At 60.4% G+C, this 57,363-nt stretch carries 46 protein-coding genes and 1 other annotated feature; of the genes, 15 read left to right on the top strand and 31 right to left on the bottom strand.

The window, feature by feature from the left end; genetic code table 11:
* A partial coding sequence (locus MMS95_RS01355) for a DedA family protein (RefSeq protein WP_242141331.1) occupies positions 1–369 on the bottom strand: 369 nt, incomplete at its 3' end.
* A gap of 215 nt (positions 370–584) precedes the next feature.
* On the opposite strand from MMS95_RS01355, the gene MMS95_RS01350 reads away from it, so the two are divergent.
* The 3 genes from MMS95_RS01350 to rluA all read left to right on the top strand — a co-directional run bounded on the left by MMS95_RS01350 (position 585) and on the right by rluA (position 6,813).
* Positions 585–2,951, top strand: a complete 2,367-nt coding sequence (locus tag MMS95_RS01350; protein WP_242141330.1) for a DNA polymerase II — start codon at positions 585–587, stop codon at positions 2,949–2,951.
* A gap of 247 nt (positions 2,952–3,198) precedes the next feature.
* On the top strand, positions 3,199–6,105 hold the full coding sequence (gene rapA / locus MMS95_RS01345) for an RNA polymerase-associated protein RapA (protein ID WP_015376629.1): 2,907 nt from the start codon (positions 3,199–3,201) through the stop codon (positions 6,103–6,105).
* A 57-nt stretch (positions 6,106–6,162) separates the two neighbouring features.
* A complete protein-coding gene (gene rluA, locus MMS95_RS01340) occupies positions 6,163–6,813 on the top strand; it encodes a bifunctional tRNA pseudouridine(32) synthase/23S rRNA pseudouridine(746) synthase RluA (protein WP_004932866.1) in 651 nt (216 codons plus the stop codon).
* Positions 6,814–6,956: 143 nt separating this feature from the next.
* On the opposite strand, the gene djlA is transcribed toward rluA, so the two are convergent.
* Positions 6,957–7,778, bottom strand: a complete 822-nt coding sequence (djlA, locus tag MMS95_RS01335) for a co-chaperone DjlA (RefSeq protein ID WP_015376627.1) — start codon at positions 7,776–7,778, stop codon at positions 6,957–6,959.
* Positions 7,779–8,006: 228 nt separating this feature from the next.
* Here djlA and lptD point away from each other — a divergent pair, with 228 nt between their 5' ends.
* From lptD to apaH, 6 genes are all read left to right on the top strand, one after another.
* Positions 8,007–10,367, top strand: coding sequence for an LPS assembly protein LptD (gene lptD, locus MMS95_RS01330; RefSeq protein ID WP_048326136.1), 2,361 nt, complete (start codon positions 8,007–8,009; stop codon positions 10,365–10,367).
* Between the two features lie 65 nt (positions 10,368–10,432).
* Positions 10,433–11,734: a peptidylprolyl isomerase SurA gene (gene surA / locus MMS95_RS01325; protein ID WP_033631769.1), complete on the top strand. Its 1,302-nt coding sequence runs from the start codon at positions 10,433–10,435 to the stop codon at positions 11,732–11,734.
* Complete coding sequence (gene pdxA, locus MMS95_RS01320; protein ID WP_156866195.1) at positions 11,721–12,713, top strand: 4-hydroxythreonine-4-phosphate dehydrogenase PdxA; 993 nt, start codon at positions 11,721–11,723, stop codon at positions 12,711–12,713. Before surA ends, pdxA begins: the two co-directional genes overlap by 14 nt.
* Positions 12,706–13,524, top strand: a complete 819-nt coding sequence (rsmA, locus tag MMS95_RS01315; protein WP_004932881.1) for a 16S rRNA (adenine(1518)-N(6)/adenine(1519)-N(6))-dimethyltransferase RsmA — start codon at positions 12,706–12,708, stop codon at positions 13,522–13,524. Before pdxA ends, rsmA begins: the two co-directional genes overlap by 8 nt.
* A gap of 12 nt (positions 13,525–13,536) precedes the next feature.
* Positions 13,537–13,914 (top strand): Co2+/Mg2+ efflux protein ApaG, encoded by a 378-nt coding sequence (apaG, locus tag MMS95_RS01310; RefSeq protein ID WP_015376624.1) that lies wholly within the window; start codon positions 13,537–13,539, stop codon positions 13,912–13,914.
* A 2-nt stretch (positions 13,915–13,916) separates the two neighbouring features.
* On the top strand, positions 13,917–14,768 hold the full coding sequence (gene apaH / locus MMS95_RS01305; protein ID WP_033631768.1) for a bis(5'-nucleosyl)-tetraphosphatase (symmetrical) ApaH: 852 nt from the start codon (positions 13,917–13,919) through the stop codon (positions 14,766–14,768).
* Between the two features lie 46 nt (positions 14,769–14,814).
* Here apaH and MMS95_RS01300 read toward each other — a convergent pair whose 3' ends face one another.
* The 4 genes from MMS95_RS01300 to MMS95_RS01285 form a co-directional block, all read right to left on the bottom strand.
* Entirely contained in the window at positions 14,815–16,704 is a 1,890-nt protein-coding gene (locus MMS95_RS01300; protein WP_242141329.1) for a PhoX family phosphatase, read from the bottom strand.
* Positions 16,705–16,884: 180 nt separating this feature from the next.
* Positions 16,885–17,367 (bottom strand): type 3 dihydrofolate reductase, encoded by a 483-nt coding sequence (folA, locus tag MMS95_RS01295; RefSeq protein WP_033631766.1) that lies wholly within the window; start codon positions 17,365–17,367, stop codon positions 16,885–16,887.
* Between the two features lie 143 nt (positions 17,368–17,510).
* Positions 17,511–17,975 (bottom strand): threonine/serine exporter, encoded by a 465-nt coding sequence (locus MMS95_RS01290; RefSeq protein ID WP_015376621.1) that lies wholly within the window; start codon positions 17,973–17,975, stop codon positions 17,511–17,513.
* A complete protein-coding gene (locus tag MMS95_RS01285) occupies positions 17,972–18,772 on the bottom strand; it encodes a threonine/serine exporter ThrE family protein (protein ID WP_242141328.1) in 801 nt (266 codons plus the stop codon). Before MMS95_RS01285 ends, MMS95_RS01290 begins: the two co-directional genes overlap by 4 nt.
* Positions 18,773–18,900: 128 nt before the next feature.
* Here MMS95_RS01285 and MMS95_RS01280 point away from each other — a divergent pair, with 128 nt between their 5' ends.
* Positions 18,901–19,515 (top strand): LysE family translocator, encoded by a 615-nt coding sequence (locus MMS95_RS01280; RefSeq protein WP_015376619.1) that lies wholly within the window; start codon positions 18,901–18,903, stop codon positions 19,513–19,515.
* A 35-nt stretch (positions 19,516–19,550) separates the two neighbouring features.
* Here the strand turns inward: MMS95_RS01280 and kefC are convergent, their stop codons facing one another.
* From kefC to pvcA, 8 genes are all read right to left on the bottom strand, one after another.
* A complete protein-coding gene (gene kefC, locus MMS95_RS01275) occupies positions 19,551–21,404 on the bottom strand; it encodes a glutathione-regulated potassium-efflux system protein KefC (protein WP_021505358.1) in 1,854 nt (617 codons plus the stop codon).
* On the bottom strand, positions 21,397–21,954 hold the full coding sequence (gene kefF, locus MMS95_RS01270) for a glutathione-regulated potassium-efflux system oxidoreductase KefF (RefSeq protein ID WP_016929126.1): 558 nt from the start codon (positions 21,952–21,954) through the stop codon (positions 21,397–21,399). The genes kefC and kefF overlap by 8 nt, the downstream gene beginning before the upstream one ends.
* A gap of 171 nt (positions 21,955–22,125) precedes the next feature.
* Positions 22,126–25,350 (bottom strand): carbamoyl-phosphate synthase large subunit, encoded by a 3,225-nt coding sequence (gene carB / locus MMS95_RS01265; protein ID WP_242141327.1) that lies wholly within the window; start codon positions 25,348–25,350, stop codon positions 22,126–22,128.
* Between the two features lie 16 nt (positions 25,351–25,366).
* A complete protein-coding gene (gene carA, locus MMS95_RS01260) occupies positions 25,367–26,515 on the bottom strand; it encodes a glutamine-hydrolyzing carbamoyl-phosphate synthase small subunit (RefSeq protein WP_004932920.1) in 1,149 nt (382 codons plus the stop codon).
* Positions 26,516–26,985: 470 nt separating this feature from the next.
* Complete coding sequence (dapB, locus tag MMS95_RS01255) at positions 26,986–27,807, bottom strand: 4-hydroxy-tetrahydrodipicolinate reductase (protein ID WP_242141326.1); 822 nt, start codon at positions 27,805–27,807, stop codon at positions 26,986–26,988.
* Positions 27,808–28,070: 263 nt separating this feature from the next.
* A complete protein-coding gene (locus tag MMS95_RS01250; RefSeq protein ID WP_082997244.1) occupies positions 28,071–29,330 on the bottom strand; it encodes a nucleotide disphospho-sugar-binding domain-containing protein in 1,260 nt (419 codons plus the stop codon).
* A gap of 24 nt (positions 29,331–29,354) precedes the next feature.
* Positions 29,355–30,218 carry a TauD/TfdA family dioxygenase gene (locus tag MMS95_RS01245; RefSeq protein ID WP_016929131.1) on the bottom strand — a complete coding sequence of 288 codons (864 nt, stop codon included), beginning with the start codon at positions 30,216–30,218 and terminating at the stop codon, positions 29,355–29,357.
* A gap of 96 nt (positions 30,219–30,314) precedes the next feature.
* Positions 30,315–31,283, bottom strand: coding sequence for an L-tyrosine isonitrile synthase (pvcA, locus tag MMS95_RS01240; RefSeq protein WP_033631761.1), 969 nt, complete (start codon positions 31,281–31,283; stop codon positions 30,315–30,317).
* Between the two features lie 191 nt (positions 31,284–31,474).
* On the opposite strand from pvcA, the gene MMS95_RS01235 reads away from it, so the two are divergent.
* Entirely contained in the window at positions 31,475–32,401 is a 927-nt protein-coding gene (locus tag MMS95_RS01235) for a LysR family transcriptional regulator (protein WP_242141325.1), read from the top strand.
* Positions 32,402–32,672: 271 nt separating this feature from the next.
* Here the strand turns inward: MMS95_RS01235 and ispH are convergent, their stop codons facing one another.
* From ispH to ribF, 5 genes are read right to left on the bottom strand one after another with little or no spacing between them, the layout of a single operon-like run.
* Complete coding sequence (ispH, locus tag MMS95_RS01230; protein ID WP_048326109.1) at positions 32,673–33,626, bottom strand: 4-hydroxy-3-methylbut-2-enyl diphosphate reductase; 954 nt, start codon at positions 33,624–33,626, stop codon at positions 32,673–32,675.
* Positions 33,607–34,077, bottom strand: coding sequence for an FKBP-type peptidyl-prolyl cis-trans isomerase (fkpB, locus tag MMS95_RS01225; protein ID WP_004932949.1), 471 nt, complete (start codon positions 34,075–34,077; stop codon positions 33,607–33,609). Before fkpB ends, ispH begins: the two co-directional genes overlap by 20 nt.
* 1 nt (position 34,078) lies before the next feature.
* On the bottom strand, positions 34,079–34,588 hold the full coding sequence (gene lspA / locus MMS95_RS01220) for a signal peptidase II (RefSeq protein WP_242141324.1): 510 nt from the start codon (positions 34,586–34,588) through the stop codon (positions 34,079–34,081).
* Between the two features lie 13 nt (positions 34,589–34,601).
* Positions 34,602–37,418 carry an isoleucine--tRNA ligase gene (gene ileS / locus MMS95_RS01215; protein WP_242141323.1) on the bottom strand — a complete coding sequence of 939 codons (2,817 nt, stop codon included), beginning with the start codon at positions 37,416–37,418 and terminating at the stop codon, positions 34,602–34,604.
* Positions 37,419–37,450: 32 nt separating this feature from the next.
* On the bottom strand, positions 37,451–38,389 hold the full coding sequence (ribF, locus tag MMS95_RS01210) for a bifunctional riboflavin kinase/FAD synthetase (protein ID WP_044029716.1): 939 nt from the start codon (positions 38,387–38,389) through the stop codon (positions 37,451–37,453).
* Between the two features lie 390 nt (positions 38,390–38,779).
* Between ribF and rpsT the strand changes: the two genes are divergently transcribed.
* A complete protein-coding gene (rpsT, locus tag MMS95_RS01205) occupies positions 38,780–39,043 on the top strand; it encodes a 30S ribosomal protein S20 (RefSeq protein ID WP_004932960.1) in 264 nt (87 codons plus the stop codon).
* A 71-nt stretch (positions 39,044–39,114) separates the two neighbouring features.
* Here rpsT and nhaR read toward each other — a convergent pair whose 3' ends face one another.
* From nhaR to dnaK, 4 genes are all read right to left on the bottom strand, one after another.
* Positions 39,115–40,014, bottom strand: a complete 900-nt coding sequence (gene nhaR, locus MMS95_RS01200; RefSeq protein WP_004932962.1) for a transcriptional activator NhaR — start codon at positions 40,012–40,014, stop codon at positions 39,115–39,117.
* A gap of 192 nt (positions 40,015–40,206) precedes the next feature.
* Entirely contained in the window at positions 40,207–41,373 is a 1,167-nt protein-coding gene (gene nhaA, locus MMS95_RS01195) for a Na+/H+ antiporter NhaA (protein ID WP_242141322.1), read from the bottom strand.
* 236 nt (positions 41,374–41,609) lie between these two features.
* Entirely contained in the window at positions 41,610–42,734 is a 1,125-nt protein-coding gene (dnaJ, locus tag MMS95_RS01190; protein WP_004932969.1) for a molecular chaperone DnaJ, read from the bottom strand.
* Between the two features lie 106 nt (positions 42,735–42,840).
* Positions 42,841–44,754, bottom strand: coding sequence for a molecular chaperone DnaK (gene dnaK, locus MMS95_RS01185; protein ID WP_004932972.1), 1,914 nt, complete (start codon positions 44,752–44,754; stop codon positions 42,841–42,843).
* Between the two features lie 324 nt (positions 44,755–45,078).
* Here dnaK and satP point away from each other — a divergent pair, with 324 nt between their 5' ends.
* A complete protein-coding gene (gene satP, locus MMS95_RS01180; RefSeq protein ID WP_048326269.1) occupies positions 45,079–45,678 on the top strand; it encodes an acetate uptake transporter in 600 nt (199 codons plus the stop codon).
* Positions 45,679–45,722: 44 nt separating this feature from the next.
* On the opposite strand, the gene MMS95_RS01175 is transcribed toward satP, so the two are convergent.
* The 3 genes from MMS95_RS01175 to tal all read right to left on the bottom strand — a co-directional run bounded on the left by MMS95_RS01175 (position 45,723) and on the right by tal (position 48,847).
* Positions 45,723–47,030 carry an MFS transporter gene (locus MMS95_RS01175; RefSeq protein ID WP_044029718.1) on the bottom strand — a complete coding sequence of 436 codons (1,308 nt, stop codon included), beginning with the start codon at positions 47,028–47,030 and terminating at the stop codon, positions 45,723–45,725.
* 124 nt (positions 47,031–47,154) lie between these two features.
* The gene (mog, locus tag MMS95_RS01170; RefSeq protein WP_004932980.1) at positions 47,155–47,742 is read right to left on the bottom strand and encodes a molybdopterin adenylyltransferase; all 588 of its coding nucleotides are present in this window, start codon (positions 47,740–47,742) and stop codon (positions 47,155–47,157) included.
* Between the two features lie 151 nt (positions 47,743–47,893).
* Positions 47,894–48,847: a transaldolase gene (gene tal / locus MMS95_RS01165; RefSeq protein WP_004932982.1), complete on the bottom strand. Its 954-nt coding sequence runs from the start codon at positions 48,845–48,847 to the stop codon at positions 47,894–47,896.
* Between the two features lie 383 nt (positions 48,848–49,230).
* Between tal and MMS95_RS01160 the strand changes: the two genes are divergently transcribed.
* Together MMS95_RS01160 and yaaA are read left to right on the top strand one after the other, a co-directional pair.
* Positions 49,231–50,667 carry a sodium:alanine symporter family protein gene (locus MMS95_RS01160; RefSeq protein WP_242141321.1) on the top strand — a complete coding sequence of 479 codons (1,437 nt, stop codon included), beginning with the start codon at positions 49,231–49,233 and terminating at the stop codon, positions 50,665–50,667.
* Between the two features lie 105 nt (positions 50,668–50,772).
* Positions 50,773–51,549: a peroxide stress protein YaaA gene (gene yaaA / locus MMS95_RS01155; protein ID WP_033631756.1), complete on the top strand. Its 777-nt coding sequence runs from the start codon at positions 50,773–50,775 to the stop codon at positions 51,547–51,549.
* Between the two features lie 46 nt (positions 51,550–51,595).
* Here the strand turns inward: yaaA and thrC are convergent, their stop codons facing one another.
* The 5 genes from thrC to MMS95_RS01130 form a co-directional block, all read right to left on the bottom strand.
* Positions 51,596–52,885 carry a threonine synthase gene (thrC, locus tag MMS95_RS01150; RefSeq protein WP_049277389.1) on the bottom strand — a complete coding sequence of 430 codons (1,290 nt, stop codon included), beginning with the start codon at positions 52,883–52,885 and terminating at the stop codon, positions 51,596–51,598.
* Between the two features lie 3 nt (positions 52,886–52,888).
* Positions 52,889–53,818, bottom strand: a complete 930-nt coding sequence (gene thrB, locus MMS95_RS01145; RefSeq protein ID WP_004932993.1) for a homoserine kinase — start codon at positions 53,816–53,818, stop codon at positions 52,889–52,891.
* A 1-nt stretch (position 53,819) separates the two neighbouring features.
* On the bottom strand, positions 53,820–56,279 hold the full coding sequence (gene thrA, locus MMS95_RS01140; protein WP_004932996.1) for a bifunctional aspartate kinase/homoserine dehydrogenase I: 2,460 nt from the start codon (positions 56,277–56,279) through the stop codon (positions 53,820–53,822).
* A gap of 24 nt (positions 56,280–56,303) precedes the next feature.
* Positions 56,304–56,421, bottom strand: a sequence feature (Thr leader region).
* Complete coding sequence (thrL, locus tag MMS95_RS01135) at positions 56,360–56,428, bottom strand: thr operon leader peptide (protein WP_086581142.1); 69 nt, start codon at positions 56,426–56,428, stop codon at positions 56,360–56,362. (Overlaps the previous feature by 62 nt.)
* 212 nt (positions 56,429–56,640) lie before the next feature.
* On the bottom strand, positions 56,641–57,327 hold the full coding sequence (locus MMS95_RS01130; protein ID WP_033631753.1) for a tRNA/rRNA methyltransferase: 687 nt from the start codon (positions 57,325–57,327) through the stop codon (positions 56,641–56,643).
* Positions 57,328–57,363 lie beyond the last annotated feature (36 nt).

The raw sequence follows: 57,363 nt of genomic DNA, 5'->3' as shown, positions 1-57,363 counted from the left end.
GCGCGTCGGGCCGACGAAGCGGCCGATCAGAATGGTCGCCATGCTGTGCTGGTGCAAGGCATGCTCGGTTTTGTCGAGCAGCGCCTTATTCTTCTTCAGGAATGACCAACGGTGTAAAGGCCCCTTGAACGCGCGGCCGACGAAATAAGAGATCCAGTCGCCGAGCAGACAGCCGACGATGCCCGCCGCCCAGGCGTAGTAAAAGTCCACCTTGCCGCTGCCGATCAGCGCGCCGATGCTGGCCATCATCACCGTGCCGGGCAGCAACAGCCCCACCAGCGCCAGCGACTCCAGAAAAGCGACCAGCAGGACGACCATCAGGGTGAAAGCCAGTGACTGGGTGATCAAATCTTGTAAATAGGCTTCCATTACACCTCTGCGGATTATTCGGGCCAAACGGGGCGGAGGATTTTCCAGCGCCGCCGCTGGCGAGTCAATCGATGAATTGTATGCGTATTTGGCAACGCCGCGCGGCGATGGACAATCACTGTATAAAAACCCATACTATAATTTATCTATATTAGCGCCAAAACCGACATCACGCTGAACGTCGCGCACGCCGCCCGGTGGAAAACGAAGGGGTTATGACTGCACTGCAACAGGGTTTCCTGCTCACTCGCCACTGGCGCGACACGCCTGCCGGCACCGAGGTCGAATTTTGGCTGGCGACCGACGCAGGCCCGCGTCAGCTGCGCCTGCCGCCGCAAACCTCGGTGGCGTTTATCCCCGCCGAACACAGGCAGCGCGCGGAACTGCTGCTGCGGGAAGAACGGCAAATCGAACTGAAACCGCTGGCGCTGACGGATTTTCATCACCGGCCGATGCTGGGGCTGTACTGCCGCCAGCACCGTCAGCTCATCAAGCTGGAAAAACTGCTGCGGGAAGGCGGCGTTGCGGTCTACGAGGCCGACATTCGCCCGCCGGAGCGCTACCTGATGGAACGCTTCATCACCGCGCCGGTATGGTTCAACGGCCAGGGCGACGACAATGGGCCGTTGCTCAGCGGCCAAATGAAGCCGGCGCCAGAGTACCGCCCAACGCTAAAACTGGTGTCGCTGGATATCGAAACCACCGCCCACGGCGAGCTTTACTCCATCGCGCTGGAAGGCTGCGGCCAGCGGCAGGTCTACATGCTGGGGCCGGCCAACGGCGGCGATACGCCGCTGGATTTCGATCTGGAGTACTGCGCCAGCCGCCCTCAGCTGCTGGAACGGCTGAACGCGTGGCTGGAACGTCACGATCCCGACGCCATCATCGGCTGGAACCTGGTGCAGTTCGATCTGCGGGTGCTGCAAAAGCACGCCGAGCGCTACCAAATCCCGCTGCGACTGGGGCGCGGCGGCAACCTGCTGGAATGGCGCGAGCATGGTTTCAAGCAGAATCACTTTTTCGCCGCCGCCGCCGGCCGCCTGATCATCGATGGCATCGAGGCGCTGAAATCCGCCACCTGGAACTTTCCCTCCTTCAGCCTGGAATACGTTTCGCAGGAACTGCTGGGCGAAGGCAAGGCGATCGACAATCCTTATCAACGCATGGCGGAGATCGACCGGCGCTTCGCGGAAGACAAGCCGGCGCTGGCTCGCTACAACCTGAAGGACTGTGAGCTGGTGACGCGCATCTTCGCCAAGGCCGACCTGCTCAACTTCCTGCTGGAGCGCGCTACCGTCACCGGGCTGGCGGCCGACCGCAGCGGCGGATCGGTGGCGGCCTTCAGCCACCTCTATATGCCGCGCATGCATCGCCTGGGCTTTGTCGCCCCCAACCTCGGCGAACAGCCGGAGGAGCATAGCCCCGGCGGCTTCGTGATGGACTCCCAACCCGGCCTGTACGATTCGGTGTTGGTACTAGACTATAAAAGCCTGTACCCGTCGATCATCCGCACCTTCCTGATCGATCCGGTCGGGTTGGTGGAAGGCATGCGCCACCCAAGCGACGCCGACTCGGTGCCCGGCTTTCGCAACGCCCGCTTCTCGCGCAGTAAACACTGCCTGCCGGCGATCGTCGAACAGATCTGGCAGGGGCGCGAGGCCGCCAAACGCCAGCACAATAAGCCGCTGTCACAGGCGCTGAAGATCATCATGAACGCGCTGTACGGCGTGCTGGGATCGAGCGGCTGCCGCTTCTTCGATCCGCGGCTGGCGTCGTCGATCACCCTGCGCGGCCACGAGATCATGCGCCAAACCCGCGAGTTGATCGAAGCCGAAGGCTATCAGGTGATTTACGGCGACACCGACTCCACCTTCGTGTGGTTGAAACAGCCGCATGACGAGCAGCAGGCGGCGCAGATCGGCCGGGCGCTGGTGCAGCGGGTCAACGCCTGGTGGCAACAGCATCTGCAGCAGCAGTTCGGGCTGGAGAACGCGCTGGAACTGGAGTTCGAAACCCACTATTCCCGCTTCCTGATGCCGACCATTCGCGGCGCCGAACAGGGCAGCAAAAAACGCTACGCCGGCCTGATCGCGCGCGCCGACGGCGAGGAAGAGATGGTGTACAAAGGGCTGGAAACGGTGCGCACCGACTGGACGCCGCTGGCGCAGCAGTTCCAGCAGCAGCTCTATCAGCGTATCTTCAAACAACAGCCCTACCAGGACTATGTGCGCGATTACGTCGGCAAAACCCTGAACGGCGACTTCGACGATCAGCTGGTGTACCGCAAACGGCTGCGCAGAAAGCTCGATGACTATCAGCGCAACGTGCCGCCGCATGCCCGCGCCGCGCGCATCGCCGACGACTACAACCGCCAACAGGGGCGGCCGCTGCAGTATCAGAACGGCGGCTGGATCAGCTACGTGATGACCGTGGCCGGGCCGGAACCGCTGGAAACCCGCCATTCGCCCATCGACTATCAGCATTACCTCGAACGCCAGCTGCAACCGGTGGCAGACGCTATACTCCCTTTCTTGCACGACGATTTCACCACGCTGGTCACCGGGCAAATGGGGCTGTTTTGAGATTGCGCCAGGTTAAGAAAAATCATCGGGTTTTGCAGGTGACGAACGCGCCGCCTTCCATTACCATAGCGCCCTTCCCAAAACTGAACCACGCTTAGCCCTGCCGTCTCGCGACGTCTGCATGGCGTGAACGGCTATTGCCCGCCAAATTTAAAACAAACCGGGATTAGCAGACGTTCAGTACAGGTGCCGCGGCCCTTCCCGCCCGGTAACAAGACTTACTTACAAAGAATCGAGCCGACAATATATGCCTTTTACTCTTGGTCAACGCTGGATCAGCGACACGGAAAGCGAATTAGGATTGGGAACCGTCGTGGCGTTGGATGCGCGCATGATTACCCTGCTTTTCCCCGCCACCGGTGAAAACCGCCTCTATGCCAGAAACGATTCGCCGATCACCCGCGTGATGTTCAACCCGGGCGATACCGTCAGCAGCCACGAGGGCTGGCAGCTGCAGGTGGAAGAGGTGAAAGAGGAAAACGGTCTGTTGACCTATATCGGCACCCGCCTGGACACTCAGGAAAGCGGCGTGGCGATGCGCGAGGTGCTGCTGGACAGTAAGCTGACCTTCAGCAAACCACAGGATCGCCTGTTCGCCGGCCAAATCGACCGCATGGACCGTTTCGCGCTGCGTTTTCGCGCCCGCAAATACCAGAGCGAGCAGTATCGCCTGCCGTTCGCCGGCCTGCGCGGCATGCGCGCCAGCCTGATCCCGCACCAGCTGCACATCGCTCATGAAGTCGGCCAGCGCCATGCGCCGCGCGTTCTGCTGGCGGACGAAGTCGGCCTCGGCAAAACCATCGAAGCCGGCATGATCATCCACCAGCAACTGCTGGCGGGCCGCGCCGAGCGCGTGCTGATTGTGGTGCCGGAAACGCTGCAGCACCAGTGGCTGGTGGAGATGATGCGCCGCTTCAACCTCTACTTCTCGCTGTTCGACGACAGCCGCTACGCCGAAGCCAAGCTCGACAGCAGCAACCCGTTTGAGACCGAACAGTTGGTGATCTGCTCGCTGGACTTCGTGCGCCGCAACAAGCAGCGCCTGGAAGAGCTGGCGGACGCCCAGTGGGATCTGCTGGTGGTCGATGAAGCGCACCACCTGGCCTGGAGCGAAGAGGCGCCAAGCCGCGAATATCAGGTGATCGAACAGCTGGCCGAGCATATCCCCGGCGTGCTGCTGCTGACCGCCACCCCGGAACAGCTCGGTCAACAGAGCCACTTTGCGCGCCTGCGCCTGCTCGACCCGAACCGTTTCCACGACTACGGCGAGTTCGTCGCCGAGCAGCAGAAATACCGTCCGGTGGCCGACGCCGTCACCCTGCTGCTGAGCGGTGAACGCCTGGCCGACGACAAGCTTAACCTGCTGGGCGAGCTGATCGACGAGCAGGACATCGAGCCGCTGCTCAAAGCCGCCAACAGCGAAGGCGACAACGCCGAGCAGGCGCGTCAGGAGCTGGTTTCGATGCTGATGGATCGCCACGGCACCAGCCGCGTGCTGTTCCGCAACACCCGTAACGGCGTGAAGGGCTTCCCGCACCGCAACCTGCACCAGATCAAGCTGCCGCTGCCGACCCAATATCAGACCGCGATCAAAGTGTCCGGCATCATGGGCGCCAAAAAGTCCGTCGAAGCCCGCGCGCGCGACATGCTGTACCCGGAGCAAATCTACCAGGAATTCGAAGGCGAAAACGCCACCTGGTGGAACTTCGACCCGCGCGTCGAGTGGCTGCTGGATTACCTGCTGGCCAACCGCAACGAAAAAGTGCTGGTGATCTGCGCCAAAGCCGACACCGCGCTGCAGCTGGAGCAGGTGCTGCGCGAGCGTGAAGCGATCCGCGCCGCGGTGTTCCACGAAGGGCTGTCGATCATCGAGCGCGACCGCGCCGCCGCCTACTTCGCCTCCGAAGAAGAAGGCGCGCAGGTGCTGCTGTGTTCCGAGATCGGTTCCGAAGGCCGCAACTTCCAGTTCGCCAGCCAGCTGGTGATGTTCGATCTGCCGTTCAACCCGGATCTGCTGGAGCAGCGTATCGGCCGTCTGGACCGTATCGGCCAGATGCACGATATCCAAATCATGGTGCCTTACCTGGAGCACACCGCGCAGGCGGTGCTGGGCCGCTGGTTCCACGAAGGGCTCGACGCCTTCGAACACACCTGCCCGACCGGCCGCACCATCTACGACAGCTGCTACGAGCAGTTGATCGGCTATCTGGCCGCGCCGACCGAGCAGGAAGGCCTGGACGAATTCATCCACGCCTGCCGCCAGCAGCATGACCAGTTGAAAGCGCAGCTGGAACAGGGCCGCGATCGCCTGCTGGAGATGCACTCCAACGGCGGCGACAAAGCCCAGGCGCTGGCCGCCGCCATCGCCGAGCAGGATAACGACGTCAACCTGGTGGGCTTCGCGCTCAACCTGTTCGACATCGTCGGCATCAATCAGGAAGACCGCAGCGACAACCTGATCGTGCTCACGCCGTCCGACCATATGCTGGTGCCGGACTTCCCGGGCCTGCCGCAGGACGGCTGCACCGTCACCTTCGATCGCGATCGGGCGCTGTCGCGCGAAGACGCGCAGTTCGTCAGCTGGGAACACCCGATCATCCGCAACGGTCTGGATCTGATCCTGTCCGGCGACACCGGCAGCTGCGCAGTGTCCCTGTTGAAAAACAAAGCGTTGCCGGTGGGCACCCTGCTGGTTGAGCTGGTGTACGTGGTGGAAGCCCAGGCGCCGAAGCACCTGCAGCTGACCCGCTTCCTGCCGCCGACGCCGATCCGCATGCTGATGGACCGCAAGGGCACCAACCTGGCGGCGCAGGTCGAGTTCGAAAGCTTCAACCGCCAGTTGAACGCGGTCAACCGCCACACCTCCAGCAAGCTGGTCAATGCCGTGCAGCAAGACGTGCACGCCATGCTGCAGCAGGCGGAAAGCCTGGTGGAAGCGCAGGCGCGCACGCTTATCGAACAAGCGAAGCAAGAGGCTGACGACAAGCTGAGCGCCGAGCTGGCGCGTCTGGAAGCGCTGAAGGCGGTCAACCCGAACATCCGCGACGACGAAGTCGAAGCGCTGGAGTTCAACCGCCGTCAGGTGCTGGCCAACCTCAATGAAGCCGGCTGGCGCCTGGACGCCATTCGTCTGGTGGTGGTCACCCACCAGTAACCGGCGCGACATGGGGAGGCCACCGTCTCCCCGGTCGGCCCTTTTCGCGGAGCCAAGATGGAACCCTACAATCCCCCGCAGGACCCGCTGCACATCCTGTATCAGGATGAACACATCATGGTGGTCAACAAGCCCAGCGGCTTGCTGTCGGTGCCCGGCCGCGCGCCGGAAAACAAAGACAGCCTGATGACCCGCATTCAGGCCGATCATCCGGCCGCCGAATCGGTGCACCGGCTGGACATGGCCACCAGCGGGGTGATCGTGGTGGCGCTCAACAAGGCCGCCGAGCGTGAGCTGAAGCGTCAATTCCGCGAACGCGAGCCGAAGAAATCCTATATCGCCCGCGTTTGGGGGCATATGGAACATGACGAAGGACTGGTGGATTTGCCGCTGATCTGCGATTGGCCGAACCGGCCGCTGCAAAAGGTGTGTTTTGACACCGGCAAAGCGGCGCAAACCGAGTATCTGGTGCTGTCGCGAGACGCCGATGGCAGCACGCGCGTGAAGCTGACGCCGATCACCGGCCGTTCACATCAGCTGCGGGTGCACATGCTGGCGCTGGGGCACCCGATCCTCGGCGACGGTTTCTACGCCCCACCGGAGGCTAAGGCGATGGCGCCACGGCTACAGCTGCATGCACAAGAGTTGCGCATCACCCACCCCGCTTTCCAGACGCCGATGCACTTTCGCGCCGAACCGGATTTCTGAGCTCATCACCCAGGGATACCCTAAATAATTCGAGTTGCAGGAAGGCGGCAACTAAGCGCAGCCCCGGGAGCATACAAAAAGTACGTGACCGGGGTAAGCGCGGGCAGCCAACACACCTGCAGCTCGAAGTATGACGGGTATCGTTATTTAAAACCTTTCTCGCGTTTGATCAGGTCGTACGCCGCCTGGATCTCCTGCGCTTTCTGCTTGGCCATTTCCATCATCTGCGGCGGCAAGCCTTTCGCCACCAGCTTATCCGGATGGTGTTCGCTCATCAGCTTGCGGTAGGCGCGTTTGATGGTGGCGGCATCGTCGCTGCTGCGCACGCCGAGCACCTTGCAGGCATCGTCGAGCGTCGGGCCGCGCTGAGCCTGCTGATAGCCGCCCTGCGAATACCCGCCCTGCTGACCGCCGCCGAACTGACGCCCGCCCTCCATCATGCTGAGGAACTGATCGAACTGCGCGCGCGAAATGCCCAGCTCTTCGGCGATGACATACAGCACCTGACGTTCGTTCGGGTGCAGCGAGCCGTCGGCAAACGCCGCCTGAATCTGAATTTCCAGAAACATCCGAATCAGATCGAAGCGGCCGAAACAGATGCTGCGAAACTGCTGCAGCGTCTCACGCAGCGGGAACTGGCTCTGTTTGCCCTCGCGGAACGCCTGCTGCGCCGCGGTGCGCGCTTCGCCGTGCAGTTGCAGGCGATCCATAAACAGGCTGGCGATCTGGATATCCGCCTCGGTAACGCGTCCCTTGGATTTGGTCAGGTGGCCCATCACCTGAAAAGTGGTGCGGAAAAACAGCGTTTGCCGCGTTTGCTGGTCGGTGAAAAACCCCCGGCTGCGCTTGTTGCTGCGCGCCGTATCGATCATATGACCGATAATCAGCCCCAGAACTACACCCCAGAATCCCGCGCCAGACCAGATGGCGACGATGACGCCGAGCAGTTTTCCCCAATACTGCATATACTCCTCAATTATCATGCCGAAAGCCGCCCGCTCTCCTTCGCTTCAGGAAAGGGCGCAGGCGATTTTTCCTAGAATTTGGATTATCATACCTGTCATTTATCTTTGCGCCTAACGACGACGCAAGTAAACGGCTGGATTTAGCACTAGCGCAACGCAGATGAGTAATATAGTCTCTGACCGTTTGCCGGACACGACGCCTCTGATGACGGAACACCAAAACCGCGTATGAAAAAAAGTTTCCCAACACTGCTGGCCACGATGATTTGGACGGCACTCTACAGTCAGCATGCGCTGGCTGATCTGGCCGAGCAATGCATGCTTGGCGTTCCCGTTTACGACAAGCCTTTGGTCAGCGGCGATCCGAACAGCCAGCCGGTGACCATCAATGCCGATGACTCGCGCGCCGACTACCCGAAAAGCGCCCTGTTCAGCGGCAACGTGCATATCGAGCAGGGCAACAGCACCCTGACCGCCAAAGAAGTTGAGCTGAACCAGACGCAAAACCCTGGCCAGACGGAACCGGTGCGCACCGTCACCGCCACCGGCGACGTGCACTACAGCGACAATCAGATCAAACTGAAAGGCCCTAAGGCCTGGTCGAACCTGAATACCAAAGATACCGACGTCTATGAAGGCGACTACCAGATGGTCGGCCGTCAGGGGCGCGGCGACGCCGACAAGATGAAAATGCGCGGCGCCAACCGTTACACCATTCTGGAAAACGGCACCTTTACCTCCTGTCTGCCGGGCGACGACAGCTGGAGCGTGGTCGGTTCCGAAGTGATCCACGATCGCGAAGAGCAGGTGGCGGAAGTGTGGAATGCCCGCTTCCGCATCGGCGGCGTGCCGGTGTTCTACAGCCCATACCTGCAATTGCCGGTCGGCGACAAGCGCCGTTCCGGTTTCCTGATCCCGAACGCCAAGTACGGCAGCAACAACGGCTTCGAGTTCATGTTGCCGTACTACTGGAACATCGCGCCGAACTACGATGCCACCATCACGCCACACTATATGTCCAAGCGCGGCCTGCAGTGGCAGACCGAGTTCCGCTATCTGGTACAGCCGGGCCTCGGCCTGATGGAGTTCGACTGGCTGCCGGACGATAAGGAATACGGCAAAGATCATGACGACAGCAAACGCTGGCTGTTCTACTGGAACCACAACGGCGTCATGGATCAGGTGTGGCGCTTCAACGTCGACTACACCAAGGTCAGCGATTCCAAATACTTCACCGATCTGGACTCCAAGTACGGTTCCACTACCGACGGCTACGCCACGCAGAAATTCAGCCTCGGCTACGCCAACGAAAACTGGAACGCCACGCTGAGCTCCAAGCAGTTCCAGATTTACGACGATACCGATCGTTCACAGTCGGAGTCGTATAAAGTCCAGCCGCAGCTGGATCTGAACTATTACAAGAACGACCTCGGCCCGTTCGATTTCCATATTTACGGCCAGGCTGCCAAGTTCACCAGCGTCAACCCGTACAGCCCGGATGCCACCCGTCTGCATATGGAGCCAACGCTGAGTCTGCCGCTCACCAACGGCTGGGCCAGCCTGAACACCGAAGCCAAAGTGATGGCGACCCACTACCAGCAGGATATTCCTGACGGTTTCGCCGCTAACTACCAGAACCGCAAAGGCGCCGCAGCACCGGATCTTGATGACTCGGTCAACCGCGTATTGCCTCAATTCAAGGTCGACGGCAAGCTAGTGTTCGAGAGGCCGATGATCTGGGCCGAAGGCGCCACCCAGACGCTGGAGCCGCGCGTGCAGTACCTGTACGTGCCGTACCGCGATCAGAGCAACATTTACACCTACGACACCACGCTGCTGCAGACCGACTACTCCGGCCTGTTCCGCGACCGCACCTACAGCGGCCTGGATCGCATCGCTTCGCAGAACCGCGTCTCTACCGGTTTGACCACGCGCATTTATGATGACGCGCTGGTGGAACGTTTTAACGCTTCCGTGGGTCAAATCTACTACTTCAGCCGTTCGCGAACCGGTGACCAGATGACCGGTTACGACAACAACGACGACACCGGCAGCGTGGCCTGGGCCGGCGATACCTATTGGAAAATCGACGATCGTTGGGGCCTGCGCGGTGGCCTGCAGTATGACACCCGCCTGAACAGCGTCTCGCTGGGCAACGGCGTGGTGGAATACCGCCAGGACGCCGAGCGCGTGGTGCAGCTGAACTACCGTTACGCCACGCCGGAATACATCCAGACGGCGTTGAACACCAAAACGGTTCCGGCCTTCCAGGACGGCATCTCGCAGGTGGGCATCACCGGCAGTTGGCCGATCGCCGATCGTTGGGCGGTCGTCGGGGCGTACTACTACGACACCCGCGCCAAACAATCCGCCGATCAACTGGTGGGGCTGAAGTACAACACCTGCTGCTGGGCGGTGACCCTGGGCTATGAGCGCAAGATCACCGACTGGAACAACAGCAACAATACCAGCGTTTACGACAACAGAGTTTCGTTCAACGTCGAACTGCGCGGCCTGAGCAGCGATCATAGTCTCGGCTCCGCAGAAATGCTGCGCTCCGGCATTCTGCCGTATCAGCGCGCATTCTGACGCTTTGCAACACTTTGAAAACGAGAACTTTCACCCGCATTTGCGGATTACATAATGGGAAATGTATGAAGAACTGGAGAACGCTTATTCTCGGATTGGTGGTTTGCGCCAATGCCGCGTTCGCAGCACCCCAAGAAGTGGATAAAGTCGCCGCCGTCGTGGATAACGGCGTGGTACTCGAAAGCGACGTCAACGGTCTGTTGCAGTCAGTCAAGCTCAACGCCCAGCAGGCCGGCCAACAGTTGCCGGACGACAAGACGCTGCGCCATCAGATCATCGAACGGCTGATCATGGATAACATCCAGCTGCAGATGGCCAAGAAAATGGGCATTACCGTGTCCGACGCCGAGCTGGACAAAGCGATCGCCAACATCGCCGCGCAGAACCGCATGAGCGTCGATCAGCTGCGCAGCCGCCTGTCGTACGAAGGGTTGAACTACAACACCTACCGTTCGCAGATCCGCAAAGAGATGCTGATTTCCGAAGTGCGTAACAACGAAGTGCGCCGCCGCGTCACCATCCTGCCTCAGGAAGTGGACGCACTGGCCAAACAGGTGGGCGCGCAGAACGGCAGCGACACCGAAATGAACATCAGCCACATCCTGATCCCGCTGCCGGAAAACCCGTCGCAGCAGCAGGTCGACAAAGCCGAAGAGCTGGCCAAACGCCTGGTGGGTGAGATCAACAGCGGTGCCGACTTCGGCAAGCTGGCGATCACCTACTCCGCCGATTCTCAGGCGCTGAAAGGCGGCAACATGGGCTGGGGCAAGCTGCAAGAGATCCCGACCCTGTTCGCTGAACGTCTGGTTAGCGCCAAGAAAGGCGACGTCGTCGGCCCAATCCGTTCCGGCGTCGGCTTCCACATCCTGAAAGTCAACGATATCCGCGGCGCCAGCCAGTCGGTGTCGGTCACCGAAGTGCACGCCCGTCACATCCTGCTGAAGCCTTCTGTGGTGCTGACTGACGATCAGGCGCGCGCCAAGCTGCAATCCGTTGCGGAAGCGATCAAGAGCGGCCGCGCCAAATTCGCCGACGAAGCCAAACAGCTGTCGCAGGATCCGGGTTCCGCCATGCAGGGCGGCGATCTGGGCTGGGCCTCCCCGGACATCTACGATCCGGCCTTCCGCGATGCGTTGCTGAAGCTGAGCAAAGGTGAAATCAGCGCGCCGGTCCACTCTTCCTTCGGTTGGCACCTGATTCAGCTGCTGGATACCCGTCAGGTGGATAAGACCGACGCCGCGCAGAAAGATCGCGCTTACCGCATGCTGTTCAACCGTAAGTTCGCCGAAGAGGCGCAGACCTGGATGCAGGAACAGCGCGCCCAGGCTTACGTGAAGATCCTCGATGGCAGCGATGCACAGCAATAAACGCGTCGTCATTACCCCCGGCGAACCCGCCGGGGTGGGGCCGGATTTGGTAGCCGCCCTGGCGCAACAGGATTGGCCTGTTGAGCTGGTGGTGTGCGCCGATCCGGCCCTGCTGCTTGAACGCGCCAAGCGTTTGGGCCTGCCGCTGACGCTGCGCGACTACCAACCGCAGCAACCGGCCGAGGCGCAACGCGCCGGCACGCTGACCGTGCTGCCGGTGTCACTCGCTCAGCCGGTCACCGCCGGTGAACTGAACGTCGGCAACAGCGCCTACGTGGTGGAAACCCTGGCGCGCGCCTGCGACGGCTGCCTGAACGGCGAATTTGCCGCTCTGATCACCGGCCCGGTGAACAAAGGCGTGATCAACGACGCCGGCGTGCCGTTTATCGGCCATACCGAATTCTTTGCCGAGCGCAGCCGCTGCGATCGCGTGGTGATGATGCTCGCGACCGAAGAGCTGCGCGTGGCGCTGGCGACCACCCACCTGCCGCTGCTGGCGGTGCCGGGCGCCATCACGCAGCAGAGCCTGTTCGAAGTCGTTCGCATTCTCGACCACGATCTGAAAACCAAATTTGGCATCGCTCAGCCGCACATTTACGTCTGCGGTCTGAATCCCCACGCCGGGGAAGGCGGCCATATGGGGCGCGAAGAGATAGACACCATCATCCCGGCGCTCGACGCGCTGCGCGCTGACGGTATCCATCTGATCGGCCCGCTGCCGGCGGACACCCTGTTCCAGCCCAAATATCTGCAAGATGCCGATGCGGTGCTGGCGATGTATCACGATCAGGGGCTGCCGGTGCTAAAATACCAAGGGTTCGGCCGCGCGGTGAATATCACCCTCGGTTTGCCTTTCATACGCACCTCGGTCGACCACGGTACCGCTCTGGAACTGGCCGGCACCGGCACCGCCGATGTCGGCAGTTTCCAAACGGCCCTGAATCTCGCCATTAAAATGATAATTAATTGTAATGAATAACAGAGTCCACCAAGGGCACTTTGCCCGCAAACGCTTTGGACAAAACTTTTTAACCGATCAGTTTGTCATCGATAGCATTGTCTCCGCCATTCACCCGCAGCCGGGCGAAGCGGTGGTCGAGATCGGCCCCGGCCTCGGCGCCTTGACCGAGCCGGTTGGCGCGCGCATGGACCGCATGACGGTGATCGAACTGGACCGCGATCTGGCCACCCGGTTGGAGAACCACCCGCGGCTGAAAGACAAGCTGACCATCCGCCAGCAGGACGCCATGACGGTGAATTTCGCCGAACTGGCCGAGGAAGCTGGCCAACCGCTGCGCGTATTTGGTAACCTGCCGTACAATATTTCGACGCCGCTGATGTTCCACCTTTTCAGCTATACTCAGGCAATCCGCGACATGCACTTTATGTTGCAAAAAGAGGTGGTCAACCGTCTGGTGGCCGGCCCGAACAGCAAGGCCTACGGGCGTTTGACCGTGATGGCGCAGTACTACTGCAACGTCATTCCGGTGCTGGAAGTGCCGCCGACCGCGTTCGCGCCGCCGCCGAAGGTCGATTCTGCCGTGGTGCGCCTGGTCCCGCACACCGAGCTGCCGAACCCGGTGGGCGACGTGCGCATGCTGAGCCGCATCACCACGCAGGCGTTCAACCAGCGGCGGAAAACCATCCGCAACAGCCTGGGCGACCTGTTCACGCCGGAGCAGCTGACGGAGCTGGGCGTCGATCCTTCGCTCAGAGCAGAGAATATTTCTGTGGCGCAGTACTGCAAGCTGGCGAACTGGCTGTCAGCCAATCCGGCGCCGCAGCAATAAGGAGTTGTTGTCATGATTGATTCGCCCCGCGTGTGTATTCAGGTTCAGAGCATCTATGTGGAATCACAGTCGATCCCTGAAGAAGAGCGTTACGTCTTCGCCTATACCATCACCATCCGCAATCTGGGGCGGACCAACGTGCAACTGCTGGGCCGTTACTGGCTGATCACCAACAGCAACGGCCGCCAAACCGAAGTCCAGGGCGAAGGCGTGATCGGCGAACAGCCCGTCATTCCGCCCGGTGGAGAGTTTCAGTACACCAGCGGCGCCATTCTGGAAACGCCGCTGGGCACCATGGAAGGCCATTACGAAATGGTTGACCATCAGGGTCAGCCGTTCCGCACCGCTATTCCCGTGTTCCGCTTAGCCATTCCAACGCTGATCCATTAATTATGTCGACATACCTTATCGGCGACGTTCACGGCTGTTTCGATGAACTGAAGTCGCTGCTGGCTCAGGTTGCGTTCGATCCCGAGCGCGATCAACTGTGGCTGACCGGCGATCTGGTGGCGCGCGGCCCCGCCTCGCTGGACGTGCTGCGCTACGTGCGTTCGCTCGGTCCGGCGGTGCGCATGGTGCTGGGCAACCACGATCTGCACCTGCTGGCGGTCTACGCCGGCATCAGCCGCAACAAACCCAAAGATCGCATCACCCCGCTGCTGGAGGCGCCTGACGCCGACGAGTTGATCAACTGGCTGCGCCGCCAACCGGTGCTGCAGGTGGATGATGAGCAAAAGCTGGTGATGGCGCACGCCGGCATCACCCCGCAGTGGGATATCGACACCGCGAAAATGTGCGCGCGCGAAGTGGAAGCGGTATTGAGCAGCGACAGCTATCCGCTGTTCCTCGATGCCATGTACGGCGACATGCCGAACAACTGGGCGCCGGAGCTGAGCGGCCTGGCGCGCCTGCGTTTCAGCACCAATGCGTTCACGCGCATGCGCTACTGCTTCCCCAACGGCCAGCTCGACATGATCTGCAAAGATGCGCCGGGCAGCGCGCCGGCGCCGCTGAAGCCGTGGTTCGAACTGCCGCGCCTGGTGGATCCGGAATACACCATCATCTTCGGCCACTGGGCCTCGCTCGAAGGCAAGGGCACGCCGGAAGGCGTGATCGGGCTGGATACCGGCTGCTGCTGGGGCGGCGACCTGACGATGCTGCGCTGGGAAGACCGTCGTTACTTCACGCAGCCCGCCAATCGCGGCGAGGCGCCTGGCCACGCCGGCAGACTGGCCGCATCCTGAAAATACAAAGGCGGCCCCGTGGCCGCCTTTGTTCCACTTTATCGCCTTACGCCCCAATCACCCCGCCATCTTCACGCGTGATCATCAATACCGATGAACGCGGGCGCGGGCTGTTGTTCGGGAAGTGCGAATCGCCCTCTTCTCCGGGATGCTGTACGTTGACGAACATCGTCTTGTAGTCCGGGGTGAAGGTGATGCCGGTCAGTTCGCAGGACTTCGGCCCCACCATGAAACGGCGGATCTCGCCGCTGACCGGATCGCCCACCAGCATCTGGTTGTTGCCCTGCCCGACATAATCGCCCTTGTTGCTGTACTTGCCGTCGGTGAGGATCCACAGGCGGCCGGCGCGATCGAAGCCCAGCCCGTCCGGGCTGTTGAAGGTATTTTCCGCCGTGATGTTCGGCGTGCCGCGGTTGACGCCTTCAGGGTGGGCGATCGGGTTGCCGCACAGCGCATAGATGTCCCAGGCGAAGACGTCGGCGGTGGCGTCGCCGCCCTCGTCCCAGCGAATGATTTGGCCATAGATATTGTTAGGCCGCGGGTTGGCGGCGTTCAGCGGCATCCCTTCCTCACCGCGCTTGCTGTTGTTGGTCAGCGTACAGTACGCGCGGCCGTCATGCGGGTTCACCGCGATCCACTCCGGGCGATCCATTTTGGTGGCGCCAACCTGCTGCGCCGCCTTGCGGGCGAAGATCAGCACTTCGGCCTCGTCGCGGAAGCCGTTCTCCGGCGTCAGGCCGTTTTTGCCGAACTCGAGCGCAATCCAGCGCCCTTTGCCCTTCAGCGGCGTGCCGGCTTCATCGCCGTCGAACTGCGCCACGTACAGCGTCCCCTCGTCCAGCAGCGTGCGATTGTTGGCCGGATTGGCGGCGTCGACCACGCCTTTGGAGACGTATTTATAGATATGTTCGCCGCGCTCGTCGTCGCCCATGTACACCACCAGGCGGCCGTCTTTGGCCACGGTCACCGCCGCGTTTTCATGTTTGAAGCGGCCGAGCGCGGTGTGCTTGATGGGCGTCGAGGCCGGATTCAGCGGATCGATCTCGACGATCCAGCCGTGGCGGTTGAATTCGTTGGGGTTCTTCGCCACATCGAAGCGCTCATCATAGTCCGGCCAGTTGCGCTCCGGTTCGCTGGCCTTCAGCGTGTAGCGCTTCTGTTCCGGCGTGGTGCGATAATCGGCCTGACGGGTGCCGAAATAGGTATCGAAGTTTTCCTCGCAGGTCAGATAGGTCCCCCACGGCGTCTTGCCGTTGGCGCAATTGCCAAAGGTGCCCAACACCTTGCGGCCACTCGGATCGGCGGCGGTCTGCAGCAGCGGGTGCCCGGCGGCCGGGCCGCTGAACTGCATTTCGCTGTTGGCGGTGATGCGGCGGTTATAGCGCGACGGGCGTTCCACCTCCCAGCGCTGGCCGTCGCCGACCCGCTTGACCGCCACAATGGAGACGCCGTGCGCCGCCTGTGACTTGCGCACCTCTTCCAGGCTGGTGGCTTTGGCGCCGCCGTGGGCGAACAGATACTGTTCGTTGACGTATTCGTTATTGATGGCCATCACGCCGTGATTGTCATCGATAGGGAAGAAGCTCATGCCGTCATTGTTGTCGCCAAACTGTTTTTCCTGATCGGCGGCGCTGTTGTTGCCCTGCGGATCGAAGGCCGGCGCGCCGTCCACCAGCGGCTCGCCCCAGGAGATCAGCACCTCCGCGCGGTAGCCCGGCGCGATGGTCACCTCGTCGGCGGTAGATGCGGCGATGCCCTGAAAGCCCAGCAGCCTGTTCGGCGGCAGATCCTCGGCCAACGCCTCGGCGGAGACCGACCAGATGCCACCGCCGAGAAAGCCGGCCAGGCCGACGGCGCCGGCGCTGCCGAGCAACAGCTTGCGGCGAGAGGGATCGATCAGGCGGTCGGCGTCTAATTGCTCAATTTGCTTGGTCATAACGTGGTTACCTTTTTAGTTATGGCGCCGCGGTCAAGATTCACCAGAGTTGCCGTGGCGCTCGGAGTTGGGCTTCATACTAATCAGGTAATGTGACGGAAAGGTTACGAATGACCGGCGTAAAAAGGCCGGGGGCGCAATTGCTTGCGCCCCCGGGGATAACTGGCTAACGCGCTGAGATCAGCGGCGCTGCAGGATTTCGAAACAGTAGCTGTGCGAGTTCAGATTGTCGGCGTCGTGGAATTCGCTGAATGTGGTTTCCCACTCGTCCGGCTCGTAATCCGGGAAGTGGGTATCGCCGCCGACTTCGGCGTCGATGTGCGTCAGGTACAGACGGTCGGCGCGCGGCAGCAACTGGGTATAGATGCGCCCACCGCCGATCACCATCACTTCTTCCACCTCGCCCGCGGCGGCCAGCGCCTCATCCAGCGAGGTTACCCAGGTCACCCCGGCTTCGTTGCCCGGGCGGCTGCTCAAAACGATATTGTGGCGGCCCGGCAGCGGGCGGCCGATGGACTCGAAGGTCTTGCGGCCCATAATAACCGGCTTATTCAACGTGTTGCGTTTAAACCACGCAAGGTCCGCCGGCAGGTGCCACGGCATGGCGTTTTCCATGCCAATAACGCGATCCGCCGCCAAGGCAGCGATCAGGCTGATAATCATTGTTTAACCCTGTGTAGGCAGCAAAATTGGTGACACTATACGTAAAGGCCTGAGTGCCGTCGATAGGCTAATCAAGCAAGATGAATATATAAGATAGCTCTTATCAGCATATCTAATAACCAACGTTCTTCCGCCGGGAAATTTCACACGCCGGGGCGTTTGCGGTACAGCCACAGGCCCGGTAACGACAGGCCGATCGACAAGGCACCGACGATAAAACTGGCCTTAAGGAAGTTGGTGATCATGGTCTCCATCAGGGCCTCGCTGTAGCCCAGATGCGAGATCTCCACCACAGTTATCATCGCGGTATAGGCGGAAATGCCGGGGAACATCGGGATCACCGCCGCCACGGTGAACACCTTCGGATGCGCCAGCAGCCAGCGCGACCAGTAGATGCCGATGATGCCGATCAGGATCGCCGCCAGCAGCGAGGCCCACTCGATGTTCATGCCGGCATGCATCATCAGCATGCGCGAACCGCGCCCGATAGCCCCGAGCAATGCGCAATAGCGCAGCGCACGCAGCGGCACGTTAAACACCATGGCGAAGCCCAGCGCCGGCACCGCCGCCAACAGCATCTCCTGCAACAAGGCCCACAACAGATTCATGACCACCCCCGCAGATCCCACAGCGACATCGCCATCACTACCCCGATACAGGTCGCCAGCGTCAGCAGGCTGGCCATCGCCCAGCGCGCCAGCCCGGTATTCACATGCCCCTTGAACATGTCGGCCACCGCGTTGATCAGCGGGAAGCCCGGCACCAGCAGCAGCACGCTGGCGGCCATCGCCACGCTCGAGGTTTCTTTAAACGCCGGCAGGCGCAGCAGCAGTCCGGAGATCGACGTCGCGACAAATGCCGTCAGGCAGAAATTGATCAGCGGATTCATCTGGCGGGCGGTGAGGATTTGGCGCACCAACATCGCCGTGCCGCTGGCGATAAAGGTCACCAGGAAGGCGTCGCCGCCACCGCCGTTGAGCATGCTGAAGCACCCGCAGGACAGCCCCACCATCAATACCACCAGCCAGCGCGGGTAGCGCAGCGGCCGGATCCTTTCAAAGCGGCGCGCCACGTCGTGCGCATCCGCCAGGCGATGCTCGGCGAGGATCACGATATGCTGCACTTCGGTCACCACCTGCATATTGATGCCGCGATCGACGTTCTTGCGGGTGGTGGTCAGACAGGCGCCGTGGCTAAGAGTGGTCAATACCACCGCATTGGCGGAGATCGAACTTTCCACGCTGTCCATGCCCAGCGCCAGTCCCAAGCGAGTTGATAACTGTTCCACCACCGTGCTCTCGGCGCCGTGCTGCAACAGCAGCAACGCGCATTGAATGCACAGTCGGGTGATTTCACGCTGTTGCCGGTGCGGTTCCGGCCTGTCTGTGGCGGTAGTCTGCTGCATGGTGCTCCGTCGCGGGCGGTAGATGAATTATTATCATAGAGCCTAACAATACCTCATTGGGTTGATGCGCATCAGAGGAAGCGGCGTTATTATCGCCAGATTGCTGCCTTTTGCGCGAGACGTCTCCCATGCTTGAAACTTCGTTGTTCGTCGCCGGCATTGCCGCCCTCGGCATGCTCTCCCCCGGCCCGGATTTTTTCCTGGTGATCAAAAACGCCGCCCGCTACCCGCGGCTGGCCGCCATGATGACCGCCTTCGGCGTGATCTGCGGCGTCGCCACCCACATGTCCTATTGCGTCGCCGGGCTGGCGGTGGTGATCACCACCACGCCGTGGCTGTTCAACCTGCTGAAATACGCCGGGGCAGTCTATCTGGTGTGGATCGGCATCCAGGCGCTGCTGTCGCGCGGCGGCGGCAAAATGAACGTCAGCAATCTGCCGCAGCAGCAGGTCAGCCTGAAGAGCGCCTTTGCGCAAGGCTACCTGTGCAACCTGCTGAATCCGAAAGCCACCCTGTTCTTCCTGGCGGTCTTCACCCAGGTGCTACAGATCGATTCCGGTCTGGGTGACAAGCTGTGGTACGCGGGGATTATTCTCGGCCTGTCGGTCATCTGGTGGCCGCTGCTGGTATTTTTGATCCAGAGCGGGCCGGTGCGCCGCGGGCTGGAAAAGACGCAGAAGATCGTCGACAAATTGCTGGGCGGCATGTTGATCGCCTTAGGCATCAAGGTGGCGCTGAGCTAAGCAAAAAAAGGGGCGCCATCACGGCGCCCCTCCCCTTATCCTTTAGCTTCCACCACTTCATCCTCCGGCGCCTTGCCGTCGATACTGCCGCGCCAGCCGGTTTGCTGCACCCGCGCCAGCCGATTCTGATCCTGCTCGATGGCCGCGCTGAGCATCTCCTTGGCCCGCTGCAGGCTGGCGATACGGAATTCAGTATCCTGGTAATTATCCAGCGTATCTTCCAGCATCTTCAGGTTATAGCGACGGAAGGTGTCCGCTTTCTCGCGCGCCTCATAGGCGTCCAGCCCCAGCAGCTCCAGCGTTTCACGGCCGACGCGCAGCGAGCTTTCGAAGGTTTCGCGCTCGGGTTTTTCCACCCCCAGCTGCCGCAGCTGATACCAGTGATCGACGTCGCGCGCCCGCGCCACCACCTTAAGATGCGGGAAGTGCTGCCTGGCCAGCTCGGTTAACGCCAGGCTGTCCTCCACGTCGTCGATGGCGTTGATCAGCACCTTGGCGTGAGCGGCGCCGGCGGCCTCCAGCAGATCGGCGCGCGTGGCGTCGCCGTAGAACACCTTGGTATCGAATTTACGCAGCGTTTCGATATGGTCCGGATCGTGATCCAGTACCACGGTGTGCACGCCGTTGGCCAACAGTAAACGACCGGCGATCTGGCCGAAACGGCCGAAGCCGGCGATGATCACGCTGGCATTCTCATCATCAATGACGTCAGCCGGGCGATCCTCTTTCGGCGCATTTTTCTCCAGCTGCGCGGCGATCACCAACAGCAGCGGGGTGGCCGCCATCGACAGCGCCACCGCCAGCGTCAGCGACTTGGCCCATTCAACCGGCAAGACGCCGGCCAGCTGTGCGGCGCTGAAAATCACGAAGGCGAACTCACTGCCCTGCCCCAGCAGAATGGCGAACAGGCCGCGCTGGCGCTTCGGCACGCCGAGCAGCGGCCCAATCAGCCACAGCAACGCCGCCTTGATCAACATAAAGCCCAGCAGCAACGAGGCGATCAGCAACGGATGATGGAACAGCGTGCCGAAGTCGATCGACATGCCGACGCCGATGAAGAACAGCCCCAGCAGCAATCCCTTGAACGGCTGAATATCGCTCTCCAGCGCGTGGCGGTATTCCGAGCTCGCCAACAGCACCCCGGCGAGGAACGCCCCCATCGCCATCGACAGCCCGGCCATCTCCAGCAGGATGCCGAAGCCGAACACCAGGAACAACGCCACGGCGCTGAACACTTCGCGCATGCCCGAACGGGCGACGAAGTGCAGCAGCGGACGGGTGACGTAGCGGCCGAGCAACACCACCATCGTCAACGCGCCCACCACCTTGGCCGCCGACAGCATGAAAGCGCCCAGCGTGGTGGTGGCGCCGCTGCTGGCCAGCAGCGGGATCATCGCCACCAGCGGGATCGCCGCGATATCCTGGAACAGCAGCACCGCAAACGCGCTGCGGCCGATCGGCGACGGCGTCAGATTGCGTTCGCTCATCGCCTGCATGGCGATGGCGGTAGATGAGAGCGCCAGCGTCAGGCCAATCAGCAACGCCACCTTCCAGTTAAGGCCGAGGAAGTAACAGAAGGCGCTCAGCGCCAGGCCGCAGCCCACCATCTGAATGCTGCCGCCGCCGAACACCGAGGCGCGCAGCGTCCACAGCCGTTTGGGATCCAGCTCCAGGCCGATGATAAACAACATCAGCACCACGCCGATCTCGGCGAAGGTCAGGATCGACTCGGCGTCGGACACCAGCTTCAGCCCCCAGGGGCCAATGATGCAGCCGGCGATCAGGTAACCGAGCACCGAGCCCAGTCCCAGGCGCACCGCGATCGGCACAAACAGCGCCGCGGAGCCGAGATAGATCAGCCCCTCGATCATCATGTGGTGATTATCCATGGCTGGCCTCCCGGGTTTCCGCTTCGGCATGTTCCATCAGATAGTCGACCAGCCGCTGGCGGTAGGCTTCGCCGGCGGCGAGCAGCGCCGGCTCGTTGCAGGTAAAGGTATTGTGCACGGCGAAATAAGGCAGCCAGGTCATGCCGCAATAGATCGCCGTGGCCTGCAGCGGCTGCGCCAGCGCGGCGAAGTTGGGGAAATCGCCCAGCTCGAAGTGGTGCTCGTCGCCGCCGCTGGTCACCGCCCACAGGCAGTCTTTACCCACCAGCGCATTGCCGTCGTGGCCGTAGGCCCAGCCGTGCTCAAGCACTTTGTCGATCCACAGCTTCAACAACGGCGGGAAGCTGTACCACTGCATCGGATGTTGCAGCACCACCAGGTCGGCGCGTTCCACCGCCCGCTGCTCGGCGTTGATGTCGATATTGAAATCGGGGTACAGCTCATACAGCGAGCGCACCTCCACCTCGGGGAGATCCCTCACCGCCTGCAGCAGGCGGTGATTGGCATGCGAATGCCGGGGATACGGGTGAGCATAAATTATCAGAATCATTGTTATCGTCGTTCCTTCGTTCCTTGCCAATACACCAAGCATATACCAATCACACAGAGTGACAGTTTGCCCACTGATTGATAGCGGAAATTTTTAACGCCAGCCGACAAATTCGCTGAATAAAAAAGGGCGCTGCATCTGCAGCGCCCCTTACGTTGCGTTCTCGCGCGGTTACTTGCCGATGCGCGCGTGCATTTCCTGCACCGACGTCACCTGCTCGGTCGGATCCGCTTTCAGCGCCATCGCGGTGGCGAAGCCGCCGTTCAGCGTGGTGTCGTAGTGCACCTTGTACTGCAGGGCGCTGCGGCGAATCAGCTTGGAGTCCTCAATCGCCTGACGGCCTGCCGTGGTGTTGACGATGTAAGTGTACTCGCCGTTCTTGATACGGTCCTGAATGTGCGGACGCCCTTCGTGCACCTTGTTGACCAGGCGCGGGTTGATGCCCGCTTCGCCCAGCACCACCGCGGTGCCGTGGGTGGCGTCCAGCTCGAAGCCCTGCTTCAGCAGGCTGGCGGCCAAATCGACCACGCGAGCCTTGTCGCCTTCGCGCACCGACAGCAGCGCGCGGCCCTGTTTCTTCATGCCCGAGTTGCTGCCCAGCATCGCTTTGGAGAAAGCTTCCGCGAAGGTGCGGCCCACGCCCATCACTTCCCCGGTAGAGCGCATTTCCGGCCCCAAAATCGGGTCGACACCCGGGAATTTGTTGAACGGCAGCACCACTTCTTTCACCGAATAGTACGGCGGGATGATCTCTTCGGTCACGCCCTGCTCGACCAGCGTTTTGCCCGCCATCACGCGCGCGGCCACTTTGGCCAGCGGCACGCCGGTCGCTTTGGACACGAACGGAACGGTGCGCGCGGCGCGCGGGTTGACTTCAATCAGGTAGACTTCGTTGTCTTTCACCGCGAACTGCACGTTCATCAGGCCGCGCACCTGCAGCTCGAACGCCAGTTTTTCCACCTGGCGACGCATCACGTCCTGAATTTCCTGGCTCAGGGTGTACGCCGGCAGCGAACACGCGGAGTCGCCGGAGTGCACGCCCGCCTGCTCGATGTGCTCCATGATGCCGCCAATCAGCACGCGTTCGCCGTCGCAGATGGCATCAACGTCCACTTCCACCGCGTCGTCCAGGAAGCGATCGAGCAGCACCGGCGCATCGTTGGATACGCTGACCGCAGTCTGGAAGTAGCGGCGCAGGTCGGTTTCGTCGTAGACGATTTCCATCGCCCGGCCGCCCAACACGTAGGAAGGACGCACCACCAGCGGATAGCCGATGGCCGCCGCCTTCTCGACCGCCTGTTCGATGGCGGTGACGGTGGCGTTGGCTGGCTGCTTCAGGCCCAGACGGTTGACCGCCTGCTGGAAGCGCTCGCGGTCTTCGGCGCGGTCGATGGCGTCCGGGCTGGTGCCGATAACCGGCACGCCTGCGGCTTCCAGCTCGCGCGCCAGCTTCAGCGGAGTCTGGCCGCCATACTGCACGATCACGCCTTTCGGTTTCTCGATGCGCACGATTTCCAGCACGTCTTCCAGCGTTACCGGCTCAAAGTACAGGCGGTCCGAGGTGTCGTAGTCGGTGGAGACGGTTTCCGGGTTACAGTTGACCATGATGGTCTCGTAGCCGTCTTCACGCAGCGCCAGCGAAGCGTGCACGCAGCAGTAGTCAAACTCAATGCCCTGGCCGATGCGGTTCGGCCCGCCGCCCAGCACCATCACTTTCGGCCGGTCGTTGGTCGGATTGGACTCGCACTCTTCTTCATAGGTGGAGTACATGTAGGCGGTGTCGGTGGCGAATTCCGCCGCGCAGGTATCCACGCGCTTGTATACCGGATGCAGGCCGTAGCTGTGGCGCAGCTTGCGAATTTCGCTCTCGGCGACGCCGGCCAGCTTGGCCAGACGCGCATCGGCGAAGCCTTTGCGCTTCAGAGTGCGCAGGAAGTCTTTGTTCAGGCCGTTGATGCCCGCCTCGGCCACCTGCTCTTCCAGGCGCACCAGCTCTTCAATCTGCACCAGGAACCAACGGTCGACGTTGGTCAGGTTGAAAACGCCGTCAACCGACAAACCGGCGCGGAAGGCGTCGGCGATGTACCAGATGCGGTCGGAACCGGCGTCTTTCAGCTCGCGGCGGATTTTGGTCAGCGCTTCCGGATCGTCCAGGCTCACTTTCGGATCGAAGCCGGTGGCGCCCACTTCCAGACCGCGCAGCGCTTTTTGCAGCGATTCCTGCTGGGTGCGGCCGATGGCCATCACTTCACCGACCGACTTCATCTGGGTGGTCAGGCGATCGTTGGCGCCGGCGAACTTCTCGAAGTTGAAGCGCGGGATCTTGGTCACGACGTAGTCGATGGACGGTTCGAACGACGCCGGGGTGCGGCCGCCGGTGATGTCGTTCATCAGCTCATCGAGGGTGTAGCCCACCGCCAGCTTGGCGGCGATCTTGGCGATCGGGAAGCCGGTGGCTTTCGACGCCAGCGCCGAAGAGCGCGATACGCGCGGGTTCATTTCGATGACGATCAGGCGGCCGGTTTTCGGGTTGACCGAGAACTGCACGTTGGAGCCGCCGGTTTCGACGCCGATCTCACGCAGCACCGCCATCGAGGCGTTGCGCATGATTTGGTATTCCTTGTCGGTCAGGGTCTGGGCCGGCGCGACGGTGATCGAGTCACCGGTGTGGATGCCCATGGCGTCGAAGTTTTCGATGGAGCAGACGATGATGCAGTTGTCGTTCTTATCACGCACCACTTCCATCTCGTACTCTTTCCAACCGATCAGCGATTCATCGATCAGCAGCTCGTTGGTCGGCGACAGGTCCAGGCCGCGTTCGCAGATTTCTTCGAACTCTTCACGGTTGTAGGCGATGCCGCCGCCGGTGCCGCCCATGGTAAAGGAAGGACGGATGATGCACGGGAAGCCGACGTCAGCGGCCACCGCCAGCGCTTCTTCCATGGTGTGCGCGATGCCGGAGCGCGCGGTATCCAGACCGATCTTCTTCATCGCCACGTCGAAACGGCGACGGTCTTCGGCCTTGTCAATCGCATCGGCGGTGGCGCCGATCATGGTAACGCCGAACTCGGCCAGCACGCCCTGACGCTCCAGTTCCAGCGCGCAGTTCAGCGCCGTCTGGCCGCCCATGGTCGGCAGCACCGCATCCGGGCGCTCTTTTTCGATGATCTTGCGCACCACTTCCCAGTGGATCGGCTCGATGTAGGTGGCGTCGGCCATTTCTGGGTCGGTCATGATGGTCGCCGGGTTGGAGTTGACCAGAATGACGCGGTAACCCTCTTCGCGCAGCGCTTTACACGCCTGGGCACCCGAGTAGTCGAACTCACACGCCTGGCCGATAACGATCGGGCCAGCGCCGAGGATCAGGATGCTTTTTATGTCTGTACGTTTTGGCATTTTTTACTGCTCCTGATTATTTGGCGTTAGAACGGTAAGTCTCAATCAGTTCGATAAAGTGATCGAACAGCGGCGCGGCATCGTGCGGGCCTGGGCTGGCTTCCGGGTGGCCCTGGAAGCTGAACGCCGCTTTGTCGGTGCGGTGAATGCCCTGCACCGTGTGGTCGAACAGCGATTTGTGCGTCACGCGCAGGTTCGCCGGCAGATTGTTCTCATCTACCGCAAAGCCGTGGTTCTGCGCGGTGATCATCACGGTGTTGTTGTCCAGATCCTTCACCGGATGGTTGCCGCCGTGGTGGCCGAGCTTCATCTTCATGGTTTTCGCCCCGCTGGCCAGCGCCAGCAGCTGGTGGCCCAGGCAGATGCCGAACACCGGAATGTCGGTTTCCAGGAACTGTTTGATGGCGGTGATGGCGTAGTCGCACGGCTCCGGATCGCCCGGGCCGTTGGACAGGAAGATGCCGTCCGGATTCATTTTCAGCACCTCGTCGGCCGGGGTCTGCGCCGGCACCACGGTCAGGCGGCAGCCGCGATCCACCAGCATGCGCAGGATGTTGCGCTTGGCGCCGTAGTCGTAAGCCACCACGTGGAACGGCAGTTCCGCGGCGGTTTTGGCTTCGGGCAGGTCGCCTTCAAGCGTCCAGCTGCCTTGCTGCCAGCTGTAGGCCTCTTGGGTGGTGACCTCTTTCGCCAGATCCATGCCCTTCAACCCCGGGAAACCTTGCGCCTTGGCCAGGGCCAGCGCGGCGTCCGGCGAATCGGCGGCGATGATGCAGCCGTTCTGGGCGCCCTTCTCGCGCAGCAGGCGGGTCAATTTGCGGGTATCGATATCGGCGATCGCCACGATGTTGTGACGCTTGAGGTAGTCGGACAGGCTTTCTTCGTTGCGGTAGTTGCTGGCGATCAGCGGGAGGTCGCGAATGACGAGGCCTTGGGCGTGTACTGCGGAGGATTCTTCGTCGGAAGCATTGGTGCCGACATTGCCGATATGAGGATAAGTAAGAGTAACGATCTGGCGGGAATAGGAAGGATCAGTGAGGATTTCTTGATAACCGGTCATCGACGTATTGAAGACCACTTCCCCCACTGCCGTTCCCTCTGCCCCGATGGCCCGACCGTGGAATTGGGTTCCGTCTTCCAGAACCAATAGCGCTGACTTTATCAAAACACCCTCCAAGGAATAATCAATCACAATATTTGCATATTAATTCAGATATCGCGATCTAAATCAATGCAAAAACCGTCCGCGAGGCCAATTTTTGGCAAATTGGGCGCATTTTAATGATGAGTGCCTGGCTTGTCTACCCAAACTGCCGTTTTTTGTTTTATTTTTGCAGTTCTCGGCGCTCATGCGGCTTGAGCGCCGATAAAAACACAGAAAACCGGGGCTGGAAAACGGTTGCGGGGAAGAATGACGGAAAATAGCGCCGGAATGGGACAAAAAAGACGCTAAAAAAGCCGAGGGTGGAAAAAAAGGAGATGATTAGCAAAGTAAACACAGATAAATGACAGTTTTGATAATGAAACAAAATCAACACGATATTTATCATGTTAAAAAAAAGGACAATAAAATTATTGCCCGATTATCATAGCATTATGATCAATACAACCACATCACGATGGTATGCAAATCAATTATAACTGGTCCAAATTCAACACGTCGCGCATATCAAATAAACCTTTATCCCGGTTATGCAGCCAGGAAGCCGCGCGCACCGCACCGCTGGCAAAAGTCATACGGCTGGAAGCCTTATGGGTAATTTCCACCCGTTCACCGATGTCGGCGAACATTGCGGTGTGCTCGCCGACGATGTCGCCGGCGCGAATGGTGGCAAAGCCGATGCTTTGGGGATCGCGTTCGCCGGTATGGCCTTCGCGCGCATAGACCGCACAGCTTTTCAGATCGCGCCCCAGCGCGCCGGCGATCGCTTCACCCATCGCCAACGCCGTGCCCGACGGCGCATCCACTTTGTGGCGGTGGTGCGCCTCGACGATTTCGATATCGGTATAGTCGCCCATCACCTGCGCGGCCTTCTCCAGCAGTTTCAGCACCAGGTTGACGCCGACGCTGAAGTTGGCGGCGAACACGATGCCGATATGCTGCGCCGCAGCGCGGATCGCCTGCTTGCCGGCGTCATCGAAGCCGGTGGTGCCAATCACCATCGCCTTGTGGTGCGCCACGCAAAAATCCAGGTAGTTCCAGGTGCTTTCCGGGCGGGTGAAGTCGATCAAAATGTCGAACTCGCTCGCCACTTTCTCCAGGCTGTCGCTTACCTTAACGCCCAGCGCACCAATGCCCGCCAGCTCGCCGGCGTCGACGCCGATCAGGCTTGAACCCGGGCGCGACAGCGCCGCGCCCAACACCACGCCTTCCGCCTGCTGCACCGCCTGGATCAACTGGCGGCCCATCCGGCCGCCGGCGCCCGCAATCGCAATGCGGATTTGTGAATCACTCATGCTTGCTCTCTTCTTGATTTGACGCCTATCCCATTAGGCTATCGATTCAGGGTAACTGCCCCGCTGCAGCGCCGCCAGAGGATTCATTTCATAATTAGAAAATTATGATATTCCCCCGTTTTCATCAGCGGCGCTGTCGTGAGATTAACATTCAACCGATTTGGCGGCCTGCGACGATTGTACATAATCATGCAGTTTCCATGGCAAAAAAATGCAGAAAAAAGGCGCCGAAAACGGCGCCTGGAGAAAGGATCACAGCGAGATCAGGCGGTAATGGCGGCCACTTCGTTGGCGATCGCCGTCAGCGCATCGTGGCGGGCATAGTCCTCACGCACCAGTGCCGCGCGCTGGCGATAGATCGGCTGCTGCAGAATGCGCGTCGCCGCCGCCAGGATCTGTTCAGGGCTTGGCGTGCTGGTGTGCAGGCTGATGCCGCAGCCGGCGGCGACCACGCGCGCGGCCGCCTCCAGTTTGTCTTCGCCGGTGCCGGCGACGATCAGCGGCACGCCGCTGTTCAGCGCATAGTTGATCGAGCCGTAACCGCCGTTGGTGATCAGCAGCGCCGTCTCCGGCAACCAGCGTTCGAAGGAGATAAACTCCCGCACTCTGGCATTGGCCGGCAGCGCGTCCATCAGCCCTTCGGTCGCCCGCCCGCCGGTGGTGGCCAACACCCGCACCGGCAGATGCGCCAGCGCCTGCAGCGTCGGCACGATCAGCTGATGCAGATCGACATTGGCCAGCGTGCCCTGAGACACGATCACCAGCGGCCGACGATCGTCCTCCTCCCACAGCGCCTCTTCCGCGGCCGGTTGACCACCGCTGCGCAGCGGCCCGACGAAGCGCACACCGCTCGGCAGGTCGTCGCGCTCATATTCCAGCGCCGTGGTGGCCAACTGCAGGAAACGCTCGCAGCCGCCGATCAGCGCATCGGTGAACGGGCGATCCAGCGCCCGTCCCCCCGCCTGCACCAGCGCCACATCGAAGCTCTGCTGCACCTCATCAAGCAACACCCGCGTCGCTTCATCCACCAGCTGCTCACGGGTCAGCGCCTGCGGCAGCAGCGCCGGCGGGATGCGCGGGCCATAGAAAATGGCGTCGCGCGAGGAATACGACAGCGGCGTGACCCCGATACCGAAGACCGGCGGCCGTTCGGCGGACTGCAGCAGCGGCAACACGCCGTAGAAGCAGTTCTCCACCATCAGCAGATCGGTCTTTTCGGCGGCGATGGCCGCACGCAGCTGACGATCCAACAGCGGGATCGGCGCGGCGAAGAAATCTTTCAGCGCCAGCGCCATCTGTGCATTGCCCGGCGGCAGCGCGGCGCGCTCGGGGAAGTGCTGCTCCAGGTGACGGTAATCGAAGTCCACCTGTGCGTCGAACGGCACGAAGCTCGCGCCCACCGCCTCGGCGCGTTCGCGGAACAGCGCGCCGGTCATCACCCGCACCTGATGCCCTTGGGCAATCAGGTGGCGAGCGATGGCCAACATCGGGTAAACGTGCCCCGGAGTGGCGACCGCCGCCATCAATATCCTTGCCATAATGCTCCTTTACGCTTCTGCGTTAGCCGGCTTCAGCGCCAGATTGGCGCACACCGGGTTGCTCTGAATATGCACGCGCTGCAAATGACGCGCGGAACGGGCGGTGAAGCCCTCACGCCCATGCAGCAGCGAGAAGTTGTCCGCCACCACCACGTCGCCCTGTTGCCATTGGTGGGCATAATAGTGACGCGGATCGTACAGATGCTGCTGCAGAGTGTGGTGGAACTGTTCCTGCTGTTGTTCCGGCACGCCGTGATATTCCAGCGCATGTTGATTGAGGAATTTTTTCCCCTCCGTCGGCGGTTCATTGTAGCGCATGATCAAGCCCCTGCCGTTCGGGTGCTGCACCACCAGCGGCGAACAGACTTCACCGCCGTAGTGCACCACCTGCTTGATGCGGTAGGTGATCGAGACCGACAGCCACTGATCCAGCAACGCTTCGTCCGCATTGGCCAGCAAGCGCGTGGTGTCGACGAAGGTCGTGCACCCGCCTTCGTCCGGCGACGGCGCCGCCACGCAGTGGAACAGCTGGAACTCGGGAATAGTCGGCTTATACATGCCATCCCAATGCAGCGGGACGTAGCTGCTGTCGAAAATATGATCCTTGGCGTCCGGATGTTCCTTCACGTCCAGCACCGCGCCAAACGGCCACATCATGATCTCGCCCCACTGCTCGGCGTAGCGCGTCAGAACCTCCCCATCACTGAAACCGGAGTCGAATCCGCGCAGCACCAGCAAGTGATGCTCCTGCGCCAGCGCCCGCAGCGCTGCCACCGGCAGTTCGCCGATCTTTTGCCCCGGATGCTGCGGCGTCAGGATCGCGCCAAACGGGGTATTCGGTTGAATATGGCAATTAAGCGGTTGGTTATTCATCGGTGATTCTCCTTGCATCGAATGTGCTGCTCACACGGCAACGTGCCGTCAAAAACGCGTCCGCCAGGATTTCGGGCGCAAAAGCCTGCAGCGGCCTCAGGCCATCTGCGGTTGTTCGATCAAGTAATGGCTCGGCGTGCCGCGGATCTCCACCAATTCGCCGTTCAGGCTCTGTGCATCTTTACGCTTCATCAGCACAAACTGGCCGTTCACGTTGGCTGCCACGCCATGCCACGGCGTCAGCCAGTCGTCTTTGGTCGGCATCATGTGGATGCCTATCTTCAGGCTGTCGGCCGGCTGCGGGTGAATCGACAGGCGGATCGCCGCCGGGAAATGCTGGGCCAGCAGGTTGCCCCAGGCCCAGCTGCGCTGGATAACACCGCAGGCGCGCCGTTTGGCGTCTTTTTGCAGCGCGGCGTTGGAACCGCTGTAGCCCGGCAGCTGGCTGTCTTCATACAAGAAGCGCGTGATGGCGCGATACAGCATTAATCCCTGCTCGTCCTGCATCAGCTGGCGCTTGATCGCCTCTTCCGATTCGGCATAGCCGTCCACCAACAGCCGGCGCAGCAGATCGTAGTCATCGGTATGCTCCGCCAGGCCTTTGACGTCGCCGAGGTTGAATACGCTGAGATGCGTCGCGCCCACTTCATGCAGCAGGCTTTCAATCTCACGTTGATAATGGTTGATCGCTTCGTCGCTGACGCGGATCAGATCGCCGAACACGTGGCCGTCGGAACAGATAACGATATGCGCGCCCGGCGGGTAATAGAGTTGAATGCGCTGGCACAGCGAGTTCAGGAAGATCAGCGACAGCCGCTCCGCCATGTCCGGCGCCGCGCCTATCACCTTATTGGCGTTGGGTGACTTGGTCGGAAAAGCTGGCAGCACGAATTCGATGCGCTGGTCGTTTTCAATGAATGCCCGAATGCGCGGCAATTGCACCTGAGTGACCTGCCGCTCTTCTTCAGCCAGAGAGGCATCGTCGGCGATGAGGCGACGTCGATATTGCAATAATTCACGTAGGATTTTTAATGCTATTTCTTCTTTTTTCTGTGCGCTATCCACAATGAGCTCCTGTTGCGATGTGGCGCGGGTGTATTATTGGCAAGCGCAATAAGATTTATCAAAAAGAGATAAAGCGCATGCAAAATAATAATCAGCCCGTCGTTTATATGCTTCAGGCAATATAGGAAAGATGGTGCTATATTATTAGCCCGTATAAATCACAATCTAGGTTAAGTTGTGCTTAACAAACTATGAGCAATATTTTAAAACGCATGGCCATTTTCTCAAAAGTGGTCGATTGTGGCGCATTCAGCATGGCGGCAAAAGAATTGGGCATGACGACATCGGCCGTCAGCCAGCATATTCGCCAGCTGGAGGAACATCTGGGCATTCAATTACTGTTGCGATCGACGCGCTCATTGAGCCTGACCGAAGCCGGATTGTGCTTTTATGAAGATTGTCTGCTGATGATCCACGCCGCCGAGCGCGGGCAACAGCGGATCGCCGCGCTGCGCGGCGAGCTGGTCGGTGAACTGCGCGTCGCCACCTCGACCGAATTCGCCACCCATTATCTGGTGCCGGCGCTGCAGAGCTTCCTCGACGAACACCCGCGCATCACGCTGCGGTTGGAAATCCACGATGAGAGAATAGACCTCATCGCGCAACGCATCGATCTGGCAATACGCGGCGGCGCGCTGGCTGACTCCAGCTACGTCTCAACGCGGCTGGCGCGCTGCCGCGAAGTGCTGTGCGCTTCCCCGGCCTACCTGGCACACCACGGGGTGCCGGATTCGCCGCAGGCGCTGACCCATCATCATTGGGTCACCTTTACGCCGCTCGGCAATCCGCAGTTTGTTCGCCTGATCCATCGCGACGGCGGCGAGCACCGCATGCGCATGACCGGGCGACTGTTCACCAACAGCGGCATGGCGATGAAGGAGCTGGCGCTGACCGGCAAAGGCATCATTCGCAATTTCTTCGCCAACGTCGAGCGAGAGTTGCGCAGCGGCGAGCTGATTGAAATATTGCCCGACTGGCGATTACCGGAAATTAATTGCTATGCCATTATGCCGCGACGGGAGATCCAGCCATTAAAAGTCCGGCGATTGCTGGAACATATGAAGCTCTATTTAAAGGAGAAAGGATTAAACGACCTAGAACAGATTCGAAAAGAATAAAATAAGAAACATCTGCAAGACTACTATTGTAATTATTGTAATCACGTTGACGACACCAGGCCCTATTTAGATTGCAGCCTAATGATATTCTATTTAATGACTTCATTCAGCCTATATAATTAATGACGCCACCGCTATTTCAAATACTCAGAATAAATTTGACTTTAGTTAGCAGAAAATTTGAATATACTCAGCATTTTATTTTTAATGCCGTTGGCATTCCAAAAAAAACGGGAAGCCTAAGCTCCCCGTTGTCATTCACTCACGCACCTCAGTCAATCTGACGGACGTCCACGCGTAGCTCTTTCGGCACTTCGAACACGATGTTCTCTTCACGCCCGCTGATTTCATGCACGTCCAGGCCGCCCAGCGCTTTCAGGCGAGAGATCACCTCCTGCACCAGCACATCCGGTGCCGAGGCGCCGGCGGTAACGCCGATATTGCGCGCTTCGCTCAGCCAGCTTTCCTGAATATCCGCCGCCGAATCGATCAGATAAGCCGGTTTGCCGACGCGCTGCGCCAGTTCCGCCAGGCGGTTAGAGTTGGAGGAGTTCTTCGACCCCACCACCAGCACCACGTCCGCATCGCCGGCCAGGTTGCGCACCGCTTCCTGACGGTTGGTGGTGGCGTAGCAAATGTCATCCTTACGTGGCCCGATAATATTCGGGAAACGCTGACGCAGCGCGTCGATCACGTCCGAGGTATCATCCACCGACAGCGTAGTCTGCGTCATGAAGCACAGGTTGTTTTCGTCCTTCACCTGCAGCTTCCACACGTCATCCGGCGACTCGACCAGGTACATGCCGCCCTGCGGATTGCTGTACTGGCCCATGGTGCCTTCCACCTCCGGGTGCCCGGCATGGCCGATCAGAATCGCTTCGGTGCCGCGGCGGCTGGCGCGCGCCACTTCCATATGCACCTTGGTCACCAGCGGACAGGTGGCGTCGAACAGCATGGTCAGATCGCGCGCCTTGGCTTCGGCGCGCACCGCCTGAGAAACGCCGTGCGCCGAAAAGATCAGGATAGAGCCGTCCGGCACTTCGGCGATCTCTTCGATAAACACGGCGCCGCGCTCACGCAGGCTGTCGACCACGTAGCGGTTGTGCACCACTTCATGTCGCACGTAGATCGGCGCACCGTACAGCTCCAGCGCACGTTCCACGATGCTGATCGCACGATCAACCCCGGCGCAGAAGCCGCGCGGGTTAGCCAGCAATATTTGCATGCGTCTCCTCCTGCTGCGGATCGATCTCCAGCACTTCGATATCGAAGGTCACCGGATGGCCCGCCAGCGGATGGTTGAAATCGACGGTGATCGAATCTTCCGCCACCGCGCGCACCACGCCCGGCATTTCACTGCCGTCGATGGCGGTAAACAGCATGATGGTACCTACGTCCGGCACGCCGGTTTCCGCGAAGTCGCGGCGCGAGAAGAACTGGACCAGATCCGGATTCTCCGCGCCGAACGCCGCTTCCGGCTGCAGGGTAAAGGCGCACTTGTCGCCCGCGCGCAGGCCGAGCAGTTGCTCTTCCAGCGGCGCCGACAGGCTGCCGTCACCCAGGCGGAACAGCGCCGGTTTGCCGCTGCTGCGGGTGGATTCGGCGGTCGAACCGTCTTCCAGTTTCAGCGTGAAGTGAACCAGCACCGCGCTGTCACTGATAACCTGAGCCGTCATATTACTCACCTTTACTCTTTGCGCCTTTACTCGCCGGCGACAGGAAACCTTCCAGCACGATCATCGCCGCACCCACGCAGATAAAGCTGTCCGCCAGATTGAAGGTCGGGTAGTGCCAATCACCGACGTAGAAGTCGATGAAGTCGACCACGAAACCGTGCCACAGGCGATCGAACAGGTTGCCCAACGCCCCGCCGATAATAAAGGCGTAGGCGATGTTGTTCAGCTTCTGCTGCGCCGCGCTGCGGTACATCATCACCAGCAGCACCGCGACGATAGCGATGGCGATGCCGGCAAAGAACCAGCGCTGCCAACCGCCATGGTCGGCCAGGAAGCTGAACGCGGCGCCGTAGTTGCGCGCGTAAAACAGGTTGAACGACGGGATCAACGGCTGGGACTGGCCCAGCGTAAAGTTAGCGAGGATCCACTGTTTGCTGCCGAAATCCAGCGCCAGCACCGCCACTACAACCCACAGCCAACGCAGGCCGGTCGAACAAATTGGTTTACTCATCAGGCGCAAGTTCTCAGGCAAAGTTACGCTTCTCGCCGTCACCGGCGACGTTGCTCACACAGCGGCCGCAGATGTCTGCATGCTCCGCCACCAGGCCGATATCGGTGGTGTAATGCCAGCAGCGCGGGCACTTCTCACCTGGCGCTGTGCTGAAGGCGATCTTCAGCCCTTTCAGCAGCTCGGAGGCCTGCGCATCGGCTGGCGCATTCGCCAATGGCGCAACGCTTGCCGCAGAGGTCAACAACACAAAGCGCAGCTCATCCTGCAGGCTATTCAGACGCGCCGCCAACTCGCTGTCGGCATACAGCGTCACCGCCGCTTCCAGCGAACCGCCGAGGCGTTTGTCGGCACGCGCCTGCTCCAGCACCTTGTTCACTTCACCGCGCACTTTCAGCAGCTCAGCCCAGAAAGCGTCGTTCATCGGCTCGCCTTCCGCCAGCCCGAACAGACCGTCGTACCACTCTTCAGTGAACACGTACTGCGCGCGTTTGCCCGGCATGAAGCCCCAGATCTCGTCTGCGGTGAACGACATGATAGGCGCCATCCAGCGCACCAGCGCTTCGACGATGTGATACAGCGCGGTCTGGCAGCTGCGGCGAGCGACGCTGTCGCTCTTGGCGGTGTACTGACGATCCTTGATGATATCCAGGTAGAAGGAGCCCATCTCGACCGAGCAGAACTGCATCAGGCGCTGCACCACTTCGTGGAAATCGTAGTTGGCGTAAGCCTGCTCGATATCCTGCTGCGCCGCCAGCGCGCGGCCGACCGCCCAGCGATCCAGCACCACCATGTCTTCCGGCGCCACGCAATCGGTGCTTGGCTCAAACCCGTTCAGGTTGGCCAGCAGGAAGCGCGCGGTGTTGCGGATGCGGCGATAAGCGTCGGCGGAACGCTTGAGGATCTCGTCGGACACCGCGATCTCGCCGGTGTAATCGGTCGACGCCACCCACAGACGCAGAATGTCGCCGCCCAGCTTGTTCATCACGTCCTGCGGACTGACGGTGTTGCCGATCGACTTGGACATCTTGCGGCCCTGGCCGTCGACGGTGAAGCCGTGGGTCAGCACTTCCTTGTAAGGCGCTTTGCCCTTCATCGCGGTGGAGATCATCAGCGATGACATGAACCAGCCGCGATGCTGGTCGGAGCCTTCCAGATACATGTCGGCGCCGTGGCCGTTAAACTCAGGGCGCACGTCGACAACCGAGGCGTGGGTGGAACCGGAATCGAACCACACGTCCAGCGTATCCGGCACTTTCACGTAGTCGGCGGCTTCCGCGCCGAGGATGTCGGCCGCGTCCAGATCCCACCAGGCCTGAATGCCGTCTTGCTCGACGCGCTTGGCCACTTCTTCCATCAGCTCAACGCTGCGCGGGTGCAGCTGCTCGGTCTCTTTATGCACGAACAGCGACATCGGCACGCCCCAGGTGCGCTGACGCGAGATGCACCAGTCCGGGCGGTTGGCCACCATCATTTCGATGCGCGCCTGGCCCCAATCCGGGATCCACTGCACGCCCTTGATCTCTTCCAGCGACTGCTGACGCAGGCCTTTCTGATCCATGCTGATGAACCATTGCGGCGTGGCGCGGAAGATGATCGGCGTCTTGTGGCGCCAGCAGCACGGATAGCTGTGCAGGAACTTCTCGACGTGCAGCAGCGCGCCTTTGTCACGCAGCAGATCGACGATCAGATCGTTGGCCTTGAAGACGAACTTGCCGTCCAGCAGCGGGTAGGTGCCGGTCAGGTAGCAGCCGTTCGGCCCTACCGGGTTGGCCACTTCCAGGCCGTATTTCTGGCCGATCACGAAGTCGTCCGGGCCGTGGCCCGGCGCGGTATGCACCGCACCGGTACCGGCGTCCAGCGTCACGTGCTCGCCGAGGATCGCCGGCACGTCGAAGTCCATGAACGGGTGTTTGAAGCGCAGCAGCTCCAGATCGGCGCCTTTGCAGCTGCCCAGCACTGTCCACTCGGTGATGCCGGCGCGTTTCATCACGCTTTCCACCAGTTCGGCCGCCAGGATCAGGCACTGGCCGTCAACCTGCACCAGCTGATAGGTGAAGTCCGGGTGCAGCGAGATCGCGCGGTTGGCCGGCAAGGTCCACGGCGTGGTGGTCCAGATAACCAGCGAGATGGCGCCGTTGAAGTGGCTCACGCCGAACTTGGCCGCCACGGCAGCCGCGTCGGCCGCATGGAAGGACACGTCGATCGACGGCGAAGTCTTGTCGTAGTACTCCACTTCCGCTTCCGCCAGCGACGAGCCGCAGTCGGTGCACCAGTGAACCGGCTTGGCGCCTTTCAGCAGGTGGCCGTTGCTGATGATCTTGCCCAGCGCGCGGATGATGTTGGCTTCGGTTTTGAAGTCCATCGTCAGGTACGGACGATCCCAGTCGCCCAACACGCCCAGACGGATGAAGTCCTTCTTCTGGCCTTCAACCTGCTCGGCCGCGTACTCGCGGCACTTCTGGCGGAACTCGGCCGCCGTCAGCTTCTCGCCCGGCTTGCCGTACAGTTGCTCAACCTTCAGTTCGATCGGCAGGCCGTGGCAGTCCCAACCCGGCACATAAGGCGAGTCGAAGCCGGCCATCCCTTTCGACTTGATGATAATGTCTTTGAGAATCTTGTTAACCGAGTGACCAATGTGAATGCTGCCGTTCGCATACGGAGGGCCGTCATGCAAAATGAAGGTTTTTTTGCCCTTTTTGGCAGTACGAATAATCCCGTACAGATCCTGTTCATACCAACGTTGCAGCATGCCAGGTTCGCGCTTGGCGAGATCGCCGCGCATCGGGAACCCTGTTTCCGGCAAGTTCAGGGTATTCTTGTAGTCACTCATGAGATTCTCGGTTCCGTTTTCGGCTATAGAGATTAAACCGGTGTCTGTAGCCCGAAGAACTTCCGGGCCGTCACCACATCATTGGCGATTTGCTGCTTCAGGGCATCGAGCGAAGCAAACCGCTGTTCATTGCGCAATTTTGCGCGGAGCACCACCTCAATATGGCGCCCGTAAAGATCCATTGTGACATCCAGCAGATGCACTTCCAGCTGCTGGCGCACGCCGGCGACGGTCGGGCGCGTGCCGATATTGGCCACGCCCGGCAGCGGCTTCGGCCCCAGGCCGTACACTTCCACCGCATACACTCCTTTCACCGGTGCCACCAGACGCTTGAGCGGCAAATTGGCGGTCGGGAAGCCGATGGTGCGCCCCAGCTCGTCGCCGTGCACCACGCGCCCGGAAATGCTGTACGGGTGGCCCAGCAGGGTCTCCGCCAGCGGCAGATCGTCCTCGCTCAGCGCGGTGCGGATCGCGGTGCTGCTGATGCGCCGCTCGCCTTCGCGGAAGGTCGGGGTGCTGACCACGTCGAAGCCGTACTCTTTTCCGGCCTGCTGCAATAGCGGAAAATCGCCCTGACGCCCGGCGCCAAAGCGAAAATCATCCCCCACCATCAGGAATTTGACGCCCAGTTTTTCCACCAGCAGCTCGGCGACGAACGCCTGCGCGGTGTTGGCGGCGAAACGCGGATCGAACTTGACGCACAGCAGGTAATCGACGCCCGCCTGCGCCAGATAGTTGGCCTTGTCGCGCAGGCGCGTCAAACGGGCCGGCGCTTTGTCTGCGGCGAACATCTCCAGCGGCTGCGGCTCAAAGATCATGACCATCACCGGCAGCCCGAGGCGTTTCCCTTGTTGCTTCAACTGCTCCAGCAGCGCCTGATGACCGCGGTGTACGCCGTCAAAGTTGCCGATAGTGAGCACGCAACCATGGTGGCGCGCCCGGATATTGTGAATGCCGCGAATTAGCTCCATAGCTGGCTCAAAACAGTGGAAATCGGCGGATTATACCTTGTACAGCCGGTAAGGTTAACCCGCGATTGGTGCCTTTATGTAATAGACATACCATACCGGAGATAATCTGCGCGTGAAACGGCTTCACCGCAGTTTATCCGGCGCCGCCGGGCCGATTCTCGACCGCGGCCAACGGCTTGCGCCCGCCGCGGCAAATCATTGGCGAATTTTCTCGCGAAACACTGTATTCCCAAGAGCGAAGCTGGTAAAATCCTGCGCCATCACAACGTAGCGAGTGCCGCCTGTACAAACGGCGCTTATTTGCACAAATCCATTGACAAACGAAGGCTAAAAGGGCATATTCCTCGGCCTTTGAATTGTCCTCAATAGAATATATTTGGGAGTTGGACCTTGGCTAATATCAAATCAGCTAAGAAACGCGCCGTACAGTCTGAGAAACGCCGCAAGCATAACGCAAGCCGTCGCTCAATGGTGCGTACCTTCATCAAGAAGGTAGACGCAGCTATCGCAGCTGGCGACAAAGAAGCAGCACAAAATGCATTCCTGGTAATGCAGCCACTGGTGGACCGTCAGGCAGCTAAAGGCCTGATCCACAAAAACAAAGCAGCGCGTCATAAGTCAAACCTGACTGCACGCATCAACGCAATGCAATAAGCATTTCGTTATCTGCTTGATAAAAAAACCGGCTCAGGCCGGTTTTTTTACGTCCTGCGTTCAGTGAACCGCTAGCAGGAAAACAGCGCCGAGAAGTCTTTGTTGCAGACGCGCTGCACCGCCGGATGCTGGATCATGCGCTCGGCGAAGATGATGTAATACTCCTCCTGCACGCTGTCAATGCGCCCAATCTCCACCACGTTGTCATCGTTGTAGGTATCCTGCGCATACAGCGTCGGCGCCACGAAGATCGCATTGTGGTACATGCCAAAGGCCTTCATCAGCGCCGCATCGTCGAACTCGCCCAGAATTTCCACCTGAATGCCCTGCGTATTGAACCAGTTGAGCAGCTTGCGCCCCAGCATCGAACGGCGGCCGGGGATCAGCAGCTTGCGCTGCTCCAGACAAGCCGGGAACGGCAGCTCCGGCGCCGGCTGGCGACAGAAAAAGCTGATGCCGCACTCGCCCAGCTTCAGCGAGAACAGCCCTTCCTGCTGGCTGGAGTCCACCGGGCAATCCGACAGGATCATATCCAGCTTGTGCTGGCTGAGCTGCTCCAGCAGCATCTCGTGCGTCGATTCAAAGCAACGCAGGTGGATCTGCTCGTTGTCCACCACCACCGCCGTTTCCAATACCTGGCTGACCAGCCGCTTCGACAGCGCGTCCGCTACGCCGACGTCGAACAACAGGTTGGACTCTTTGCGGTAGTTGACGATATCCAGCATTTCCTGGCTGAGCATAAACATCTTGTCGGCATAGCGGAACACCAACTGCCCCAGCTCCGAAGGCACCAACCCGCGCCCCTGGCGTTTGAACAGCTTGCCGTCCAACCGCTCTTCCAGCGCTTTGATCTGGCCGGTGATGGTCTGCGGCGTCAGAAACAACGCTTCGGCGGCACCGACCACGGAACCGGCCTTGCAGACCTGCCAGAAATAGTAAAGGTGATTAAAGTTGATATGCGACATCCTCACGAGCGGCTCTCCTTAACAACGTTTCGCAGCGGCAAACGGTGTGCCGTGACGAGCGACAAACTTCCTTTCCCTGCTTCAGACAACGTATAGCCCCATTAGTCCCAACGAAGAACGGCCGAAGCTGCACATATTTTATACCGTACAGCTCCGACCAGCCATTTTATTATGTGCCCTTACCGGGCACATTCAGGATTAACGCACGCGCGGCAACGCCAGACGCAGTAATCCATACCCTACCACCGCCGCAGTGGTGGAGCCCAACAGGATCCCCAGGCGGGAATAGGTGCTGAGCGCCGCATCCGCATCGCCGAACGCCAGCGAGGCGATAAAAATCGACATGGTAAAACCAATGCCGCAAAGCACCGAAACGGCAAACACCTGTTTGAAGCCGATACCTTCAGGCAAACGGGCGATGCCCATTTTCACCGCCAGCAGGCTGAAGAGGAAAATCCCCAGCGGCTTGCCGATAAACAGGCCAGCCGCAATCCCAACCGGCAGCAGCGACGTCAATCCCTCCAGCGATACGCCCTGCAAAGAGACCCCGGCGTTGGCGAAAGCGAACAGCGGCAGGATCATGAACGCCACCCAAGGGTGCAGCTCATGCTCCAGCGTTTCCGACGGCGATGGCCCCTTTTTGACGTTCAACGGGATCATAAAGCCGACAATCACCCCGGCCAGCGTCGCATGCACCCCCGACTTGAGGATCGCCACCCACAGCACCAGGCCGACTATCATGTACAGCGAGGTCTTGCCCACGCCGCGCCAGTTCATCACCGCCAGCAGCGCCGTCGCCGCCGCCGCCACGCCCAGCGCCACCATCGACACTTCGTGGGTGTAGAACAGCGCGATGATGATGATCACGCCCAGGTCATCGATGATCGCCAGCGCCAACAGGAACACTTTCAGGCTGGTTGGCACGCGGTTGCCCAGCAGCGCCATGACGCCCAGCGCAAAGGCGATGTCGGTCGCGGCCGGGATCGCCCAACCCTGGCGGGTAACTTCATCCGCGCCGTTGAACAGCAGGTAAATCAGCGCCGGCGCCAACATGCCGCCCAGCGCGGCGATCGCCGGAAACACCGCCTTGTCACGCCCGGACAGCGAGCCTTGCATCAGCTCGCGCTTGACCTCGAGCCCCACCACCAGGAAGAAGATGGCCATCAGGCCGTCGTTTATCCACAGCAGCAGCGGTTTAGCGATCTCCAGCGAAGCTACCTTCACCATCACCGGCAGGTTAAGGAATGCCTGATAGATCCCCTGCGCCGGGGTGTTGGCCATGATCAGGGCGACGATCGCCGCCGCGATCAGAATGATACCGCCCGCGGCTTCCTGACGTAAAAATTGACGAATGATGTTAGTCACAGTACGTCTCTCCAAATCTGTGCAGGACATAGCGCCCTGCGAACCACAGTCATGAAGTGAGTATAGAGGGCGTTTTAGTTCGAAAAAATAAGTTTATAAATGCTAAATAACTCGAAAAAACCAATAAAAAGCACGAATAAGTCACATTTACGTTGTGGAATTAGCGGTTCGGCGCGCAAATAAAAACCCCGGGACAGAAGCCCGGGGTTCGCACATAAGCCAACAGAAACAGCAGGTTAGCGAGTCAGATCGTCAAAGAACTTTTTCACCCCGTCGAAGAAGCTCTTCGAGCGCGGGCTGTTCTTGTCGCCGGACGGGCCACCCAGGCTCTCTTCCAGCTCACGCAGCAGCTGCTTTTGCTTGTCGTTCAGATTGACCGGGGTTTCCACCACCACGCGGCACAGCAGGTCGCCCTGGCTGCCGCCACGCACCGATTTCACGCCCTTGCCGCGCATGCGGAACAGCTTGCCGGTTTGGGTCTCCGAAGGCACCTTCAGTTTCACCCGGCCGTCCAGCGTCGGTACTTCAATCTCGCCGCCCAGCGCCGCCATGGCGAAGTTGATCGGCACTTCACAGTACAGGTTGTTGCCTTCACGCTCGAAGATCGGGTGCGCCTTCACCTGCACCTGAACGTACAGATCGCCCGCCGGTGCGCCGTGCTCGCCGGCTTCGCCTTCACCCGCCAGGCGGATACGATCGCCGGTATCCACGCCGGCCGGAATTTTCACCGACAGCGTTTTGGATTTTTCTACCCGGCCGTGGCCGTGGCACTTGTTGCACGGATCTTTGATGATCTGACCGCGGCCATGGCAGTGCGGACACGCCTGCTGCACGGTGAAGAAGCCCTGACGCATCTGCACCTGGCCCTGGCCGTGACAGGTTGGACAGGTGACCGGCGAACTGCCCGGTTTGGCGCCGCTGCCGTGGCAGACGTCGCACTCTTCCAGCGTCGGGATGCGGATCTCTTTGGTGACGCCACGTACCGCTTCCTCGAGGGTCAGCTCCATGTTATAGCGCAGATCGGAACCGCGGCTGGCGCGCTGACGGCGGCCTCCGCCGAAGATGTCGCCAAACACGTCGCCAAAGATATCGCTGAAGTCGGCGCCGCCGCCAAAGCCGCCGCCGCCCATGCCGCCCTGCTCAAAGGCCGCGTGCCCATACTGGTCGTAGGCCGCGCGTTTCTGATCGTCGGTCAGGACTTCGTAAGCTTCTTTAACTTCTTTAAACTTGGTTTCGGCGTCTTGTTCCTGGTTGCGGTCAGGATGGTATTTCATCGCCAGGCGTTTGTACGCCTTTTTGATCTCACGTTCATCCGCCGTCTTGCTGACGCCGAGAATCTCGTAATAGTCTTTCTTCGCCATTCTTTCGCTTACCCTTAACATGCGTGCACGGGCGCAGAGTTGCCTCGACGCCCGTGCTGGTTTCCGGGAGCGGCACCTCGGCCGCCCCGTGCCCGCTTAAGGGCGATTATTTTTTGTCTTTAACTTCTTCGAACTCGGCGTCAACCACGTCGTCGTCTTTCTGCGCCGCGTTGTCCGCGCCGGCGTCAGCACCCTGCTGAGCCTGCTGCGCCTGAGCCATTTCCAGCAGTTTGCCGGAAACCTGCACCAGTGCCTGAGTCTTCGCTTCGATCTCGGCTTTATCTTCGCCTTTCACCGCCGCTTCCAGATCCTTCAGCGCCGCTTCAATCGCCGTTTTGTCTTCCGCCGGCAGTTTGTCGCCCGCTTCTTCCAGCTGCTTGCGAGTGCCGTGGATCAGGTGATCCGCCTGGTTACGCGTCTGCACCAGCTCTTCGAACTTGCGGTCCGCTTCAGCGTTCAGCTCGGCGTCGCGCACCATTTTCTGGATTTCGTCTTCGTTCAGGCCAGAAGATGCCTTGATGGTGATCTTCTGCTCACGGCCGGTGTTCTTGTCTTTGGCAGACACGTGCAGGATGCCGTCGGCATCGATATCGAAGGTCACTTCGATCTGCGCCATGCCGCGCGGCGCCGCCTGGATGCCGTCCAGGTTGAACTGGCCCAGAGATTTGTTATCGCTGGCGCGCTTACGCTCACCCTGCAGCACGTGGATGGTTACCGCAGACTGGTTGTCTTCCGCAGTAGAGAACACCTGGCTGTGCTTGGTCGGGATAGTGGTGTTTTTGGTGATCAGCGGCGTCATCACGCTGCCCATGGTTTCGATACCCAGCGACAGCGGGGTCACGTCCAGCAGCAGAACGTCTTTCACATCACCGGCCAACACGCCGCCCTGTACCGCAGCGCCCACGGCAACCGCTTCGTCCGGGTTCACGTCTTTACGCGGTTCTTTGCCGAAGAAGTCTGCGACTTTCTTCTGCACCATTGGCATACGGGTCTGGCCGCCCACCAGGATCACGTCCTGAATGTCGGAAACCGACAGGCCAGCGTCTTTCAGCGCCACTTTCAGCGGTTCGATAGAGCGCGCAACCAGATCTTCAACCAGCGACTCGAGTTTGGCGCGAGTCACTTTGATGTTCATGTGTTTTGGACCGGTCGCGTCTGCAGTGATGTACGGCAGGTTAACGTCGGTCTGCTGAGCGGAAGACAGTTCGATCTTCGCTTTCTCAGCGGCTTCTTTCAGACGCTGCATCGCCAGCGGATCGTTGCGCAGATCGATGCCCTGATCTTTCTTGAACTCTTCCACCAGGTAGTTGATCAGACGGCTGTCGAAGTCTTCGCCACCCAGGTGGGTGTCACCGTTGGTCGCCAGCACTTCAAAGGTTTTTTCGCCGTCAACGTCGTCGATTTCGATGATGGAGATATCGAAAGTACCGCCGCCCAGGTCATAAACCGCGATGGTGCGGTTGCCGACTTCTTTGTCCAGGCCATAGGCCAGGGCCGCCGCGGTCGGTTCGTTGATGATGCGCTTGACTTCCAGACCCGCGATGCGGCCGGCGTCTTTGGTCGCCTGACGCTGGGCATCGTTGAAGTATGCCGGTACGGTGATAACCGCTTCAGTTACCGGTTCGCCCAGGTAATCTTCCGCCGTTTTCTTCATTTTTTTCAGCACTTCCGCAGAGATCTGCGGCGGAGCCATTTTCTGGCCTTTCACTTCCAGCCAGGCGTCGCCGTTGTCGGCTTCGACGATTTTGTACGGCATGATCGCTTTGTCGCGCTGCGCTTCTTCATCCTGGAAGCGGCGACCGATCAGGCGCTTGATGGCGAACAGGGTGTTTTCAGGGTTGGTGACTGCCTGACGCTTAGCCGGCTGGCCAACCAGAGTTTCACCGTCCTGGGTATATGCGATAATAGAAGGAGTGGTGCGGTCGCCCTCGGCGTTTTCCAGCACGCGTGCCTTGGCACCATCCATAATTGCTACGCAAGAGTTGGTCGTACCCAGGTCGATACCAATAATTTTGCCCATCTAAACGTCTCCACTAAAAAATTCATAATCAGTCAGGTTGCTAACCTATATGCGGGCGATTTTTTGCTTTTCAACTGCCCGATATCTCAGTGCGACCCGCGGTTAGCAGCTGCGGTTGCAAATAAGATGGGGCCATCCAACCCGGCATCAAGGGGCAAGGCGAAAAAAATTTCTTTTTTTATCGTCATTCAGATCATTGTTTCCGGTTGCGGGGATCATTATGATGCGCGCGCTCTGGTGGAAAACTTCGATTTTTTGGCCATTCAGACCATTTATGATTTTAATTCGCTGTTTCCGTTAATTTTCTGTTATCGCAGAGGACTTATGCACACCAACAAGTTGGCGAATCCCGGCCCTCTCGGCCTGATGGGCTTCGGGATGACCACCGTCTTGCTGAACCTGCACAACGCGGGCTTTTTCCCACTGAACTCCGCCATCATCAGCATGGGGATTTTCTTCGGTGGCCTGGCCCAGATCCTGGCCGGTCTGCTGGAGTACAAGAAGGGCAACACCTTCGGCATGACCGCCTTCACCGCCTACGGCAGCTTCTGGCTGAGCCTGGTCGGCCTGCTGCTGCTGCCGCGTCTGGGCCTGGCAGAGGCCACCGAAGCCCACGTGCTGGGCATCTACCTGGCGCTGTGGGGCATCTTCACCCTGTTCATGTTCTTCGGCACCCTGGGCGCCAACCGCGTGCTGCAGTTCGTGTTCGCCAGCCTGACGCTGCTGTTCGCCCTGCTGGCCGTCGGCAACATCACCGGCAACCACACGCTGCTGACCTTCGCCGGCTATGAAGGGATTATCTGCGGCGCCAGCGCCATTTACCTGGCGATGGCCGAAGTACTCAACGAGCAATACGGCCGCACCGTGCTGCCGATTGGCGAACCGGCTCCGGCGCGCGTCGCGGCCTCACCGGTCACGGCGTAATCGCCCGCCCCTGATGAAAAAGCCCTGCACTGCAGGGCTTTTTTTTAGCTGTAGGAGTCGGCTCGCCGCTCCCCGGCTTCGCTGTTCAGGTCACGATGCAGGTAGAAGCCGAGCAGCAGCCCGATGAGCGACAGCGCCAACACATAGTAAGCGGGCGCTAACGGGGTTAATTTCATGATCAACGTCACAAAAATAGGGGTTAAACCGCCAAAAATAGCGTACGAGACGTTATATGAGAACGAGATACCGGTAAACCGCACTTCCGCCGGGAATGCCCGCACCATCACGTACGGTACGGCCCCCACCACGCCTACGCTGAACCCCACCAGAGCATAACAGGCGAACAGCATTTCCGGGCGCACGCCCACCGTCTGATAGAACAGCCAGCTGCAGCCGGCCAGCAGTACACTGCCGACCACCAGCGTTTTGCTGGCGCCGAAGCGATCGGCCGACAAACCGGCGACGATGCAGCCGGCGATCAACATGATGGTGGCGATGCTGTTGGCCTGCAGCGTCAAGGCCGGCGCGATGCCGAACTGCTTTTGCAGATAGGTCGGGGTCATCAGGATCACCACCACGATGCCGGCGGAGAGCAGCCAGGTCAGCAGCATCGACACCGCCACTTCCCGTTTGTGGTTGAGCACCACCGATTTCAGCGGCAGCTCCTCGGCCAGCGCTTTACGCGCCTGCATCTCGATAAAGATCGGCGTTTCCTGCAGCCAGCGGCGCAGGTACATCGCCACCAGGCCGAACATGCCGCCAAGCAGGAATGGAATGCGCCAGCCGCCGCCGGCAATGCTCTGCGGGCTGAGCGTGGTGTTGATCACCGTCGCCACCACCGAGCCCAGCAGGATGCCGACCGTCAGCCCGGCGGTCAGCGTGCCGCAGGCGAAGCCGATGCGCCGGCGCGGCACGTGTTCGGCGACGAAGACCCAGGCGCCCGGCACCTCACCGCCGATCGCCGCCCCCTGCAGCACGCGCATCAGCAGCAGCAACAGCGGCGCGGCGATGCCGATGCTGGCGTAGGTCGGCAGCAGGCCCATCGCCAGCGTCGGCAACGCCATCAGCAGAATGCTCAGGGTAAACATCTTTTTGCGGCCGACCAGATCGCCGAAGTGCGCCATCACGATGCCGCCCAGCGGGCGGGCCAGATAGCCGGCGGCGAAGATGCCGAAGGTTTGCACCAGCCGCAGCCATTCCGGCATGTCCGCCGGGAAGAACAGATCGCCGACCACGGCGGCGAAGAACACAAAGATGATGAAGTCGTAAAACTCCAACGCGCCACCTAACGCGGCCAACGTCAGCGTTTTGTAGTCTTGCCGGTTCAGCCGGCGATTAGTGTCGTGAGGCATAGGGCACCGTCGGTAAAGGCTGTAAAAGTAAAAGCCGCAGGCTTTCTGTAAAAGAATCCTTACTATAGCGGCAAATTATTTTCACACCAGACGGACTGAGGCCGATGTCGCAGAACGCTGAAATTTAGAGGTTTATCTCGCGACGCGCGCTCTTTGGCCGAAATGCTGCTACCACCGCGGCATGCGTTTCGACGTAAGGCCCGTCGAGCAGCTGAATGCAGTAAGGCACGCTGGCGAAGATGCCGTGCACCACCGCATTGCCCTGCTCATCCTTTACCCCTTCCAGCGTTTCCTTGATCGACTTCGGTTGGCCGGGCAGGTTGATGATCAGCGCCTGTTTGCGGATCGCCCCCACCTGGCGAGAAAGAATTGCCGTTGGCACATAGTGTAGGCTGATCTGACGCATTTGCTCGCCGAAGCCGGGCATCACGCGATCGGCGATCGCCAGCGTGGCGTCGGGGGTGACGTCGCGGCGCGCCGGCCCGGTGCCGCCGGTGGTCAGCACCAGATGGCAGCCCATTTCGTCCACCAGTTCGCACAGCGTCTGTTCAATTTGCGTCTGCTCATCGGGGATCAGCCGGGTTTCCAGCTTGAAGGGCGTCGCCAGCGCGCCGCTCAGCCACTCCTCCAGCGCCGGAATGCCTTTATCCTGGTAAACGCCGCCGGAAGCGCGGTCGGAAACGGAAACCAAACCAATACGTAAAATATCCATGCGTAACCTCTACAGCCTGATGGGGTTCGAACGGGTTCGTCTCCCGTTCTGTTGTCATTGCCGAGAGTATAAGGGCTTCCCCCGCCTGCGGGGGCGTCGGGCATAAAAAAAGGTGGCTCAGGCCACCTTTTTACTGCGCGATCTGCGGGAATTACAGCAGGTCGGCGATCATTTTTTCCAGTTTGCCCTGGTCTACGGCGAACTTGCGGATGCCGTCGGTCAGTTTCTCAACCGCCATCGGATCCTGGTTGTGCTGCCAGTAGAACTCAGGTTCGGTCAGTGCGGCAGGACGCGCCTTCACTTCACCGGTATAAGACAGTTTGCGCTCCAGCGCGCCTTCGCTCTCCGCCAGCTCTTTCAGCAGCGCAGGCGCGATGGTCAGGCGGTCGCAGCCGGCCAGTTCGATGATTTCGCCGACGTTGCGGAAGCTGGCGCCCATCACCACGGTGTTGTAGCCGTGCTGTTTGTAATACTGGTAAATTTCGGTCACGGAGATCACGCCCGGATCTTCGTGCGGGGCGAACTCTTTCTTGTCGCCGTTGGCTTTGTACCAGTCGAGGATACGGCCGACGAACGGCGAGATCAGGTAAACGCCGGCTTCGGCACAGGCGCGAGCCTGAGCGAAGGAGAACAGCAGCGTCAGGTTACAGTTGATGCCTTCTTTCTCCAACTGCTCCGCCGCGCGGATGCCCTGCCAGGTCGAGGCCAGTTTGATCAGAATGCGATCGTTGCTGATGCCGGCTTCGTTGTACAGCTTGATCAGGCGCTTGGCCTTGGCCACGCTGGCAACGGTGTCGTAAGACAGACGCGCGTCCACCTCGGTGGAGATGCGGCCCGGAACCAGTTTGAGGATCTCCAGACCGATGTTGACCGCCAGCTTGTCGGCGGCATCGGCGATTTGCTGCTCGCGATCGCTGCTCTGGCCGCGCGCCCAGGCGATGGCTTCGTCAATCAGTTTGCGGTATTCAGGAATTTGGGCTGCATTGAGGATCAGCGAAGGGTTGGTTGTGGCGTCCTGCGGTTGATACAGCTTCATTGCCGCGATATCACCCGTATCTGCAACCACCGTGGTCAGCTGGCGCAGGGAAGTTAATTTGTCGGTCATGTTGGCATTATCTCATCGTTTGTGCATGAACTTTTGGCATTGTTCAACCATGCCCTACCCTGATAATAACATGCGCCAAGCCCGGTGCAAGGCTGGAAAACCGCGGCGCACAAGCATCTGTTTTATCCTTGGGCGAGCAACCGTTTACGCCGATATCTTTCGCCATTACCGAGCGGATGGAAAGGCAATAACGTGCTATTGTCCGAATAAATTATGTTAAATTCGAAAAAATTGATGCAATTCGTCCGCTAATCTGCGAAAAATCTTAATCGACTGACGCCGGACAGATTCCAGCTAAGCTCTTGTAAAAAATAGGCCAATGTTTTTCACCTGCGGTGGATGCTGCAAGGTGCGCATTAAATTTCGATAAGAGGAGGGATCCATTGACGGACCTGATGAATTTTATAAACAACATTTTGTGGGGGTCGGTGCTGATTTATCTGCTGCTCGGCACCGGCATTTACTTCACGCTGCGCACCCGCTTTATCCAGCTCCGCCACTTCAGCCACATGTTCTCGGTGTTGAAAAACAGCAATAAAAGCGACAGCGCCGGCATCTCCTCTTTCCAGGCGCTGTGCACCACGCTGGCAGCGCGCGTCGGCACCGGCAACCTGACCGGCGTCGCCATCGCCCTGACCGCCGGCGGCCCCGGCGCCATCTTCTGGATGTGGGTGGTGGCGTTTATCGGCATGGCCACCTCATTTGTGGAAAGCTCGCTGGCTCAGCTCTATAAAACCAAAGACGATAACGGCAACTACCGTGGCGGCCCGGCCTATTACATGGAAAAAGGCCTTGGCATGCGCTGGATGGGCGTGCTGTTCTCGATCTTCCTGATCATCGCGTTCGGTCTGGTGTTCAACGCCGTGCAGGCCAACTCCATCGCGCAAGCTTCCGCCGTCGCCTTCCACTTACAGCCGCTGCACGTCGGCATCGGTCTGGTGCTGCTGAGCGGCGTGGTGATCTTCGGCGGCATCCGTTCCATCGCCAAAGTGGCCGAACTGGTGGTGCCGCTGATGGCCAGTGCCTACCTGTTGCTGGCCCTCTGGGTGATTGGCCATAACATCGAACACATGCCGGCGATCCTGGCGCTGATCTTCAAAAGCGCCTTCGGCCTGCAGGAAGCCGCGGCCGGCGCCGTCGGTTACGGCATCTCCCAGGCGATGACCCAGGGCGTACAGCGCGGCCTGTTCTCCAACGAAGCCGGCATGGGTTCGGCGCCCAACGCGGCGGCGTCCGCCTCGCCTTATCCGCCGCATCCCGCTTCGCAGGGCTACGTGCAGATGCTCGGGGTATTTATCGACACCATCGTCATCTGCAGCGCCACCGCGGCGATCATCCTCTCCTCCGGCATTCTCGATCAGCCGACCGACAGCATCAGCGGCATCGATCTGACCCAGCGCGCGCTGTCGACCGCCGTCGGCAGTTGGGGCACGCCGTTCGTCGCTATCGCCATCTTCTTCTTCGCCTTTACCTCGATCATCGCCAACTACGCCTATGCCGAGAGCAACCTGGTGTTCCTCGAACACAATCATCCGGGCGGCCTGCTGATTTTCCGCTGCGTGGCGCTGGGCATGGTGATGTTCGGCGCGCTGGCGGAGCTGCCGCTGGTGTGGAAAATGGCGGATACCTCCATGGCGCTGATGGCGATCACCAACCTGACGGCGATCCTGCTGCTGTCGCGGGTGGCGCTGAAGCTGGCCGACGATTACCATCGCCAGCGCCGCCTGGGCAAACTGCCGACCTTCGATGCCAACCGCTACCCAGAGCTGAAATCGCAACTGGAGCCGGGCGTGTGGGACGACAAGCAGCCGCCGCGCTGAGTATTCCGGGGCGTGTGCGATGCACGCCCCGCCTATTGGACCGATTGCCCCTTTTTTCCGCGCTTTTTGCTACAGTATGCGCACTTGGATAAACAGGATCTGGCCATGCTCGTTATTATTTCCCCTGCAAAAACGCTCGATTACGAAAGCCCGCTGGCGACAGAACGCTTCACGCAGCCCGAACTGCTGGACAAATCTCAGCGGCTTATCAAAATTTGCCGCGCGCTGACGCCGGCGCAAATCGCCAGCCTGATGAGCATCAGCGACAAGCTGGCCGGGCTCAACGCCGCGCGCTTTAGCGAATGGCAGCCGAAATTTACCCTGGACAATGCCCGCCAGGCGTTGCTGGCGTTCAAGGGCGATGTTTATACCGGCCTGCAGGCGCAGGATTTCAACGAAGCCGATTTCGACTTCGCCCAGCAGCATTTGCGCATGCTGTCCGGCCTGTATGGCGTGCTGCGGCCGCTCGATCTGATGATGCCGTACCGGCTGGAGATGGGCATCAAGCTGGAAAACCCGAAGGGCAAAGATCTGTACAGCTTCTGGGGCGATCAGATCACCCAAAAGCTCAACGAAGCGCTGGAGCAACAGGGCGACGACGTGGTGGTCAACCTGGCCTCCGACGAATATTTCAAAGCGGTGAAACCGGCCAAGTTGCACGGTTCGCTGATCAAACCGGTGTTCCTCGACGAGAAGAACGGCAAGTTCAAGGTCATCAGCTTCTACGCCAAGAAAGCGCGCGGGTTGATGAGCCGCTTTATCATCAAAAACCGCCTGACGCGCAGCGAGCAGCTGGCGGACTTCAACCTGGAAGGCTACGCCTTCGACGAAGCCGCCTCGCAGGGCAACGAGCTGGTGTTCAAACGCCCGGAACAAGCATAAAAAAAGCCGTCGCAAGACGGCTTTTCGCATTTTACCCTGCCGAACTTCAGGCCGGCAGCCCCATCAGGAACGTGCGCAGCTCGCCGAAACTGGCCGGCAGCGTGTGCGACAGCAGCGGCAGATCGGCCCGCAACGCCAGCGCTTTCGGCAACGGCAGTTCCTGGCCGAGGATAGCTTCCACACTCTCTTTAAACTTGGCCGGATGCGCGGTGCCGAGGAACAGACCGAACTCCCCTTCCTGCAGCTGATCGCGCAGCGCGCGGTAGGCGATGGCCGCGTGCGGTTCGGAGATATAGCCCAGCTCGGCCAGCTCACGCATCGTGTCTTTGGTGGTCTCGTCGCTGACCGCCGCGTGACCCAGCTCTTTCAACTGCCAGACCTTGCGACGGAACAGCTCTTCCACGCGCGGCCAGTTGTTTGGCTGGCTGACGTCCATGGCGTTGGACAGCGTCGCGACCGTGGCGTGCGGCTGCCACTGGCCGCTGGTCAGGAAGCGCGGCACGGTGTCGTTGGCGTTGGTGGCGGCGATGAAGCGCTTCACCGGCAGGCCCAGCGATTTGGCCAGCAACCCGGCGGTCAGATCGCCGAAGTTGCCGCTCGGCACCGAAATCACCAGCTGATTGCGCGCTTCCTGCGGCAGCTGCGCCACCGCCTCGAAGTAGTAGCAGATCTGCGCCAGCAAGCGACTGATGTTGATCGAGTTGGCCGAGTTCAGGTGCAGCGCGTCTTTCAATTCCTGATCGTCGAACGCCTGCTTCACCAGCGCCTGACAGGCGTCGAAGTCGCCGTCGATCGCCACGGTGTGGATGTTGCCGCCCAGGGTGCAGAACAGCTTTTCCTGCAGCGGGCTGATTTTGCCCTGTGGATACAGGATCACCACCCGTACGTTTTTCAGGCCGTAGAAGGCATGCGCCACCGCGGCGCCGGTGTCGCCGGAGGTGGCGGTCAAAATGGTCACCGGCTGATCACCGGCCACTTCCGCCAGCATCTGTGCCATAAAGCGGCCGCCAAAGTCTTTGAACGCCAGCGTCGGGCCGTGGAACAGCTCCAGGCAGGAGACGTCTTCCGTCACTTTCGCCACCGGCGCCGGGAACTCAAAAGCGGCCTGTACGCGTTTCTTCAACGCTGCTTCCGGCACCTCTTCGCCGATAAAGGCCGACAGAATGCGGCTGCTGCGGGTGACAAAGTCCTGCTCCAGCAGTTGGTCGATTTCGGTCAGTTCGAACGCCGGCAGCTCCAGCGGGAAGAACAGCCCCTGCTGCTTGCCCAGGCCTTGTTTGATCGCCTGCGCGAAGCTGACCTGCTCGTTGTGATCCTTAAGGTTGTACAGTTTCATGCGTTATCCCAGTAGTCGAGCGCCTGCGGTATCCAGACGGCAAATATGAACAAAACCTTCGTCGTTTTGCAGATAGTGTTGTTGCAGCCAGGCGGCCATGCGTTGCGCGGTGGCGCCGTCGTTGCAGACGGCGAACAGCGTCGGGCCGGAGCCGGAGATGCCGCAGGCCAGCGCGCCGATCTCCTGCGCCGCCTTGCGCGCTTCGGCGAAGCCCGGCAGCAGCCGGGTGCGGTACGGCTCGGCGATCACGTCCTGCATTAATTTGGCGGCCAGCTGCGGCTGCCGGGTGTGGCAGGCGTGAATAAAGCCAGCCAGATAACGGCCGTGGCTGATGCAATCCTGGCGGCGGTACTGCGCGGGTAAAATGGCGCGCGCTTCGGCGGTGGACACTTTGATGCCCGGATAGGCCATCACCCACAGCCAATCGTCAAAGCACGGCACTTCCTGGCTGATAATGCCTTCTTCTTCCAGCATCAGCTGCAGGCCGCCCAGATAGCAGGGCGCCACGTTGTCGTAATGCACGCTGCCGGAAATGCGGCCTTCCAGCTCGCCCATCAGACCGAGCAGCGTCGTCTTATCCAGCGGCCGATCGCAAAATTCGTTCATCGCCATCAGCCCGGCCACCACCGAACAAGCGCTGGAGCCCAGCCCCGACCCGATCGGCATGTTCTTTTCCAGCCGCATCGCCACCGGCACTTCGCGGCCGATCTCCTGGCAGAAACGCTCCCAGCATTGATAAACGATGTTCTCTTTCGGCTCGGCCGGCAGCTTGCTGACGAAGCGCCCGGCGTTTTGCAGACTGAACGTCTCGGCGGCTTCCACGCTGACACAGTCGCCCAGCAGCGTGCCGTCGATCGGCGAAACCGCCGCGCCCAGCACATCAAAACCGACGCTGACGTTACCGATCGAGGCCGGTGCATACACCTTAACCATATTAAACTCCCAACTTCCATGACAGTGTGCGCAGCAGATCGGCGAACACGCCCGCTGCGGTCACATCGTTACCGGCGCCGTAGCCGCGCAGCACCAGCGGCAGCGGCTGATAATAACGGCTGTAGAAGGCCAGCGCGTTCTCGCCGTTCTTCACTTTATACAACGGATCGTTGCCGTCCACCGCCTCGATGCGCACCTTACAGCGCCCTTCGTCGATCAGGCCGACATAGCGCAGCACCTTGCCTTGCTCGGCGGCATTGGCCACGTTGCGCGCGAACTCTTTATCCAGTTCCGGCAGCCGCGCCAGGAAATGCTCCACGTCGCCCGACGCGTCGAAGGACGGCGGCAGCACCGGCTCGACCTCGATATCGCTCAGCTCCAGCTTGTAACCGGCTTCGCGCGCCAGGATCAGCAGCTTGCGCGCCACGTCCATACCGGACAGATCGTCGCGCGGATCCGGCTCGGTGTAGCCATTGGCTCTGGCCTGCAGAGTCGCCGCCGACAGCGACAGCCCTTCGTCCAGCTTGCCAAAAATAAAGGACAGCGAACCGGACAGGATGCCGGAGAAACGCACCAGCTCATCGCCGGCGTTCAGCAGGTTTTGCAGGTTCTCGATCACCGGCAGACCGGCGCCGACGTTGGTGTCGTAGAGGAACTTGCGGTGCGAACCGGCGGCGGCGGCGCGCAGTTGCTGATAATAGTTCATCGACGAGGTGTTGGCCTTTTTGTTCGGCGTTACCACATGGAAGCCGTCCGCCAGGAAGTCCACATACTGATCGGCCACCGCCTGGCTGGAGGTACAGTCGACGATCACCGGGTTCAGCAGGTGATACTCCTTCACCAGCCGGATCAGGCGGCCGAGATTGAACGGCTCCTGCGCGCCGGCCAGCTCGTCCCGCCAGCTGTCCAGCGCGATGCCGTGCACGTTGGTCAGCATCACGCGCGAGTTGGCGATGCCGCACACCCGCAGATCGATATGTTTTTGCTTCAGCCACGGCTGCTGGCGGTAGATCTGTTCGATCAGCGCCCCGCCGACGCCGCCGACGCCGATGACGAACACTTCGATCACCTGATCGGTGTTGAACAGCATCTGGTGGCTGACGCGCACGCCGGTGGTGGCGGAATCATTGCTGACCACCACCGAGATTGAACGCTCGGAAGAGCCCTGGGCGATGGCGACGATATTGATGTTGGCGCGCGCCAGCGCGGAGAAGAAGCGCGCTGAAATGCCACGCAGGGTGCGCATGCCGTCGCCGACTACCGAGATGATCGCCAGGCGCTCCATGACGTCCAGCGGATCCAGCACGCCATCTTTCAATTCCAGATAGAACTCCTCCTCCAGCGCGCGGCGGGCGCGCTGCAGTTCGCCCTGCGGCACACAGAAGCTGATGCTGTATTCGGAAGAGGATTGGGTGATCAACACTACCGAAATGCCGGCGCGCGACATCACGGCGAACACCCGCGCAGCCATGCCGACCATGCCTTTCATGCCCGGGCCGGAGACGTTGATCATCGCCATATTATTCAGGTTGGTGATGCCTTTCACCGGCATATCGGCATCGGTGCTGTCTTTGCCGATCAGCGTGCCGGGAGCCTGCGGGTTGGAGGTGTTTTTTATCAGGCAAGGGATTTGGAATTGGGCAATCGGCGTGATGGTGCGAGGGTGCAGCACTTTGGCGCCGAAATAGGAAAGCTCCATCGCCTCCTGGTACGACATCGATTTCAGCAGCCTGGCGTCCGGCACGGTGCGCGGATCGCAGGTATACACGCCGTCGACGTCGGTCCAGATTTCGCAACAGTCGGCGCGCAGGCAGGCGGCCAGCACCGCGGCGGAATAGTCGGAGCCGTTGCGGCCCAGCACCACCAGCTCCCCCTTGTCGTTACCGGCGGTGAAACCGGCCATCAGCACGATGTGGTCGGCCGGGATCGCCGCGGCGGCGATGCGCAGCGTGGACTCGGCGATATCCACGGTAGACTCCAGGTAGTGGCCCTGCGCCAGCAGTTTCTCCACCGGGTTGATCACCGTGACCGGGTAGCCCTTGGCGCGGAACACCCCTTCCATGATGGCGATGGAGAGTTTTTCGCCGCGGCAGATGATCGCCGCGTTCACGCTGTCCGGGCACTGCCCCAGCAGCGAGACGCCGTGCAGCACCTGTTTGAGCTGCGCGAATTCCTGATCGACCACGCCTTTCAAACGATCGTATTCAAAGCCCGGCAGCGCCTGCGCCAGCCCGCTCAGCAGGTCGGCAAAGATCCGCTCGGCGTCGCTGATATTCGGCAGAATGTCCTGGCCCGCCACCGTTTTGTCGATCATTGCCACCAGATGGTTGGTGATCTTTGCGGGGGCGGACAAGACCGTGGCTACCTGCCCTTGACGCGCATTACTCTCCATGATGTCGGCGACGCGCAGAAAACGTTCTGCATTCGCCACCGAGGTTCCGCCAAATTTCAGCACTCGCATGTGTGATCTCTCCGAATTTAAGCCGAAAAAAAAGCCCGCACTGATTAGGTGCGGGCTTTTTTCTGTGTTTCCTGTGCGCGTCAGCCCGCCCCGTTACCTGTGGTATCGGTGGTGGTAATAATTGTGGTTTTCAGGCTGATGTTGCGCATGTTGTCTGTCTGTCTCATGAAATACTCTGTCCCCTCTATTGGTTAAAGCAATCGCTATCCCAAGTCAAACTATTTCTTTTTTTTGCTTATTTTCCGTTCAGCGGCGGTAATGCGCGATGCAACAGGTGAAAAGCAAAATGACAGAACAAAAAAACAACTTAAAGCCGATTTACTAGTGGATCACGCTGGGTAACCGTCTGATGGAGCCGCTATCACTTGGCGAGTTTTTTTTCGATGTCGTGCAGCAGCGTATGCAGCATCGCCGTATCTCGCTGTTGCAGCGCGCCGAGGCGCTGGTGCAGCCAGTCGCGCAATTTTTGGTCATCGCCGACCTCCAACGCGCTCAACAAGGCATCGGCGCGGCGGCGCAGCGCCTTAAGCTGCCCTTCCGACGCCGCCGTTTCCTGTGGCGTATTGACACCCATCAGGCTAGCCAGCTGATAGCAGTACACCATCACCGCCTGGCCCAGGTTAAGCGACGGATAGTCCGCCTGCATCGGCACGCCGGTCAGCAAGTCCGCCAACGCCAGCTCTTCGTTGGTCAAGCCGGAATCTTCGCGGCCGAACACCAGCGCGGCCTGGCCGACCCACTGCTTACGCTCGCTCAGCTGTTCCAGCAGTTCGGGCGGCGTACAGTAGTAGTGAAAGCGCGCGCGGCTGCGGGCGGTGGTGGCGACGGTAAAATCCACGCCCGCCAGCGCCTGTTCCAGCGTGGCGAACGTTTGCACGCCGTCGAGGATCTCGCCGGCACCGTGCGCCACCCAGCGCGCCGCCGGCTGCAGGTGCGCCTCGCTGTCGACGATGCGCAACGACGTGAAGCCCATGGTTTTCATCGCGCGCGCCGCCGCGCCGACATTTTCCGGCCGCGCCGGAGCCACTAAAACAATATGAAGCTGCATCACTCTTCCACCGAAGGCGGGCCTGCGTTTTTGACG

Source organism: Serratia sp. PGPR-27 (genome assembly GCF_022678525.1).
In the GTDB taxonomy this organism is placed as follows: Bacteria; Pseudomonadota; Gammaproteobacteria; order Enterobacterales; family Enterobacteriaceae; genus Serratia; species Serratia nematodiphila.
The sequence above is the reverse complement of the archived record's forward strand: the minus strand, read 5'-3'. Positions and strand labels throughout refer to the sequence as shown.

Excerpts from the sequence above, each read along its gene's own strand:
- MMS95_RS01350 (WP_242141330.1), top strand. The coding sequence starts at position 585 with ATGACTGCACTGCAACAGGGTTTCCTGCTCACTCGCCACTGGCGCGAC.
- rapA (WP_015376629.1), top strand. The coding sequence starts at position 3,199 with ATGCCTTTTACTCTTGGTCAACGCTGGATCAGCGACACGGAAAGCGAA.
- rluA (WP_004932866.1), top strand. The coding sequence starts at position 6,163 with ATGGAACCCTACAATCCCCCGCAGGACCCGCTGCACATCCTGTATCAG.
- djlA (WP_015376627.1), bottom strand. The coding sequence starts at position 7,778 with ATGCAGTATTGGGGAAAACTGCTCGGCGTCATCGTCGCCATCTGGTCT.
- lptD (WP_048326136.1), top strand. The coding sequence starts at position 8,007 with ATGAAAAAAAGTTTCCCAACACTGCTGGCCACGATGATTTGGACGGCA.
- surA (WP_033631769.1), top strand. The coding sequence starts at position 10,433 with ATGAAGAACTGGAGAACGCTTATTCTCGGATTGGTGGTTTGCGCCAAT.
- pdxA (WP_156866195.1), top strand. The coding sequence starts at position 11,721 with ATGCACAGCAATAAACGCGTCGTCATTACCCCCGGCGAACCCGCCGGG.
- rsmA (WP_004932881.1), top strand. The coding sequence starts at position 12,706 with ATGAATAACAGAGTCCACCAAGGGCACTTTGCCCGCAAACGCTTTGGA.
- apaG (WP_015376624.1), top strand. The coding sequence starts at position 13,537 with ATGATTGATTCGCCCCGCGTGTGTATTCAGGTTCAGAGCATCTATGTG.
- apaH (WP_033631768.1), top strand. The coding sequence starts at position 13,917 with ATGTCGACATACCTTATCGGCGACGTTCACGGCTGTTTCGATGAACTG.
- MMS95_RS01300 (WP_242141329.1), bottom strand. The coding sequence starts at position 16,704 with ATGACCAAGCAAATTGAGCAATTAGACGCCGACCGCCTGATCGATCCC.
- folA (WP_033631766.1), bottom strand. The coding sequence starts at position 17,367 with ATGATTATCAGCCTGATCGCTGCCTTGGCGGCGGATCGCGTTATTGGC.
- MMS95_RS01290 (WP_015376621.1), bottom strand. The coding sequence starts at position 17,975 with ATGAATCTGTTGTGGGCCTTGTTGCAGGAGATGCTGTTGGCGGCGGTG.
- MMS95_RS01285 (WP_242141328.1), bottom strand. The coding sequence starts at position 18,772 with ATGCAGCAGACTACCGCCACAGACAGGCCGGAACCGCACCGGCAACAG.
- MMS95_RS01280 (WP_015376619.1), top strand. The coding sequence starts at position 18,901 with ATGCTTGAAACTTCGTTGTTCGTCGCCGGCATTGCCGCCCTCGGCATG.
- kefC (WP_021505358.1), bottom strand. The coding sequence starts at position 21,404 with ATGGATAATCACCACATGATGATCGAGGGGCTGATCTATCTCGGCTCC.
- kefF (WP_016929126.1), bottom strand. The coding sequence starts at position 21,954 with ATGATTCTGATAATTTATGCTCACCCGTATCCCCGGCATTCGCATGCC.
- carB (WP_242141327.1), bottom strand. The coding sequence starts at position 25,350 with ATGCCAAAACGTACAGACATAAAAAGCATCCTGATCCTCGGCGCTGGC.
- dapB (WP_242141326.1), bottom strand. The coding sequence starts at position 27,807 with ATGAGTGATTCACAAATCCGCATTGCGATTGCGGGCGCCGGCGGCCGG.
- MMS95_RS01250 (WP_082997244.1), bottom strand. The coding sequence starts at position 29,330 with ATGGCGGCGGTCGCCACTCCGGGGCACGTTTACCCGATGTTGGCCATC.
- MMS95_RS01245 (WP_016929131.1), bottom strand. The coding sequence starts at position 30,218 with ATGAATAACCAACCGCTTAATTGCCATATTCAACCGAATACCCCGTTT.
- MMS95_RS01235 (WP_242141325.1), top strand. The coding sequence starts at position 31,475 with ATGAGCAATATTTTAAAACGCATGGCCATTTTCTCAAAAGTGGTCGAT.
- ispH (WP_048326109.1), bottom strand. The coding sequence starts at position 33,626 with ATGCAAATATTGCTGGCTAACCCGCGCGGCTTCTGCGCCGGGGTTGAT.
- fkpB (WP_004932949.1), bottom strand. The coding sequence starts at position 34,077 with ATGACGGCTCAGGTTATCAGTGACAGCGCGGTGCTGGTTCACTTCACG.
- lspA (WP_242141324.1), bottom strand. The coding sequence starts at position 34,588 with ATGAGTAAACCAATTTGTTCGACCGGCCTGCGTTGGCTGTGGGTTGTA.
- ileS (WP_242141323.1), bottom strand. The coding sequence starts at position 37,418 with ATGAGTGACTACAAGAATACCCTGAACTTGCCGGAAACAGGGTTCCCG.
- ribF (WP_044029716.1), bottom strand. The coding sequence starts at position 38,389 with ATGGAGCTAATTCGCGGCATTCACAATATCCGGGCGCGCCACCATGGT.
- dnaJ (WP_004932969.1), bottom strand. The coding sequence starts at position 42,734 with ATGGCGAAGAAAGACTATTACGAGATTCTCGGCGTCAGCAAGACGGCG.
- dnaK (WP_004932972.1), bottom strand. The coding sequence starts at position 44,754 with ATGGGCAAAATTATTGGTATCGACCTGGGTACGACCAACTCTTGCGTA.
- satP (WP_048326269.1), top strand. The coding sequence starts at position 45,079 with ATGCACACCAACAAGTTGGCGAATCCCGGCCCTCTCGGCCTGATGGGC.
- MMS95_RS01175 (WP_044029718.1), bottom strand. The coding sequence starts at position 47,030 with ATGCCTCACGACACTAATCGCCGGCTGAACCGGCAAGACTACAAAACG.
- mog (WP_004932980.1), bottom strand. The coding sequence starts at position 47,742 with ATGGATATTTTACGTATTGGTTTGGTTTCCGTTTCCGACCGCGCTTCC.
- tal (WP_004932982.1), bottom strand. The coding sequence starts at position 48,847 with ATGACCGACAAATTAACTTCCCTGCGCCAGCTGACCACGGTGGTTGCA.
- yaaA (WP_033631756.1), top strand. The coding sequence starts at position 50,773 with ATGCTCGTTATTATTTCCCCTGCAAAAACGCTCGATTACGAAAGCCCG.
- thrC (WP_049277389.1), bottom strand. The coding sequence starts at position 52,885 with ATGAAACTGTACAACCTTAAGGATCACAACGAGCAGGTCAGCTTCGCG.
- thrB (WP_004932993.1), bottom strand. The coding sequence starts at position 53,818 with ATGGTTAAGGTGTATGCACCGGCCTCGATCGGTAACGTCAGCGTCGGT.
- thrA (WP_004932996.1), bottom strand. The coding sequence starts at position 56,279 with ATGCGAGTGCTGAAATTTGGCGGAACCTCGGTGGCGAATGCAGAACGT.
- MMS95_RS01130 (WP_033631753.1), bottom strand. The coding sequence starts at position 57,327 with ATGCAGCTTCATATTGTTTTAGTGGCTCCGGCGCGGCCGGAAAATGTC.